This is a genomic window from Streptomyces sp. NPDC057694 (assembly GCF_042799415.1).
Classification (GTDB): domain Bacteria; phylum Actinomycetota; class Actinomycetes; order Streptomycetales; family Streptomycetaceae; genus Streptomyces.
On the sequence record NZ_JBHVIX010000023.1, the window covers coordinates 1 to 45,105 of the forward strand.

At 70.8% G+C, this 45,105-nt stretch carries 43 protein-coding genes; 13 read left to right on the forward strand and 30 right to left on the reverse strand.

The window, feature by feature from the left end:
• Positions 1–101: 101 nt before the first annotated feature.
• Positions 102–1,247, reverse strand: coding sequence for an RNA polymerase sigma factor (locus ACFVDP_RS34195; RefSeq protein ID WP_383498277.1), 1,146 nt, complete (start codon positions 1,245–1,247; stop codon positions 102–104).
• Between the two features lie 28 nt (positions 1,248–1,275).
• A complete protein-coding gene (locus ACFVDP_RS34200; protein ID WP_383498279.1) occupies positions 1,276–1,683 on the reverse strand; it encodes a YciI family protein in 408 nt (135 codons plus the stop codon).
• Between the two features lie 146 nt (positions 1,684–1,829).
• Here ACFVDP_RS34200 and ACFVDP_RS34205 point away from each other — a divergent pair, with 146 nt between their 5' ends.
• Entirely contained in the window at positions 1,830–2,375 is a 546-nt protein-coding gene (locus ACFVDP_RS34205) for a GNAT family N-acetyltransferase (RefSeq protein WP_383498281.1), read from the forward strand.
• Here the strand turns inward: ACFVDP_RS34205 and ACFVDP_RS34210 are convergent.
• The gene (locus ACFVDP_RS34210; RefSeq protein ID WP_383498283.1) at positions 2,372–2,971 is read right to left on the reverse strand and encodes an NADPH-dependent FMN reductase; all 600 of its coding nucleotides are present in this window, start codon (positions 2,969–2,971) and stop codon (positions 2,372–2,374) included. The two genes, ACFVDP_RS34205 and ACFVDP_RS34210, sit on opposite strands and share 4 nt — an antisense overlap.
• A 27-nt stretch (positions 2,972–2,998) precedes the next feature.
• Positions 2,999–4,477, reverse strand: a complete 1,479-nt coding sequence (locus ACFVDP_RS34215; RefSeq protein WP_383498286.1) for an MFS transporter — start codon at positions 4,475–4,477, stop codon at positions 2,999–3,001.
• Positions 4,478–4,581: 104 nt separating this feature from the next.
• Between ACFVDP_RS34215 and ACFVDP_RS34220 the strand changes: the two genes are divergently transcribed.
• Positions 4,582–5,226, forward strand: coding sequence for a TetR/AcrR family transcriptional regulator (locus tag ACFVDP_RS34220; protein ID WP_383498288.1), 645 nt, complete (start codon positions 4,582–4,584; stop codon positions 5,224–5,226).
• Here the strand turns inward: ACFVDP_RS34220 and ACFVDP_RS34225 are convergent.
• The 6 genes from ACFVDP_RS34225 to ACFVDP_RS34250 all read right to left on the reverse strand — a co-directional run bounded on the left by ACFVDP_RS34225 (position 5,223) and on the right by ACFVDP_RS34250 (position 12,422).
• On the reverse strand, positions 5,223–6,764 hold the full coding sequence (locus ACFVDP_RS34225; RefSeq protein ID WP_383498290.1) for a type IV secretory system conjugative DNA transfer family protein: 1,542 nt from the start codon (positions 6,762–6,764) through the stop codon (positions 5,223–5,225). The two genes, ACFVDP_RS34220 and ACFVDP_RS34225, sit on opposite strands and share 4 nt — an antisense overlap.
• Before the next feature lie 2 nt (positions 6,765–6,766).
• A complete protein-coding gene (locus ACFVDP_RS34230) occupies positions 6,767–8,182 on the reverse strand; it encodes an ATP-binding protein (RefSeq protein ID WP_383498292.1) in 1,416 nt (471 codons plus the stop codon).
• 15 nt (positions 8,183–8,197) lie between these two features.
• The gene (locus ACFVDP_RS34235; RefSeq protein ID WP_383498294.1) at positions 8,198–9,757 is read right to left on the reverse strand and encodes an SCO6880 family protein; all 1,560 of its coding nucleotides are present in this window, start codon (positions 9,755–9,757) and stop codon (positions 8,198–8,200) included.
• Positions 9,754–11,097, reverse strand: a complete 1,344-nt coding sequence (locus tag ACFVDP_RS34240; protein WP_383498296.1) for a hypothetical protein — start codon at positions 11,095–11,097, stop codon at positions 9,754–9,756. Before ACFVDP_RS34240 ends, ACFVDP_RS34235 begins: the two co-directional genes overlap by 4 nt.
• Positions 11,087–11,899, reverse strand: coding sequence for a hypothetical protein (locus tag ACFVDP_RS34245; RefSeq protein ID WP_383498519.1), 813 nt, complete (start codon positions 11,897–11,899; stop codon positions 11,087–11,089). The genes ACFVDP_RS34240 and ACFVDP_RS34245 overlap by 11 nt, the downstream gene beginning before the upstream one ends.
• Before the next feature lie 214 nt (positions 11,900–12,113).
• The gene (locus ACFVDP_RS34250) at positions 12,114–12,422 is read right to left on the reverse strand and encodes a hypothetical protein (RefSeq protein WP_351455226.1); all 309 of its coding nucleotides are present in this window, start codon (positions 12,420–12,422) and stop codon (positions 12,114–12,116) included.
• 352 nt (positions 12,423–12,774) lie between these two features.
• Here ACFVDP_RS34250 and ACFVDP_RS34255 point away from each other — a divergent pair, with 352 nt between their 5' ends.
• Complete coding sequence (locus tag ACFVDP_RS34255; RefSeq protein ID WP_383498298.1) at positions 12,775–13,785, forward strand: NlpC/P60 family protein; 1,011 nt, start codon at positions 12,775–12,777, stop codon at positions 13,783–13,785.
• Positions 13,786–13,979: 194 nt separating this feature from the next.
• Entirely contained in the window at positions 13,980–14,702 is a 723-nt protein-coding gene (locus ACFVDP_RS34260; RefSeq protein WP_383498300.1) for a phosphatase PAP2 family protein, read from the forward strand.
• A 139-nt stretch (positions 14,703–14,841) separates the two neighbouring features.
• On the opposite strand, the gene ACFVDP_RS34265 is transcribed toward ACFVDP_RS34260, so the two are convergent.
• Complete coding sequence (locus tag ACFVDP_RS34265) at positions 14,842–16,428, reverse strand: FAD-binding oxidoreductase (protein WP_383498302.1); 1,587 nt, start codon at positions 16,426–16,428, stop codon at positions 14,842–14,844.
• Positions 16,429–16,507: 79 nt separating this feature from the next.
• Positions 16,508–16,672, reverse strand: coding sequence for a hypothetical protein (locus ACFVDP_RS34270; protein ID WP_383498304.1), 165 nt, complete (start codon positions 16,670–16,672; stop codon positions 16,508–16,510).
• A 133-nt stretch (positions 16,673–16,805) separates the two neighbouring features.
• On the opposite strand from ACFVDP_RS34270, the gene ACFVDP_RS34275 reads away from it, so the two are divergent.
• Both ACFVDP_RS34275 and ACFVDP_RS34280 read left to right on the forward strand, forming a co-directional pair.
• Positions 16,806–17,681, forward strand: a complete 876-nt coding sequence (locus ACFVDP_RS34275; protein ID WP_383498306.1) for a hypothetical protein — start codon at positions 16,806–16,808, stop codon at positions 17,679–17,681.
• 149 nt (positions 17,682–17,830) lie between these two features.
• Complete coding sequence (locus ACFVDP_RS34280; RefSeq protein WP_383498308.1) at positions 17,831–18,016, forward strand: hypothetical protein; 186 nt, start codon at positions 17,831–17,833, stop codon at positions 18,014–18,016.
• Positions 18,017–18,056: 40 nt separating this feature from the next.
• Here the strand turns inward: ACFVDP_RS34280 and ACFVDP_RS34285 are convergent, their stop codons facing one another.
• The gene (locus ACFVDP_RS34285) at positions 18,057–18,413 is read right to left on the reverse strand and encodes a metal-sensitive transcriptional regulator (RefSeq protein ID WP_383498310.1); all 357 of its coding nucleotides are present in this window, start codon (positions 18,411–18,413) and stop codon (positions 18,057–18,059) included.
• 183 nt (positions 18,414–18,596) lie between these two features.
• On the opposite strand from ACFVDP_RS34285, the gene ACFVDP_RS34290 reads away from it, so the two are divergent.
• Positions 18,597–19,217, forward strand: coding sequence for a DUF47 domain-containing protein (locus ACFVDP_RS34290; protein WP_376260722.1), 621 nt, complete (start codon positions 18,597–18,599; stop codon positions 19,215–19,217).
• Positions 19,218–19,226: 9 nt separating this feature from the next.
• Entirely contained in the window at positions 19,227–20,225 is a 999-nt protein-coding gene (locus ACFVDP_RS34295; protein ID WP_383498312.1) for an anion permease, read from the forward strand.
• A 204-nt stretch (positions 20,226–20,429) separates the two neighbouring features.
• Here ACFVDP_RS34295 and pstB read toward each other — a convergent pair whose 3' ends face one another.
• The 13 genes from pstB to mshD all read right to left on the reverse strand — a co-directional run bounded on the left by pstB (position 20,430) and on the right by mshD (position 34,359).
• Positions 20,430–21,206 carry a phosphate ABC transporter ATP-binding protein PstB gene (gene pstB, locus ACFVDP_RS34300; protein ID WP_383498314.1) on the reverse strand — a complete coding sequence of 259 codons (777 nt, stop codon included), beginning with the start codon at positions 21,204–21,206 and terminating at the stop codon, positions 20,430–20,432.
• Between the two features lie 47 nt (positions 21,207–21,253).
• Complete coding sequence (gene pstA, locus ACFVDP_RS34305; protein ID WP_383498316.1) at positions 21,254–22,324, reverse strand: phosphate ABC transporter permease PstA; 1,071 nt, start codon at positions 22,322–22,324, stop codon at positions 21,254–21,256.
• Positions 22,321–23,328, reverse strand: a complete 1,008-nt coding sequence (gene pstC / locus ACFVDP_RS34310) for a phosphate ABC transporter permease subunit PstC (protein WP_383498318.1) — start codon at positions 23,326–23,328, stop codon at positions 22,321–22,323. The genes pstA and pstC overlap by 4 nt, the downstream gene beginning before the upstream one ends.
• 119 nt (positions 23,329–23,447) lie before the next feature.
• Positions 23,448–24,584: a phosphate ABC transporter substrate-binding protein PstS gene (gene pstS, locus ACFVDP_RS34315; RefSeq protein WP_383498320.1), complete on the reverse strand. Its 1,137-nt coding sequence runs from the start codon at positions 24,582–24,584 to the stop codon at positions 23,448–23,450.
• A 227-nt stretch (positions 24,585–24,811) separates the two neighbouring features.
• Entirely contained in the window at positions 24,812–25,252 is a 441-nt protein-coding gene (locus ACFVDP_RS34320; RefSeq protein WP_383498322.1) for an NUDIX hydrolase, read from the reverse strand.
• Positions 25,249–26,292 (reverse strand): CHAD domain-containing protein, encoded by a 1,044-nt coding sequence (locus ACFVDP_RS34325; RefSeq protein ID WP_383498324.1) that lies wholly within the window; start codon positions 26,290–26,292, stop codon positions 25,249–25,251. The genes ACFVDP_RS34320 and ACFVDP_RS34325 overlap by 4 nt, the downstream gene beginning before the upstream one ends.
• Positions 26,273–28,735, reverse strand: a complete 2,463-nt coding sequence (locus ACFVDP_RS34330; protein ID WP_383498326.1) for an RNA degradosome polyphosphate kinase — start codon at positions 28,733–28,735, stop codon at positions 26,273–26,275. The genes ACFVDP_RS34325 and ACFVDP_RS34330 overlap by 20 nt, the downstream gene beginning before the upstream one ends.
• A 268-nt stretch (positions 28,736–29,003) precedes the next feature.
• Positions 29,004–29,972 carry a hypothetical protein gene (locus ACFVDP_RS34335; protein WP_383498328.1) on the reverse strand — a complete coding sequence of 323 codons (969 nt, stop codon included), beginning with the start codon at positions 29,970–29,972 and terminating at the stop codon, positions 29,004–29,006.
• Between the two features lie 70 nt (positions 29,973–30,042).
• Positions 30,043–30,987, reverse strand: a complete 945-nt coding sequence (locus tag ACFVDP_RS34340; RefSeq protein WP_383498330.1) for a hypothetical protein — start codon at positions 30,985–30,987, stop codon at positions 30,043–30,045.
• The gene (locus tag ACFVDP_RS34345) at positions 30,984–31,994 is read right to left on the reverse strand and encodes a hypothetical protein (RefSeq protein WP_383498332.1); all 1,011 of its coding nucleotides are present in this window, start codon (positions 31,992–31,994) and stop codon (positions 30,984–30,986) included. The genes ACFVDP_RS34340 and ACFVDP_RS34345 overlap by 4 nt, the downstream gene beginning before the upstream one ends.
• Positions 31,991–32,887 carry an ABC transporter ATP-binding protein gene (locus ACFVDP_RS34350; RefSeq protein WP_383498334.1) on the reverse strand — a complete coding sequence of 299 codons (897 nt, stop codon included), beginning with the start codon at positions 32,885–32,887 and terminating at the stop codon, positions 31,991–31,993. The genes ACFVDP_RS34345 and ACFVDP_RS34350 overlap by 4 nt, the downstream gene beginning before the upstream one ends.
• Entirely contained in the window at positions 32,884–33,279 is a 396-nt protein-coding gene (locus ACFVDP_RS34355; protein ID WP_383498522.1) for a GntR family transcriptional regulator, read from the reverse strand. The genes ACFVDP_RS34350 and ACFVDP_RS34355 overlap by 4 nt, the downstream gene beginning before the upstream one ends.
• Positions 33,280–33,426: 147 nt before the next feature.
• A complete protein-coding gene (gene mshD / locus ACFVDP_RS34360; protein WP_383498336.1) occupies positions 33,427–34,359 on the reverse strand; it encodes a mycothiol synthase in 933 nt (310 codons plus the stop codon).
• 137 nt (positions 34,360–34,496) lie between these two features.
• On the opposite strand from mshD, the gene ACFVDP_RS34365 reads away from it, so the two are divergent.
• The 5 genes from ACFVDP_RS34365 to ACFVDP_RS34385 all read left to right on the forward strand — a co-directional run bounded on the left by ACFVDP_RS34365 (position 34,497) and on the right by ACFVDP_RS34385 (position 41,274).
• Positions 34,497–36,329, forward strand: a complete 1,833-nt coding sequence (locus ACFVDP_RS34365) for a bifunctional metallophosphatase/5'-nucleotidase (RefSeq protein ID WP_383498338.1) — start codon at positions 34,497–34,499, stop codon at positions 36,327–36,329.
• 136 nt (positions 36,330–36,465) lie between these two features.
• Positions 36,466–38,991 (forward strand): hypothetical protein, encoded by a 2,526-nt coding sequence (locus ACFVDP_RS34370; protein WP_383498340.1) that lies wholly within the window; start codon positions 36,466–36,468, stop codon positions 38,989–38,991.
• A gap of 91 nt (positions 38,992–39,082) precedes the next feature.
• The gene (locus tag ACFVDP_RS34375) at positions 39,083–40,366 is read left to right on the forward strand and encodes a DUF2993 domain-containing protein (protein WP_383498342.1); all 1,284 of its coding nucleotides are present in this window, start codon (positions 39,083–39,085) and stop codon (positions 40,364–40,366) included.
• A 75-nt stretch (positions 40,367–40,441) separates the two neighbouring features.
• Positions 40,442–41,026 (forward strand): ArsR/SmtB family transcription factor, encoded by a 585-nt coding sequence (locus ACFVDP_RS34380; RefSeq protein WP_383498344.1) that lies wholly within the window; start codon positions 40,442–40,444, stop codon positions 41,024–41,026.
• 50 nt (positions 41,027–41,076) lie between these two features.
• Entirely contained in the window at positions 41,077–41,274 is a 198-nt protein-coding gene (locus ACFVDP_RS34385; RefSeq protein ID WP_383498346.1) for a hypothetical protein, read from the forward strand.
• 3 nt (positions 41,275–41,277) lie between these two features.
• Here the strand turns inward: ACFVDP_RS34385 and ACFVDP_RS34390 are convergent, their stop codons facing one another.
• The 4 genes from ACFVDP_RS34390 to ACFVDP_RS34405 are packed head-to-tail and all read right to left on the reverse strand — an operon-like array spanning position 41,278 to position 44,867.
• Positions 41,278–42,708, reverse strand: coding sequence for a sensor histidine kinase (locus tag ACFVDP_RS34390; protein ID WP_383498348.1), 1,431 nt, complete (start codon positions 42,706–42,708; stop codon positions 41,278–41,280).
• Complete coding sequence (locus tag ACFVDP_RS34395) at positions 42,705–43,445, reverse strand: response regulator transcription factor (protein ID WP_383498350.1); 741 nt, start codon at positions 43,443–43,445, stop codon at positions 42,705–42,707. The genes ACFVDP_RS34390 and ACFVDP_RS34395 overlap by 4 nt, the downstream gene beginning before the upstream one ends.
• Positions 43,446–43,493: 48 nt before the next feature.
• A complete protein-coding gene (locus tag ACFVDP_RS34400; protein ID WP_383498352.1) occupies positions 43,494–43,667 on the reverse strand; it encodes a hypothetical protein in 174 nt (57 codons plus the stop codon).
• 39 nt (positions 43,668–43,706) lie between these two features.
• On the reverse strand, positions 43,707–44,867 hold the full coding sequence (locus ACFVDP_RS34405; protein WP_383498354.1) for a S1C family serine protease: 1,161 nt from the start codon (positions 44,865–44,867) through the stop codon (positions 43,707–43,709).
• Between the last annotated feature and the right edge of the window lie 238 nt (positions 44,868–45,105).

Here is a 45,105-nt window from a genome sequence, read left to right on the forward strand (position 1 = left end):
TGCAGGGGGGACCCTGTGGGAGAGTAGGACGCCGCCGAACAAATTTTGAGAAAACCCCCGTGCCATCGGCACGGGGGTTTTCTGCGTTTAAGGGGAGGAATTCAGGCGGAATTCAGCCGGGCCGCCTGACGGGTCAGATGATTGCGTTCGGCCAGCGTCGGGGCGTGCTGGGCGGCCTCCGCGTAGAGGCGGGCGGCTGTCCGGAGGTCGCCGGCGCGCTCGTGGAAATAGGCCGCCACCGCTGTGTGGCGGGGCAGGGAATCGTCCAGTTCCGCGAGTGCGGCCAGGCCGGCGCGGGGGCCGTCGGCCTCGCCCAGGGCCACCGCACGGTTCAGACGGACGACCGGGCTGTCCGTGAGAGCGGCGAGTTCGTCGTACCACTCGACGATCTGCACCCAGTCGGTCTCCTCGGCCGTGAAGGCGTCTGCATGAAGAGCCGCGATCGCCGCCTGTGCCTGGAATTCGCCGAGACGGTCACGGGCCAGCGCCGCCTGGAGGATGTCGATGCCCTCCGTGATCATCGACGTGTCCCAGCGGGTGCGGTCCTGGTCGGCCAGTGGGACGAGGCTGCCGTCGGCCGTCGTGCGGGCCGGGCGGCGGGCGTGGTGGAGCAGCATCAGCGCCAGCAGGCCCGCCACCTCGGGGTGGTCGATCGCCGACGCGAGCTGCCGGGTGAGGCGGATGGCCTCGGCGGCCAGGTCGACGTCGCCGGAGTAGCCCTCGTTGAAGACCAGGTACAGCGTGCGCAGGACCGTCGACACATCGCCCGGCCTGTTGAGACGGCCGGCGGACACCGTGCGTTTGGCGCGGCTGATGCGCTGCGCCATCGTCGCCTCCGGGACCAGATAGGCCTGGGCGATCTGCCGGGTCGTGAGGCCGCCCACCGCGCGCAGGGTGAGCGCCACCGCCGATGACGGTGTCAGAGCGGGGTGGGCGCACAGGAAGTAGAGCTGGAGCGTGTCGTCGGTGGTGGGGGCCGGGCCGGGGAGGGGTTCCTCGTCGACGCGGTCCTCGCGGCGGCGCCGGGAGGCGTCCGCGCGGGTCGCGTCCACGAAGCGGCGCCAGGCCACGGTGATCAGCCAGCCCCGCGGATCCCGGGGCGGCTCGGTGGGCCAGGAGCGGACCGCCTCCAGCAGGGCGTCCTGCACCGCGTCCTCGGCCGCCGCGAAATCTGCTCCGCGGCGGACGAGGACGGCCAGCACACCCGGAGTGAGGCCGCGCAGCAGCGACTCGTCGAGTGAGTCCATTGAGTCCATTGAGTCCATGGGGAGAGGGCTACTCCGTGATGGTGGGCGGCGCGTGCATGAACGGGCGGAGCTCCAGCCACTCGTGGATCGGCTTGCCGCCCGCGCCCGGCGCCGCCGACAGCTCCCCGGCCAGCTCGACCGCACGCTCGTACGTGTCGACGTCGATGATCATCCAGCCGGCGATGAGGTCCTTCGTCTCGGCGAACGGGCCGTCGGTGACGGGCGGGCGGCCCTCCCCGTCGTAGCGGACCCAGGCGCCCTCCGGGGCGAGGGCCTGGCCGTCGACGAACTCGCCGGTCTTCTCCAGGCGGTCCGCGAAGTCCTGCATGTACTTGATGTGGGCCGTGACCTCCTCCGGCGTCCACTGGTCCATGGGCGCGCAGTTCACGGGTTCCGGGGCGCCGCGGTAGTGCTTCAGCAGCAGGTACTTGGCCATGACGGTCTCCTCGGGGCCGGGGCGACGAGCTGTTCGCCGTCGCCGCGTTCGGTGCGTTCACAGCAGGGACGGAGCCGGCCGCCGGTTCTCGACATCAGTGCGAAAAGTATTTTCGGGCGGGTGTCCGGCGACTCTAGAGTGCGGCCATGGACTTCGTGGTGCGAACGGTGCGGGCCGACGAATGGGCGGCCGTGAAGGAGCTGCGGCTGGCGTCGCTGCGGGACGAGGTGGCGCCGATCGCGTTCCTTCAGACGTACGAGGCCGCGGCCGGGCAGCCGGACTCGTTCTGGCAGGAGCGGGCGGCCGGGGCCGAGCTCGGGACGGCGACACGGCAGTTCGTGGCGGTCGCCGACAGCGGGCGATGGCTGGGGAGCGTGGTGGTGCTGGTCGAGGAGGCCGGGACCGAGGACTTCTTCGGGCAGCCCATCGAGGAGCGGCAGGCGCAGATCGTGGCGGTGTACGTGCGTCCCGAGGCCCGGGGCGGCCAGGTGACACCTGAACTGTTCTCGGCGGCGTGCGCATGGGCGTACTCGCTGGAGGGGCTCGGCCGGGTGCGGCTGCACTTCCACCAGGACAACGCGCGCGCCGAGGGCTTCTACCGGAAGTTCGGCTTCGTACGCACCGGAAAGGTCGTCCCCATGGCGGACGACCCCTCGGCGGTCGAGTACGAGATGGTGCTCGCCAAGAGTTAGCGGTACGGGCGTTCGGCGCGGGCCGTGCGCAGGGCGTGGGCCCACCAGTCCAGCTGGTCGAGCAGCACCTTCGCGGCGCCGGCCGCGCCGTCGACGTCGTGGGCCGGGCCGTCCTCGGCGAAGTGGTCCGGGGTCACGCGGTGGAAGCTGACGCCGTCGCGGACCGTCGTGCAGTGCAACTCGGCGAAGACGAGACGGAGTTGCTCCACCGCGCGCAGGCCGCCGGCGACACCGCCGTACGAGACGAAGCCGACGGGCTTGGCCTGCCACTCCGTGTGGTGCAGGTCGATCAGGTGCTTCAGGTGGGCCGGGAAGCTGTGGTTGTACTCGGGGGTGATGATCACGTAGGCGTCGGCGGTCTGGATGCGGGCCGCCAGCTCGGTCTGTTCCGAGGTGCGGTGGCTGTTCCAGGACGGGTGGACCTCGGGGAGGTTCAGGGCCGCCACGTCGATGACGTCGAAGTCGGTCGCCGGGGCGTGGTTCTTGGCCTGGGCCGTGAACCAGTCGGCCACCGTCGGGGCGATGCGGCCCTCTCGGATCGATCCGATGATGATGGCTACGCGGAGTGGCGGGGCCGGGGGCGTGGTGGCGGTCATTTCTGGTATCTCCCTGGGATGGGGTTCTTAGCGGGCTGTCTTGGGGGCTGCTTTAGAGGTGCTCTGCGCTGAGGGCTGTGCCCACCCGTTCCGCCGGGCGGAACGCCTGCCCACAGCCGGGCGGCTCAGCAGGACGTACGTGGTGAGGGCCAGTGCTGTCATCAGGGACGTCACCGTCCACAGCGCCAGGTGCCAGGACTCGGTGAGTTCTCCTGTGAGGAGCAGGGCGCCGAAGACGGTCAGCATCAGTGCGCCGGTGGTGCCGCGGACCGTGTTGAGGAAACCGGAGGCCATGCCGACCTCGGACGGCGCGACCAGTGACATGGCCTGGGCGTCGATGATGCCGATGGACAGGCCCTGACCGGCGCCGATCGTCAGCAGGGGGCCGGCCAGCGCGGATTCGGGGATGCCGGGGTGGAGCGTGGTCAGCCAGGCGTTGCCCGCCGCGATCAGCAGCAGGGACAGGACCAGCAGATGGCGGGCCGGTACACCGCGGTTGACCAGGCGGGCGCCGAGCGGGGGCAGTGCCAGGACCGGGGCCGTCATCAGCAGCAGGGTCAGGCCGGCGGCGCGGGCCGTCGTGCCGTTCACACCCTGGAGGTACGTCGGCAGGAAGGTGAGCACGCCCGTGGTGCCCGCGCCGAGCCCGAAGGAGCCGACGGCCCAGCCGGCGAAGGCGGGGTTCCGGGCCAGCCGCAGATCGAGGATCGGCCGGTCCCGGCCGCCGCGGGCCAGCCCCTGTTCCACCCGGACGAAGGCGATCAGCAGGGCCGCGGCGGCGGCCGCCGGGAGCAGCGTCCCCAGGGAGAGCCAGCCCGCCTTCGAGCCCTGGGTGACGGCGAACAGGGCCAGGGCGAGGCCCGCGATGAACGTGGCCGCGCCCGCCCGGTCGACCCGCGGCCGCACCTCGGCCCGGGACTCGGCCAGCAGGCGCGTACCGGTGAGGATGACGGCGCCCACCACCGCGTACGACAGGAACGTGGCGCGCCAGCCGACGGCGTCGACCAGCCAGCCCGAGAAGGTCGGGCCGAGCGCGAGGCCGAGGCCCGCCGTGGTGCCCAGCGAGGCGAAGACGCGGGTGCGGGCCGGGCCGTTGAAGGTGGCCGCGAGGAGCGAACCGCCGCTGGCCATCACCCCGGCCGCGCCGATGCCGGACACCAGCCGGGCCGCGTCCAGGAGCAGGATGTGCGGGGCGCCGGCCGAGGCGAGGGTGCCCGCCGTGTAGAGCGCGGCGCCCGCCGTGAGGATCCGGCGGCGGCCGTACAGATCGCCGAGCGAGCCGGCGACGAGCATGCACGAGGACGCGGCGAGGAAGTAGCCGACGACGACCCATTGCAGGGCCGCGCCGGAGGCGTCCAGGGCGGCGCCGATGCGCGGGAGCGCGACCGTGGTGCCGGACATCGCCATCGGGAGCGTGAGCATGCCGAGGAGGACGACGAGGAGGGTCGAGACGGGGCGGCTGCCGCCGGATTCGCGGGCTGCCCGGACCGGGGGTTCGGTTGCCATGCCCGTAAAGTACAACCGCGGTTGTTGGAAGTGCAACGGTCGTTGTACTTAGGCCCACAGGCCTAGGGCGCGGCCTAGGCTGGATGTGAGCGGAGGAGCGGAGCATGGCGGAGCAGGCGGCAGGGGTGCGCAGGGGCACGCTCGAGAAGCGGCAGGCGCTGTTGCGCGGTGCGCGCACCGTGTTCGGGCGCGAGGGCTACTCGCGGGCGGGCATCGACGAGATCGCCGACGAGGCCGGAGTCTCCACGCGCACCCTCTACAACCACTTCGGCGGCAAGGAGAACCTCTTCCGCGAGACCCTGCTCGACAGCGCCGCCGCCGTCACCCGCGCCCAGGTCGCCCTGATCGAGCGGCACTTGGGCAAGGTCACGGACATCGAGGCGGATCTTCGCGCCCTCGCGCAGGAGTGGATGGGGCGGCGCGGCGAGCACGTCGATCACATGCTGCTCGTCCGGCAGGTCATCGCGGAGGGACCGCATCTGCCCGGCGATGTCATCCAGGAGTGGCAGGGCACCGGGCCGCGGGCCGTGCGCGAGGCGGTGCGGGCCGCGTTCGTGCGGCTCGGCGGGCAGGGGCTGCTCGCCGTGGACGAGGACAACTCCGCCGAGGCCGCGCGGTACTTCATCCTGCTGATCGCCGGGTCCGTCACCGTCGACACGTTCTTCGGGGCCGTGCCGATGGCCGCTGCGGAGATCGATGCCCGGGTCGAGAGCGGGGTGCGGGCCTTCCTGAAGCTCTTCGCCGGTTAGGGCAGGGGGAGCGGGAGTTCGGCGTCCGGCCAGCGGGTGCGGCCCTGTTCACGGGACCGGAGCAGGGCCAGGGTCACCAGGCCCCGGTCCGCTCCGGTGGACAGCAGCTCCGGCAGTTGGGGAAGGGGAGCCACGGCCGCGACGTCGTCCAGGACGAGCGTCATTGGTGGGTCGAGCCGGCCGGCAGGTGACCGTTCGGCCATGCGGCGGCCGTGCTCGACCACGCTTGAGGCGAGGGCCGTCAGAAGGGGCATCGCACCGGGATTTCCCTTGGGGTCCTCGATGGGTTCACCCACCACATAGAGCGTGCCCCCTTCGGCGATGAAGGAATCCAGAGTCAGCGCATCAGTTCGGTTCGGGGTGCAGGCGTCGCGGATGTGCACGGTGAACAGGGAGGACAGCGCCCGGGCCGTCAACTCCTGCGCCATGTCACGGCGTTCGGGATGCGCGGTGAGCGCCGCCTCCAGTTCGCCCGCCGTGCCCGAGGTGGCCTTCGCGTGGGTGCGCAGGATGCGGACGGCTTCCTGGACCTGGCTGCCCTGGGCCCAGCGGTGGACGTGGCGGAACGGTTTGCCCTCGATCGCCGCCGCGTGCAGGTAGCTGCGCAGCAGGGTGTCGGCCGTCTCGGCCAGCGCCGAGTCGAGTCTGGCCGTCGGCCTTATCGGGGCGAGGAGGGCGATGGCGCGGGCTGCCGCCGTCTCGCGGTTCTCGCAGCCGGCTGCCGGGTTCCAGTGGAGGCGGGCCGGGGTGTCGCAGAGGTGGGTGGGGTCGTAGAGGAGGACCGGGCCCAGTTTGGCGCGGGCGTCTTTTGTCTCCTGCCAGACCGTGGGGGCCGAGGTGATGACCAGGGCCGGGCCCGCTGCCTCTCGTACGGCTTCGATGGCCAGGGGGTGGCGGTGGGCCGGGGGGCCCAGGTGGAGGGGGGACCGGGGGGTCGGGAGGGCCGTTGCCACGGGGGTGGGGGGTGGTTCGGGTGCGGGTACCGGTACGGGGGCGGGTGCGGGTACCGGTACGGGGGCGGGTGCGGCTACCGGTGTGGGGGTGGCTGGGGGTTTTGGAGTCGCCCCCTCCTCCCCTTCCCGTCCCGTCAGTGGGGGCTTCGCCCCCGGGGTGGCCACGGAGGGTTCGTCCAGCGCGCGTTCGTGGGGGTTCTCGCGCAGTTCCCCGCGCCCCTTACGGGGCGCTTGTTTGCGGACCGCCCGCCACCTGGCCAGGGTGCCTGCCGCGAAGAACGTGAGGACCAGGAGGATCATCACCTGGCCGATGAACAGGCCCCAGAACAGGCCGTAGCCCGAGAGCTGTTCGTCGGGGGTGTTCGGCCAGGCGCCCGTGATGTCGTGCGGCTGGCCGATCAAGTGGCGCATCGCCAGCGGGGTGTGGGCGAACGTCACCTCGTCCGGCCACGCGCCCTTCGCGAAGCGGCCGGACAGGCCGGTCGCCGACCACACCAGGATCGTCATGCCCAGCAGAAACGCCAGGATGCCGATCAGCAGGCCGTCGGGGATGCCCCGCTCCCGCTCTCTGTCGTCGCGCGCCATCGTCACGCCACCGTGGACTCGGACGCGTCGCCGAGGCGCTGTTCCACGAACGCCGCCGCCCGCTCCTCCGCCTCCAGCTCGGCGGCGCGCATGGCGTCGTCGCCCAGGTGGTCCTCGGAGGACTCGGTCATGGCGCGGTCGGTGAAGACCAGTGGGCGTTCGGTCTCGGTGATCAGGTGTTTGACCACCTGGACGTTGCCGTTGACGTCCCAGACCGCGATGCCGGGGGTGAGGGTCGGGATGATCTCCACCGCCCAGCGTGGCAGGCCGAGGACCCGGCCCGTCGCGCGGGCCTCGTCCGCCTTCTGCGCGTAGATCGTTCTGGTCGAGGCCATCTTCAGGATCGCCGCCGCCTCCTTCGCCGCCGCGCCGTCCACCACGTCGGACAGGTGGTGGACCACCGCCACGAAGGACAGGCCGAGGCGGCGGCCGAACTTCAGCAGGCGCTGGAACAGCTGCGCCACGAACGGGCTGTTGATGATGTGCCACGCCTCCTCCACCAGGAAGATGCGCTTCTTGCGGTCGGGCCGGATCCAGGTGTGCTCCAGCCAGACGCCGACGATCGCCATCAGGATCGGCATCGCGATCGAGTTGCGGTCGATGTGCGACAGGTCGAAGACGATGAGCGGGGCGTCCAGGTCGATGCCGACCGTCGTCGGGCCGTCGAACATGCCCCGCAGGTCACCGTCGACCAGCCGGTCCAGGACCAGCGCGACGTCCAGGCCCCAGGCGCGTACGTCGTCTATGGCGACGTTCATCGCCTCCGCCGACTCGGGTTCCGGGTGGCGCAGCTGCTCGACGATGTCGGTCAGGACGGGCTGGCGCTCGACGATCGTCTCGTTGACGTAGGCGTGCGCCACCTTCAGGGCGAAGCCGGAGCGCTCGTCCAGGCCGTGCCCCATCGCGACCTCGATGATCGTGCGGAGCAGCGCGAGCTGGCCCGTCGTCGTGATCGCGGGGTCGAGCGGGTTGAGCCGGATGCCCATGTCCAGGGCCGCCGTCGGGTCGAGCCGGATGGGGGTTATCCCCAGCTCCTGCGCGATCAGGTTCCATTCGCCGACGCCGTCCTCGCCCTGCGCGTCGAGGACCACGACCTGGCGGTCGCGGAACCTCAGCTGCCGCAGGACGTACGTCTTCTCCAGCGCCGACTTGCCGTTCCCGGACTCGCCCAGGACCAGCCAGTGCGGGGCCGGGAGCTGCTGTCCGTACAGCTGGAACGGGTCGTAGATGTACCCCTTGCCGGAGTACACCTCGCGCCCGATGATCACGCCCGAGTCGCCGAGTCCGGGTGCGGCCGTCGGCAGATAGACCGCCTGGGCCTGTCCCGTCGACGTCCGCACGGGCAGCCGGGTCGTCTCCACCTTCCCGAACAGGAAGGAGGCGAAGGCGTCCGTGAGCATCGACAACGGATCCCGCATGAGCGTGCTCTCCCTCTACCGTCGGATGCCGGTGGCGAACGGCAAGGTGTTCACGAACGCCCGGTGGTGTTCGCGGTCGCACCACTCCAGCTTCAGGTACGACTTCCCGGCGGAGGCGCGGATGGTGCGCTTGTCGCGGGCGAGAGCGTCCGGGTTGCGGGACGAGACGGTGATGTACCCGACGATGTTGACCCCGGCCGCGCCGCTCGCCAGGTCCTCGCCGCGCTGGTCGAGGCGGCCGTGGGCGGCGATGTCGCGCGGGTCGACCGTCCGGTTCATCTTGGCGGCGCGGGACGCCTCCGCGTCGTCGTTCGTCTTCTCGGTCAGCATGCGCTCGATGGCGACCTCGGTGGGTTCGAGGTCCATGGTGACGGCGACGGTGCGGATGACGTCGGGCGTGTGGACGAGCAGCGGCGCCAGGAAGTTGACGCCGACCGGCGTCATCGGCCACTCCTTCACCCAGGCGGTGGCGTGGCACCACGGCGCCCGCGTCGACGACTCGCGCGTCTTCGCCTGGAGGTAGGTGGGCTCCATCGCGTCCAGCTCGGCCGGCCAGGTGTTGCGTTTCGTCATCGCCTGGATGTGGTCGATGGGGTGGTCCGGGTCGTACATGGAGTGCACGAGCGAGGCGAGCCGGCCCTGGCCCAGCGGCTGGCGTACGCGGATGTCGGCTTCCTGGAGCCGGGAGCAGATGTCGGTCAGCTCGCGCGCCATGACGACGGCGAGGCCCGCGTCCCGGTCGATCTTCCGGCCGGACGTGGGGCGCGAGGCGCGCGCCATCGCGTTGGCCTCCGCTGCCAGGTCGCGCGTGTAGTGCATGCAGGCGACCAGGTAGGCGCGGTGCTGCTCGCTGCTGGTCGACACCATGGACTGCAACTGGTCGTACGACTCCTGGATCCAGCCCAGGGCGCGCTCGTCGCCGCGGACGGCGACGTCCTTGGCGTGCGCGTCGGGGTCGGCGGGCAGGGTGCGGGCGAGCATCTGGAGGCGGGTGACGAACCCGTCCCCGTTCGCCACGTGCTTGAGCAGGGTGCCGAAGCGGTCGACGAGGGCTTCCTGGTCCTCGGAGTCGCGCAGGCCGACGCCCGGGCCCTCGATCTCGATCGCCGCCGTCACCGTGCGCCGGTCCGCGTGCAGCAGGACGGCGATCTCGTCCGGGCCGAACGGCGCCGCGAGCCAGGTCAGCCGGCCGATGCCGGGCGGCGGCCCGATCTCGATCTCCCGGCCGTCGAGCCGGGTGCCGGCCTCCATGGTGCGGGACCGGTAGGCGGAGCCGCGCTTGAGCTGCCGCTTGTAACTCCGGTTGATCTCGAACCACTTGTAGAAGGTGCGGTGCTTGTACGGGACGTAGACCGCCGCCAGGGCGAGCAGCGGGAAACCCATGAGCAGCACGATGCGCAGGGACAGCACGGGGACGAGCAGTCCGCACATCATGCCGAGGAAGGCACCCGCGATGATCAGGAACAGTTCGCCCGATTCGCGGTTCCTGCCGACGATCGCGTTCGGCCGCGCGCGGCCGATCAGATATGTACGGCGGGGCGTGACCGGAGGGGACACGTGGGACTGGGTCGTCAACGCCCTGCACCTCCTTGCCGATTGCTGTTGTTACTGGTGTTGCCGGTATTGCCCCCGCGGTTGCCGGCGTGCGGGGTGTTCGTGGGACTGGTGCGGGGCGGGGGTGCGGCGGAGGGGACAGTTCCGCCGCCGCCCCCTGCCGCGCCGCCCTGCCGCGCGCTGTGCGCGGCCACCCCGCCGGACACGGGGTTGGCGGGGCGGGCCTGGCTGGCGCCGCCACCGCCCGAGCCGCCGTCCTGACGGGCGCTGTGGGTCTTGATGCCCTGGGAGACGAGGGCGGCGGGCGAGGTGAACGCGGCGGCCGCCTTGCCCTCCGCGCCCTGCATGATCCGGTTCTTGCGTACGTTGGCCATCTCGTCGCCGAAGCCGGGGACGAAGCGGTAGATCATGCCGCTGGCGAAGATGGCCAGCAGGATGATGGCGAGGCCGGAGACCACCGCGGCGAGCGAGTCCGGGGCGCCGCTGCTGGTGGACAGCGCTCCGGCCAGACCGAGCACGATCACGATGACCGGTTTCACCAGGATGACGGCGATCATGATTCCGACCCAGCGGCGGACGTGGCCCCACAGGTTCTTGTCGACGAGGCCCGAGTAGACGACGACGCCGAGCAGCGCGCCCACGTAGAGCAGGACGGCGCGCAGGTACAGCTCCAGGTAGAGCACGCCGGCCGCGACGATGGAGACCAGCGACACCACGATCAGCATGATCGGGCCGCCGCCGATGTCGTCGCCCTTCTTCAGGGCCTCGGAGAACGTGCCGAAGAACGCGTCCGTCTGATTGCCCGTCGCTTTCGCGAGGACGTCCGTCACGCCGTCCGTCGCGGAGACGATCGTGTAGAGGATCAGCGGGGTGAACGCGGAGGCCAGCACCGTCAGCCAGAGGAAGCCGACGGCCTCCGAGAGCGCGGTGCTCAGGGGGGCGCCGCGCACGGCCCGCTTGGCCACGGCCATCAGCCACAGGACGAGGGTCAGGATGGTCGACGCGGCGAACACGACGGCGTACTGCTGGAGGAACTTCTCGTTGGTGAAGTCCACCTGCGCCGTCTTCTGCACGGCTTCGCTCAGCTTGTCGACGGTCCAGGCGGCGGCGTCGGCGCAGCCCTTGGCGAGGCTGGAGAGGGGGTCCAGGGGGTTGGTGGTGGTGTCCAGCGGGGAGTCGCCGGTGCCGCCGGAGGTCCCGGACCCGCCCTCGCCCCGCTGGCAGTACCGCTTGGCGGGACCCACGATGAGGTCGCAGTTGTCGTCGGGGGCCGCGACGGCCCGGGCCGAGAAGAGGACGGCCGCGGTCTGTACGGCGACGGCGGCGCCGGTGAGCTTGAGAGCGAGGCGGCTACCGGGCATAGGTGAACCCTCCGAACCCTTCGACGGCCTTGGTGATCTCGTCGGCCGAGGAGACCTTGTTGTCGCCGTTCACAGGGGTCGGGCCGTCCTTCTGGGAGAAGCTCTCGACCTTCCAGTCGCCGTCGGCCCAGCGCAGCTTGAGGGTCAGGGTGAACCAGTCGTTGGTGACCGGGTTGGTCGAGCCCTCACCGGCGGTGCCGAAAGCGCCGGTGCACCAGACCTCGGCGGTCACGGCGCTGCCGGAGTATCCGGACGTCTTGGTGCCGACCGGGACCGTGCGGGACACATAGGTCTGGCCGGAGGCCGGGTCACCGTTCGCGTCCAGGCCGATCTTGGCCAGGAAGTCCTGCGAGTAGGCCTTGTCGAACCGGCTCTGGAGTGCGGCGACCCTGTCGGCGACGAACAGCTGCTTGAGGATGCCGGATCGCTGAGCGGGCTTGAGGATGTCGGCGGAGACGAGCTGCACCGCGTAATTGGCGGCAGCCGACTGCGCCCCCTGCTCGTCATGGGCGAACCCGGAACCCACCGGCTTCGTGCCGGTCGGGGCCGTGGGAGAGGCGCCCGCGCCGGAGCCGGAGGTTCCCTTGCCGCCGGAGGACGTGTCGTCGTCGCCCCGGTTCGCGAACGCGATGGCCGCGACGAGCAGCACCACGACACCCACCACGGTGACCAGCGACCGGGACGGCGAACGGCCCGGTCTGCGCCCGCCCCCGTACCCGTCGGGCCCCTCCGGGAGCCGCGTCCGGGTCTGGCCGGTGCCGCCGTAGAGGTCGTCGTCCCCTTGCCGGCCGTCGAGACTCATCGCGGGCACGCCCCCTCAACCTTGTGCTGAACCGCCGCATACGCCAACGCCACATACGACGGTAGCTGTGCTGGTTCCCGCGCGGGCGGGGTGTGGTGACTCGACATCAGGGAGACGCAACCTCAGCCGGTGGGCACGACGGGACAAGTGGGACAGGGGTTAAGAAGAGGTAACCGAACACGGTCGGCCCGAAACTGATGATGTGTGAGCCGGGCTAGACGGCCATGCCGTACACGATCGTGAAGAGGGTGCCGAGCGATCCGATGATGAAGACCCCGGTCAGCCCGGCGATGATCAGTCCCTTGCCCTGCTCCGCGCTGAAGGTGTCGCGCAGCGCCGTCGCCCCGATCCGTTGTTTGGCCGCGCCCCAGATCGCGATCCCGAGGCAGAGGAGGATGGCCACGGCCATCACCACCTCGACCATCACGCGTGCCTCGTTGCCCAGCGTTCCGAACGGGCCCCAGTCGGGGGCGATCCCGCCGATGATGGTCGTGATGTCGCCTTTTTCGGCTGCCAGCAGCATGTGTAACTCACCGCCCCAAGTGGGTAGTTCTGTCGCCTCCGCCGCAGCGCAGAGGTCACGCCCATTGTTCCTCAGAACCGCGCACATGCCTGCCGACTTGGCGCCATTCGTTGGCCGAGTTTCTGTGTTTTTCGCGTTTCTTTGGTGTACGGGAGGCCGGTGGGACGGATCCGTATCCGAAGAAACGTACGGTTACTCTATGTATCACGTGTGATTACGTGGAGCAATGAGCGTGGGGTCCGGGTGCGGGCGGGCTTGACGCACCACCGGTTCGCGGAGGCCGGTGCGGGGGAGGCTTCCCTGCCTACACTGTGGCCTCGGTGGACTCCCGTGCGGCGAAGGGCGGTTGACGGTGCGTAAGGCGTGGATCGTCGCGGGCGCGGGGGTCGCCGGAGGGACCGGGTTCGTGACCCTGCTCGTCGTGGGGACGTACATGGTGGCCGGAAACCTCACGAACGGGGTGGGGCAGGGGGCCGTCGGGCTCGCCAAGGGCGCCGTGCCGGCCGCCTACCAGTCGCTGGTCCAGAAGTGGGGCAATCTCTGCCCGGCCATCAATCCCGCGCTGCTCGCGGCCCAGCTCTACCAGGAGAGCGGGTTCAACCCGAACGCCAAGTCGCCGGCGAAGGCGTACGGCATCGCGCAGTTCATCGAGGGGACCTGGGCCTCCCACGGGGTCGACGGGGACGGGGACGGGGACAAGGACATCTGGGACCCGAACGACGCCATCCCGTCCGCCGCCTCGTACGACTGCGAGCTCGCCTCGTACGTGAAGGACGTACCGGGCGACGTCACGAAGAACATGCTCGCCTCGTACAACGCCGGCGCCTACGCCGTCATCAAGTACAAGGGCGTGCCGCCCTACACCGAGACCCAGAACTACGTGAAGACCATCACGACCCTGGAGCAGAGCTTCGCCAAGCCCGTCGGGCGGGTGCAGCCCTCGCAGCAGGCCGCGGCCGCCATCACCTACGCGCAGAAGAAGCTCGGCACGGAGTACCTGTGGGGCGGGAACGGGACGGCCGACCAGGGCGGGCGGTTCGACTGCTCGGGGCTGACCCGGGCCGCGTACGACACCGTGGGGATCGATCTGCCGCGCGTCGCCAACGACCAGTACAACGCCGGGCCGCATCCGAAGCGGGACGAGCTGCTCCCCGGTGACCTGGTCTTCTTCTCCGACGACCTCACCAACAGCCGCGCGATCCGGCACGTCGGGATCTACGTCGGAGGCGGGTACATGATCGACGCGCCGCGGCCGGGAGCCGTGATCCGGTTCGACCCGGTCGACACGCCTGATTACTTCGGTGCGACGCGGGTAACGGTGGATGGCGCGAAAGCGGTGCCCAGTGCGTCGCCGGAAGTGTGACGTGGCCAAAACTCTGCGTTAACCCCAGGCTCTGAGCTGCGGGTTCGTGTCTCTCTTCGATAACGTCTGCGTGATCATTCGGTGGAACGTGGAACGTAGTGAGCGACGGTGTGCGTTCCTCTTTCTGAACCGATTGAAGTCCACGGGGGTGGCCGACACGGGTAGTACGCAGACGATGAAGGGGCCGCTGAGCTATGGCTGGACTCGAGGCACTCGCAGCACTCGAGACTTCCGGGTCGAACCCTGACGTCACGCTGCTCTACGACATCAACGGGCTGGCGGCGGACGCGCCCGGCTGGTTCGACCGCACGATGGAGTTCGTCGGCGAGTACGGGATTCTGCTCGGGCTCGTCCTCGTCGTGCTCTGGACCTGGTGGGGGGCGCGCAGGCGGGAGACCCTCGACGACGCCGCCTCGTCGGTCGCCGCCGTCGTGTGGGCGCCGCTCGCCGCCGCCGTCGCCGTTCTGGTCAATGTGCCGATCCGGGGCTTCGTCGAGCGGCCGCGGCCGTTCCGGGACCATGAGGGGCTGACCGTGCTGGTGGACGGGAAGACCGACTTCTCGTTCGTCAGCGACCACGCCACGCTGGCCATGGCCATGGGGGCCGCCGTCTTCGTCGCCCATCGCAGACTCGGGTTCGTCGCGATCGGGCTTGCCGTGCTCGAAGGGTTCTGCCGGGTCTTCATGGGGGTGCACTATCCGACCGACGTGATCGGGGGGTTCGCCCTCGGCACGGCCGTGGCTCTGCTGCTGTCGCCGCTCGCCTCCGCCCTGATCACGCCGATTGCGCGGGCCGTTGGGCGGGCCGGGCGGGTGTCCTGGCTGGTGTGGGCGCCTTCTGCTGCGCCGGCCGCTGTGGAGATTCCTGAGGCCCGGGGGGCCTCGGAGGATCCTGAAGAGCGGGATCTCGCCGCCTAGGTTCCGTGGTGTCCCCGGCCGCGGGTTCGTCGTGGCTGGTCGCGCAGTTCCCCGCGCCCCTGACGGGGCGCTGTTTCGCGGCGGAGCCGCTGACGGGCACAGCCCCGCGCCCCTGACGGGGCGCCACTGACCGTGCGCTTTACAGGGACTGCGGGAACGTGAAGAAGCCCGTGGGGTCGTACTGCTTCTTCAGCTTGGTCAGGCGGGGGGCCGCGTCGCCGTAGTAGGACTTCTTCCAGTTCGTCAGCGTCGAGTCCGTGTAGTTCTGGTAGGCGGCGCCGGACGCGTACGGGGCCATCGCGGTGTGTGCTTTTCTCAGCCAGTCCCGGGCCGCCGTGCCGGACGTGCCCGCGCGCCAGCTCACGATGTACTGCGCGAGCATCCGCGAGCGGCGGTGGACGAACGCCGTCGCCGTCGGGTCCACCCGGTTGACCGCGCCGCCGAGCGCCGTGAGGGCGACCGAGCCGGCCCCCGACGCGACCGACGACAGCTGTCGCAGCAGCGTGGTCACGCCCGCGTCCGACAGGTTCCGGTCGAAGAAGTCCGAGTGCGCCGCGTACGTCTCGCGTTGCAGCGCGCCCTGCGCGGAGCGGCCGGGGGTGGCGCCCGGCAGATGGCACTGGGCGTCGGAGGAGAAGCCGGAGCAGCCCGCGTAGATCTCCATGGCCTCCTCGTAGGAGTGGCGCTTCAGGGAGACCGAGGTGGCCGAGCCGGGGCCGCCGGGGCCGTCGGCGAGCCGGTCCACCGCGTTCTGCAGTTCGGTGTAGGTGCCCAGCGAGAACGCCGAGACGGAGATGGTGGGGGTGCCCCCGGCCGCGTTCGCCACGTGCAGCGACGACCAGATCTCGTCCGGCTGGTCGGGACCCCACTTCTGCCACGCCTTGAGGACCGTCGCCGCCTTCGACCAGGGCCAGGACATGTACGCCGAGACGGCCTGCGGGGCCGGGTGGGTCTTGAAGCGCAGCTCGGTGACGACGCCGAACTGGCCGTTGCCCGCACCGCGCAGCGCCCAGAACAAGTCTTTGTTGGTACGGGAGTCGGCGGTGAGTTCCTTGCCGTCCGCCGTGATCAGGGTGGCGCCGGTGAGGCTGTCGCAGGTCAGGCCGTAGGCCCGGGAGACGACACCGTGGCCGCCGCCGAGCGCCAGGCCCGAGACGCCGACCGTGGGGCAGGAGCCCGCCGGGATCGTGACGCCCTTGGCCGCCAGCGCCCGGTAGACGTCGATGAGTTTCGCACCGGCGCCGATCACCGCCTCGCCGCCCGAGGCGCGGACCGACTTCATGCGGGACACGTCGAGGATCAGCCGGCCGTCGCCGGAGGACCAGCCCGCGTAACTGTGCCCGCCGTTGCGTATCGCCACCGGGACCTTGCGGGCCCGGGCGTACGCCAGCGTCGTACGGAGGTCGTCGGGGCCCGCGACATAGGCGACCGCCGTCGGTTTCAGGCCGTCGAAGCGGGTGTTGTACAGCTGGCGGGCCGCCGCCCACTGCGCCTGGCCCGGCCGGACCAGGGAGCCGTCGAGGTCCTTGGCGAGCGCGTCCAGGTTCGCCGCGGCCGTCGACTGCGCGGAGGCGCTCTTACCGGTCAAGTGGGCCCGGGAGGAGGACGACGAGGTCGACGCCGCCGGTGCTTCGCCGCTCGACGAGGAGCAGGCCGAGACCGCCGTCGTCGTGAGTGCGGCCGCCGAAGCCGCTATGAACGTACGCCGTTCGATGCCAGTGCCCATGCCCGTTCCGCCTCCCGTAGCCCCCGGGGTACGAGACGTGAAGCGGGAGCCGTGGGTTCCCTGTACCCCGTTGTGGCCGTCAGGCGGCGTCGAGGTGTTCCTGTGCGTCCGTACGGGCCCTGCTGCGCGCTCTCCTGGCCGGTCCGCGCCAGCCGCACGTACAGCGGGCGAAGCAGAATCTGCCCTGTTCCGCGACCGTCGTGGCGTGGTCCGTCTGCCGCTGGTCCTGCTCTCGCCGATCCACGGCGCCACCGTAGCGGGGTTGTGTGAACCCTTCTGTAAACCCCCCGTTCGCGTGACGGGTGACCCTACTCGTCGTTAACCGGAACGACAGAGGGGCCGCACGACGCACAGACAGGCTTGGGGGTAGACAAGCGATGGTGGTGCAGCAGGACGGGCGCTCGACAGGCCCGGCGAACCCGATGAGTTCGGCACGCAGAGCCGCGGTGGTGGCCGTTGCCCTGGCGGGCGTCGTGGCGGGGGTGGCCGGGTGCGGTGGCGGCGCCCGGGCCGGGGACCGCGGTACCGATCCGGCCGAGGCCGTGCGGGACGCCCCCGACCGGCTGGTCCGCGAGGGCGGTTCCCGGGCGCGGACGTCGATGCAGATGGCCAGCGGCGGCACCCGGGTCACCATCTGGGGCGAGGGTGTGTACGACTACCGGGCGGGGCTCGGGCAGCTCCGGGTGCGGCTGCCGCAGGACGCGGCCGGCGCGCAGGAGCACCGGCCCATCACCGAACTCCTCGCGCCCGGCGCCCTCTACATGAAGAACCGGGGTGCGGGCGTGCCCGCCGACAAGTGGGTACGGCTCGACACCGCGTCCCTGAACGACGGCAACCTCGTCACCGGCGGCGCCACCGATCCGCTCGCCGCCGCCGAACTGCTGCGCGGCGCGCGGGAGGTGACGTACGTGGGGGAGAGCGATGTCGCCGGTGTGCCGACCCGGCACTACAAGGGGCGCATCGATCTGGCCGCCGCCGCGCGGGCCGCGTCCGCGGGGAACCGGAAGGCGCTGGGCGCCGCGGTGAAAGGGTTCGGCACCTCACCGGTCCCCTTCGACGTGTACCTGGACGACGACGGACTGATCCGGAAGATCACGCACCGCTTCAGCTTCGCGGAGCAGCAGGCGGCCGGTCGGCCGAAGAAGGACGTGGACGTCGCGTCGACGACGCTGCTCTACGGGTTCGGGAAGCCGGCGAAGATCGAGCTTCCGGACAAGAAGGACATCTTCGCGGGGAAGGTCGCCGAGCAGTAGTGCGCCCGGCATGCGCCGGTGGGCGCGGCGGGGTCCGTTCGGGGGTCCTCTCGGGGACCGGAAATGGTTCTTCCGTGCCATGCGCCAGGTGTGAACGGCTGCCTACTCTAGGAAGCCGACTCCATGAGTCGGCAACCGCGGAAGGGGTGATGCACGTGGCTCCGCTGGGCGGTACGGCTGTTCAGGACTACGTCGCCCTCGCCGAGATCGAGCTCTGTGGAGAGCTGATCATCGCGGCCTCCGCCGTCTCCGAGGGACGACTCAGCGCGGACCGGATCGACGAGGTGCTGCGGGTCGCCGAGGCGTTGCCCGAACGCCCGGACGACCTGCACTGACGCGGGCGGCGGCCATCGGGCCGTCGCCCGCTTCGCGCGCTCAGGTGCGCAGCAGTCGCGCGATCGCCTTCGTGGCTTCCTCGACCTTGGCGTCGATCTCCTCGCCGCCCTTGAGTGCGGCGTCCGCCACACAGTGGCGCAAATGCTCCTCCAGGAGCTGCAGCGCGAAGGACTGCAGGGCCTTGGTGGAGGCCGAGACCTGGGTGAGTATGTCGATGCAGTAGACGTCCTCGTCCACCATCCGCTGGAGGCCGCGGATCTGGCCCTCGATCCGGCGCAGGCGCTTGAGGTGCTCGTCCTTCTGGTGGTGGTAGCCGTGGATGCCGCGGTCGTGGTCGGTCACGATCTCGGTCGAGGACTCGGCCGAGGCTTGTGCTTGTGTCGCGTCCGTGGTCATCGTGTCCGACCTCCCGTTGTCGTACCCACATATACCCCCGGTGGGTATATGGTACTCGATTTGCCGCACCCCGTGCTGATCACTGTGCCTGATGGGCGACACTGGGGGAACGCCGGTTAGCCGTGGCCGGATGATGCGCCTAGCATCAGCCTGACCCAATCCAGAGCACCCCGAGGACCCCACGTGCGCTTTCGTCTGACCCCCAGGGAGACGAGCTTCTACGACATGTTCGCCGCATCCGCGGACAACATCGTCACGGGCTCGAAGCTCCTGATGGAACTGCTCGGCGCGGACTCCTCCGCCCGGGCCGAGATCGCGGAGCGGATGCGGGCAGCCGAACACGCCGGTGACGACGCCACCCACGCGATCTTCCACCAACTCAACTCCTCGTTCATCACGCCCTTCGACCGCGAGGACATCTACAACCTCGCGTCGTCCCTCGACGACATCATGGACTTCATGGAGGAGGCCGTCGACCTGGTCGTTCTCTACCAGGTCGAGGAGCTGCCCAAGGGCGTCGAGCAGCAGATCGAGGTCCTGGCCCGGGCGGCCGAGCTGACCGCCGAGGCCATGCCGAATCTGCGCACGATGGACAACCTCACCGAGTACTGGATCGAGGTCAACCGTCTGGAGAACCAGGCCGACCAGATCCACCGCAAGCTGCTGGCCCAGCTCTTCAACGGCAAGTACGACGCCATCGAGGTGCTCAAGCTGAAGCAGATCGTGGATGTGCTGGAGGAAGCCGCCGACGCGTTCGAGCACGTCGCTAACACGGTGGAGACCATCGCCGTGAAGGAGTCCTGAGGCCGGCTCATGGACACCTTCACCCTGATCGTGACGATCGCCGTCGCGCTCGGATTCACGTACACGAATGGCTTCCACGACTCTGCGAACGCCATCGCCACATCCGTATCCACCCGTGCGCTGACGCCTCGTGCGGCACTCGCCATGGCCGCGGTGATGAACCTCGCCGGTGCGTTCCTCGGCAGCGGAGTCGCCAAGACGGTGAGTGAGGGGATCATCGCGACCCCCGAGGGGCAGAAGGGGATGGGAATCCTCTTCGCGGCTCTCGCGGGCGCGATCGTCTGGAACCTCATCACCTGGTACTTCGGGCTTCCCTCGTCGTCCTCCCACGCCCTGTTCGGCGGCATGGTCGGCGCCGCGCTCGCGGGTGGCACGACCGTGTACTGGTCCGGGGTGCTCGACAAGATCGTCATCCCGATGTTCACCTCGCCGGTGATCGGTCTCGTCGTCGGTTACCTGGTGATGACCCTCATCATGTGGCTCTTCCGGCGCTCCAACCCGCACAAGGCCAAGCGCGGCTTCCGTATCGCGCAGACCGTCTCGGCGGCCGGCATGGCGCTCGGGCACGGTCTCCAGGACGCGCAGAAGACCATGGGCATCGTCGTCATGGCGCTGGTCATCGGTGGTCACGAGACGTTCGAGGACCCGATTCCGGTCTGGGTCAAGATCGTGTGTGCCGTGATGCTGTCGCTCGGCACGTACGCGGGTGGCTGGCGCATCATGCGGACGCTCGGCCGGAAGATCATCGAGCTGGACCCGCCGCAGGGTTTCGCCGCCGAGACGACCGGTGCCTCGATCATGTTCGGCTCGGCGTTCCTGTTCCACGCGCCGATCTCCACGACGCATGTCATCACCTCGGCGATCATGGGTGTGGGGGCCACGAAGCGGGTGAACGCTGTCCGCTGGGGGGTCGCCAAGAACATCGTCATCGGGTGGTTCATCACGATGCCGGCCGCGGCGCTGGTCGCTGCCGCGAGCTACGGGATCGTCTGGTTGGCGTTCGGGTAATCGCTGCCCAGGGCGTCGCCCACGAAAAGCCGCAGTCGCGTCTGCTCGGTGCATGAGCAGACGCGACTGCGGCTTTTCTGTGGTTGCTCGCGCCGTTCCCCGCGCCCCCAAGATCGAAGACCCGCCCCCCTTTCGGGGGCGGGTCTTCTCTCTTTCCTCGTGGCGGCACCGCCATGCAGCGCCACGAGGGGATCGGGGAGCGGTTCAGCCGAAGCGGCCCGAGATGTAGTCCTCGGTGGCCTGGACCGACGGGTTGGAGAAGATGCGCTCCGTCTCGTCGATCTCTATGAGGCGGCCGGGCTGGCCGACCGCCGCGAGGTTGAAGAACGCGGTGCGGTCCGAGACGCGGGCCGCCTGCTGCATGTTGTGCGTCACGATGACGATCGTGAAGCGCTCCTTCAGCTCGCCGATCAGGTCCTCGATGGCGAGGGTGGAGATCGGGTCGAGGGCCGAGCAGGGCTCGTCCATGAGCAGGACCTGGGGCTCGACCGCGATGGCGCGGGCGATGCACAGGCGCTGCTGCTGGCCGCCGGAGAGGCCCGAGCCCGGCTTGTTCAGGCGGTCCTTGACCTCGTTCCAGAGGTTGGCGCCCTTGAGCGACTTCTCGACGACGTCGGCGAGCTCCGACTTCTTGTACGTGCCGTTGAGCTTCAGGCCCGCCGCCACGTTGTCGAAGATCGACATGGTGGGGAAGGGGTTGGGGCGCTGGAAGACCATGCCGACCGTGCGGCGCACGGCGACCGGGTCGACCGCGGAGGCGTACAGGTCCTCGTCGTCGAGCAGGACCTTGCCCTCGACGCGGCCGCCGGGGGTGACCTCGTGCATCCGGTTGAGGGTGCGCAGGAACGTCGACTTGCCGCAGCCGGAGGGGCCGATGAAGGCCGTCACCGAGCGGGGCTCGACGGTCATGGAGATGTCTTCGATCGCCTTGTGGGATCCGTAGTAGGCGGTGAGACCGCTTACGTCGATTCGCTTGGCCATGAGAGTTACTTCGCTTCCGAGAGTTCGAGTCGCTGAATACAGCCGCGTCAGCGGCCCGTCTTCGGGGCCTTCCAGCGGGCGATGCCGCGGGCCACGAGGTTGAGGATCATGATGAAGGCGATCAGCACCAGGGCCGCGGCCCAGGCGCGGTCGTACGCCGCCTGGCTGCCGCCGCTCTTGGCGTACTGGTCGTAGATGTAGAGCGGCAGGGACGCCTGCGGACCGTCGAAGGGGTTCGCGTTGATCAGCGGGTTGCCGAAGACCAGGAGGAGGACCGGGGCCGTCTCGCCCGCGATACGGGCGACCGCCAGCATGACGCCGGTGGTGATGCCGCCGATCGACGTCGGCAGGACGACCTTCAGGATCGTGCGCCACTTCGGCACGCCGAGGGCGAGGGAGGCCTCGCGCAGCTCGTTCGGGACGAGCTTGAGCATCTCCTCGGTGGAGCGGACCACGACCGGGATCATCAGGATGGACAGGGCCATCGAGCCGGCGAAGCCGGAGTAGCCGAAGCCCAGGATGAGGATCCAGAAGGACAGGATGAACAGGCCCGCCACGATGGAGGGGATGCCCGTCATGACGTCGACGAAGAACGTGACGGCCTTCGCGAGCTTGCCGCGCCCGTACTCCACCAGGTAGATCGCCGTCAGCAGGCCGATCGGGACCGAGATCAGGGTGGCGAGGCCGACCTGCTCCAGGGTGCCGAGGAGGGCGTGGTAGATGCCGCCGCCGGGCTGGTAGCTGGTGACGAAGCCCATCGAGTGGGTCAGGAAGTACGGGTCGAGGACCTTCACGCCGCGCTTCACCGTCTCGTAGACGAGGGAGGCGAGCGGGATCACGGCCAGGACGAAGGAGACCCAGACGATGCTGGTCGCGACCCGGTCCTTGGCCTGGCGCCGGCCCTCGACCTTCGTGGCGATCCCGTAGGTGCCGAGGACGAAGACCAGGGCGGCGAGCAGGCCCCACTGGACGTGGCTGGACAGTCCGGCGACGAGTCCGATGAGGCAGCCGACGGCGACCGAGCCGACGGCCATCACCCAGGGGAACCACTTGGGCAGCCGGGCGGCGCTGAGCGAGCCGGGGCCGGGGCGCTTCGCGAGAGGGGTGGTGGTGCTCATGCGTTGGCCCCCGAGTACTCCTTGCGGCGGGCGATGATCATGCGGGCCGCGCCGTTCACGATCAGCGTGATGACGAAGAGGACGAGACCGGAGGCGATCAGGGCGTCGCGGCCCTGGTCGTTGGCCTCGGCGAACTTCGCGGCGATGTTCTGCGCGAAGGTGCCGCCGCCCGGGTCGAGCAGGCTGGCGTGGATCAGGAAGTCGGGGGAGAGGACCGTGGCGACGGCCATCGTCTCGCCGAGCGCGCGGCCGAGGCCGAGCATCGAGGCCGAGATCACGCCGGAGCGGCCGAAGGGGATCACCGACATGCGGATGACCTCCCAGCGGGTGGCGCCGAGCGCGAGGGCCGCCTCCTGGTGCATCAGGGGGGCCTGCTTGAAGACCTCGCGGGAGACGTTCGTGATGATCGGCAGGATCATGATCGCGAGCAGGATGCCGACGGTGAGCAGGGTGCGCGGTGCGCCGCCCTCCCAGGCGAAGATGCCGGTCCAGCCGAAGTAGTCGTCGAGCCAGCCGAACAGGCCCTCCAGGTGCGGTACCAGGAAGAGGGCGCCCCACAGGCCGTAGACGATCGAGGGCACGGCGGCCAGCAGGTCGATCACGTAGGCGATGAGGCCGCTCAGCTTCTTCGGCGCGTAGTGCGTCAGGAAGAGCGCGATGCCGACGGCGACCGGGACCGCGATCAGCATGGCGACGACCGAGGTGACGACGGTGCCGAAGGCCAGCACGGCTATGCCGAAGACGGGCGGCTCGGCCGTCGCGTTCCACTCGAACGTGGTGAGGAAGTTGCCCTCGTTGTCCGGGAGGACGAGCGCGGCACGGTAGGTCAGGAAGATCGCGATCGCGGCCATGACCACCAGGAGCAGGATGCCCGCGCCGCGGGAGAGGCCGAGGAAGATCCGGTCTCCGGGGCGGGTGGCGCCGCGGGCGGCGCGCTTGGCCTGGCTGGGGGTGGGGCGATCTGCGGGCGCCGGGGGCGCCGGTGATTGCGTGGTGATGTCCATGGGTTCTCCGGTCTGCGAAGTCCCGCACCCGATGAGGGAGTGACGGAGCTTCTGGCGGCGGTGCACCGGACGGTGCGGGCCGGCCCGGGCTCAGGGAGCCGGGCGGCCCGCACGCGGGGTCAGCTGATGCTCGCGACGGTCTCGCGGACCTTCGCGTTGATCTCGGCCGGGATCGGGGCGTAGCCCAGGTCCGACAGGGCGCCCTGGCCCTGCTCGCTGGCCATGTAGGTCAGGAAGGACTTGGTGGCGGCCAGGGTGTCGGCCTTGTTGCCCTTGTCGCAGACGATCTCGTAGGTGACGAGGGTGATCGGGTAGGCGTTGTCGGCCTTGGTGGCGTAGTTCAGCTCCAGGGCGAGGTCCTTGCCCGTGCCCACGACCTTGGCGTCGGCGATCGCCTTGGAGGCGTTCTCCGTGGTGGCCTTGACCGGGGCGGAGGCGCCGGTGTCGATGTCGACCGTCTTCACGCCGTCCTTGGCGTAGGAGAGCTCGACGTAGGTGATCGAACCGGAGGTCTGCTTGACCTGCTGGGCGAGGCCGGAGGAGCCCTGCGCGGACTGGCCGCCCTTGGCCTGCCAGGCCTTGCCGCCCTCGTACTTCCAGTCGCTCGCGGCCGTGGCCTTGAGGTACTTGGTGAAGTTGTCCGTGGTGCCCGACTCGTCGGAGCGGTGGAACGCCTGGATCTTGGTGGAGGGGAGCTTGGCGTCGGGGTTCAGCTTCTTGATCGCCGCGTCGTTCCACTTGGTGATCTTCGAGTCGAAGATCTTGGCCAGCGTCGGGCCGTCCAGGACGAGGTTGTCCACGCCGTCCAGGTTGTACGCGACCGCGATCGGGCCGCCGACCATCGGCAGGTCGATGCCCTGGCCGCCGGAGCAGACCTTCTTCGAGGCGGTGACCTCTTCGGGCTTGAGCGCCGAGTCGGAACCGGCGAAGGCGACCTGGCCCTGGTTGAAGGCGGTCACACCGGCGCCGGAGCCCTCGGGCTTGTAGTTGATCTGCACGCCGGAGCAGGCCTGGGAGAAGGTCTGGCGCCAGGCGTCGATCGCGTTGGCCTGAGCCGACGAGCCGTTGCCGAGGAGCTGGCCCTTGGCGTCCTTGCACTCGATGTTCTTGGCGCTGCCGGACGTGGCGGCGCTGCTGCTGCCGCTGCCACCGCTGTTCGTGTCGTCGGAGCCGCACGCCGTGAGGGCCAGGGCGCCGGAGACGGCGAGAGCGCCGAGGGAGAGGGCGCGGAGCCGGTTCTTGCGCTGAAGCTTCACCTTCGGATGTTCCTTCCAGGAGCCGCCGGCCGTGTGTCGGATCTGCGGCGGCGTGCGAAAGCTGCGGATTTTTCAGTCGAGCGGTGAGGTGTTTCCCGTCGCCGGGGCGCACCGCGTAAGGCTGAAATTAGGCAGATCAGGTGAAGTGACCGATGGCCATGAGTGAACGGCGGGTGAACCTAAGCAGGCGGTGTGGTTAGGTCACGGAGCGGTTACGCGCTACTCCGTTACGTCATGTGAAGAGCGTCCAGGAGGGCGTCGACCAGTTTGCGGTCCCGGGGCTGGGTGAGGCGGTTGCGGGCGGCCGTGGGCGGGAGCCAGAGGATGCGGTCGACCTCGCGGTTCGGCAGGAAGGTGCCGGAGACGGCCTCCGCGGCCCAGTAGCTGACCTTCTTGGGGCGGCCGCCCGTCACGTAGCGCACCGTGGGCAGGGCGGCGCCGGGGGCGCAGTCGTGGCCGGTTTCCTCACGGACCTCGCGCAGCGCGCCCGTCAGGGGGCTCTCGCCGCGCTTCAGCTTGCCCTTGGGGTGCGACCAGTCCCCGTACTTCGGCCGGTGGACGAGACAGATCTCCAGGCCGTCGTCGAGCAGGGAGCGGCGCCACAGGACGCAGCCCGCGGCCAGCACGGTGTTGTCGTCGTCGGGCAGGGTCAGGTCGGGCACGGTCATGGGGTTCCCACCGTTTCTCGCTGCCACGCTTTTCCGAACGCGTTCCTGGCGGCCTCCACCTGGTGGCGCTGGTCGGCGTGGAGCACGCCGAGGGCGTAGGCCGTCGCGGGGGCGATGCGCGGGGTGCGCGCCGCGTGCGCCGCCGCGGCCGCGGCCTCCGCGGCGTCGCGGTGCGTGTCCAGGGCGTGCGCCGCCGCGGTCAGCCGAACGGGTGCCCGGTCCGCGCCGGGCAGTACCTCCTGGGCGTAACGGTGCAGGCGCAGCAGAAGGCGTACGTGGTGCCAGGGCGCGTCCGAGTCGGGGTTGTACGGGGTGGGGAGCCGGCCGCCCGTGTGGTGCAGGGCGGTGACCGCCTCGGCGAGGCGGGACTCGGCCTCCCCGGCGAGCTTGGGCAGCGCGATGCCGGTGGCGGCCAGCGGCACCTCGCTGGCCAGCACGGCGACCCGGTCCGCCACCGCGTGGAAGCGGGGGCTGCCCAGGGACTGCAGGGCGGCGCTGTGGGCGCGTGTTCTGGCGAGGGTGAGCTGGCGGTCGAGCAGGGCCGCCGCCTTGGCCGCGCCGAGGGCGAGCGTGGTGGCGGATGCCGGGGCGGAGGCGGCGGCCGCCTGCTGGGGCAGGGGAGCGCCGGCCGGGCCGGACACCGCCGACGTCAGCCGGTGCAGGGCCTCGGTCAGCCGGATCAGCCGGTCCGCGCAGGCGTGCTCCTGCGCCAGCGTGCCGGACAGCCACGCCAGCTCGGGGCGCAGCTCGTCCGACCACTCCGGGTCGAGGAGTGGGCGGAAGGTGTGCAGGGTGCCGCTGATCCGGCGGGCGGCGCGGCGCAGGGTGCGGGCCGCGTCCGCCGCGGTGCCGACCGCCGCGCCGCTCTCGCCGTGCCGGCGCAGCGAGCGCAGGAACTCGGTCGCCTGCTCCTTGAGGTACGACCCGAGGACGTCGCCGTCCTCCGGGCCGGTCGCTGCTCCGCCGCGCGGGCCATGGGCCGGTCCGGGGTGCGGGCCGGTTCCCCACGGCTCGCCGGACTCAAGGTGTCGCTGTGCCACGCCGGCGCCTCCGGGCGTCTATGAGCATCTCCTGTACGTTCCGCAGGGGGCGTCCGGCCGGGTCCGACGGGTCGGTCGCGTGCCGGGTCCAGTTGCCGTCCGGGCCCAGGTGCCAGGAGGCGGTGGAGTCGGACATCCCCGTTTCGAGCAGCCGGTTGAGGGCGGCGCGGTGGGCCGGGTCCTCGACGCGGACCAGGGCCTCGATGCGGCGGTCGAGGTTGCGGTGCATCATGTCGGCGCTGCCTATCCACACCTCGGGCTCGCCCGCGTTGCCGAAGGCGAAGACCCGGGAGTGCTCCAGGAAGCGGCCGAGTACCGAGCGGACCCGGATGTTCTCCGACAGGCCCGTGACGCCGGGGCGCACGGCACAGATGCCGCGGACCCACACGTCGACCGGGACGCCGGCCTGCGACGCCCGGTACAGGGCGTCGATGATCGCTTCGTCGACCATCGAGTTGACCTTGATGCGGACGTACGCCGGGCGGCCCGCACGGTGGTGCTGGACCTCCTTCTCGATCCGCGTGATCAGCCCCGTGCGCAGGGACTTGGGGGCGACGAGGAGGCGGCGGTAGGTCTCGCGGCGCGAGTAGCCGGAGAGCCGGTTGAAGAGGTCGGAGAGGTCGGCCCCGACCTCCTGGTTCGCGGTGAGCAGGCCCAGGTCCTCGTAGAGGCGGGCCGTCTTGGGGTGGTAGTTGCCGGTGCCGACGTGGCTGTAGCGGACGAGCGACTCGCCCTCCTGGCGGACCACGAGCGAGAGCTTGCAGTGCGTCTTGAGGCCGACCAGGCCGTAGACGACATGGCAGCCGGCCTCCTCCAGCTTCCGCGCCCACTTGATGTTGGCCTGCTCGTCGAAGCGCGCCTTGATCTCGACCAGGACGAGGACCTGCTTGCCCGCCTCCGCGGCCTCTATCAGCGCGTCGACGATCGGGGAGTCGCCCGAGGTCCGGTACAGCGTCTGCTTGATGGCCAGCACGTCCGGGTCGGCGGCGGCCTGTTCCAGGAACGCCTGGACGGAGGTGGAGAACGAGTCGTACGGGTGGTGGAGCAGCACGTCGTGACTGCGCAGGGCCGCGAAGATGTCGGGCGCCGACGCCGACTCCACCTCGGCGAGGTCGCGGTGGGTGCCCGCGACGAACTTCGGGTACTTCAGCTCGGGGCGGTCGATGCCCGCGATGGAGAACAGGCCGGTGAGGTCGAGCGGGCCGGGCAGCGGATAGACCTCCGCCTCGCTGACCTTCAGCTCGCGCACCAGGAGGCTGAGCACCTCCGCGTCGATCGTCTCCTCGACCTCCAGGCGCACCGGCGGGCCGAAGCGGCGCCGCATGAGCTCCTTCTCCAGGGCCTTCAGGAGGTTCTCGGCGTCGTCCTCCTCGACCTCCAGGTCCTCGTTCCGCGTGACGCGGAACATGTGGTGCTCCTCGATCGTCATGCCGGGGAACAGCTCGCCCAGGTGCTTGGGCGCGGAGATCACGTCCTCGATGGGGACGTAGCGCTGCGGGGACGCCTCCAGGAAGCGGGCGAGCAGCGGCGGGACCTTCACGCGGGCGAAGTGGCGGTGGCCGGAGACCGGGTTGCTGACCACGACCGCGAGGTTCAGGGACAGGCCCGAGATGTACGGGAAGGGGTGCGCCGGGTCCACCGCGAGGGGGGTGAGCACCGGGAAGATCTGCTGCATGAACAGCGTGTAGAGCCGGGACTGCTCCTTGTCGGTCAGCTCGTTCCACCGCACGACGTGGATGCCCTCGTCGGCCAGGGCCGGGGCGATCTCGTCCTGGTAGCAGGCGGCGTGCCGGGCCATGAGCTCGCGGGAGCGGTTCCAGATCAGTTCGAGCACTTCACGGGGCTGGAGCCCGGAGGCCGAACGGGTGGCGACGCCGGTCGCGATGCGGCGCTTGAGGCCCGCCACGCGGACCATGAAGAACTCGTCCAGGTTCGAGGCGAAGATCGCCAGGAAGTTCGCCCGCTCCAGGAGGGGCGTGCTCGGGTCCTCGCCCAGCTCCAGGACCCGCTCGTTGAACGCCAGCCAGCTGCGCTCCCGGTCCAGGAAACGGCCGTGGGGCAGCTCCGCGCCGTCCTGGGACGCGTAGCCGTCCTCGTAGTCGTCCGGGTCCGCGTCGATGTCCGCGACGATCCCGGCGAGCTTCGCGGCCGACCGTTCGTAGTCGCCGCTCGCCACCGGGTGCGGGCGGTGCGCTGCTAGGGAGCCCACGGAGGGCTGCGGGTGCGACGCCGAGGGGGCCGATGAGGGCTCGGACTCGGCTGCGGACTGGTCCTGGGCGGCGTTCGGCTGGCTCATGGGCCCATTCTTCCGCGCGGAGACGGTCTCGGGCGCGCCGGGAAGGTCGCTGAGCGCGGGGGCCAGGCGGAGCCTGCCCGGGGTGGGCGCTTGCGGGGTGGGGGGTTCCGGCGGGGTCGAGGGGGAGTCGGGCGCGGGGGGCTGCATTCCGTGAGGGTCGCAACCGCGTCTGAATCACTGGTTACGGCGATATGACGTGCGGGATATGGGCGGGCGGCTCCCCGGCGTCTACGGGGGGCCGGGGTTTGGTGGGGCGGGGTTTTTGGCGCGGGGCGGTGATCGCCGGGTTGTCGTTCGGCTGCGGCTCGGTGGGGCTTCTCGCGCAGTTCCCCGCGCCCCTGAAGGCATGCGCTGCGCGCAGCCTTCCCCCGGAGGCTGCGGCTGCGCCGCGCCTCTTCAGTCCCCAGGCCCTCGGCTACCGGGTGCGGCGGCGGAGGATCGTGAAGGCTGCTGCCGCGGCCAGGGCGGTCAGCGTCAGGGTCAGTGCTGATTCCGTCAGCTGGAGGGGCCAGTAGTGGGACGGCGGGTGGTAGATCACCGAGAAGTCCTGGAAGTTGTGGGCGCAGCGCGCGAGCTGCGCTCTGCCCTCCTCGCCGACGCACGCCAGGTTGTTGGTGACGTGCTCGCCCGCCGCGGTGACCGTGTCCCGGCGGAGCACCTGGGAATCGGCGGGCGGGGTCGGTGGTACCGGGCCGTGGGCGGTCACGGTGGGCCACAGGCTGACCCGGTAGCGCGCGCTCAGGTATCCGGTCACCACGAGCGCGGCCACCCCGGCGACCCCACCGGCCAGCGCCTTGCGGAGGAGGACTCCGCCGAGCGCGCCGACGGCGAGGCCCAGCAGGAGGCGGGCGAGCGCCAGTGGACCCGTACCGAGGAACAGGTACTCGTCGTACCAGGAGACGTCCGGATCCGGTCCGCTCGTCCACACCAGATGGTGCAGGGCGACCAGCGGAACCATCCCGGCGAGGAACCAGGCCGCCGGCACGGCGAGCGTCGTCGCCAGCCAGCGGGCCGGGGTCACGGACTGCACCCAGGTCAACTGCGCCGTCCCGCGCTCCAGTTCGCGCCCCACACAGACGGCCCCCATGAAGAGCGCCGCTATGTACGGGGTCAGGTAGATGAACGCGCCCACCATGCTGCGGAGTTGTTCGTACCGGAACGACGGGCCGCCGATGAAGTCGCATTCCGGCGCGCAGTGGGCCAGCTGTCGTGCGGCGGCGTCCGCTCCCGGGCCGTACAGCCACAGCAGCAGCGCGACCGTGGCCAGGACCGTCGCGAGCCACACCCACAGGGCGATCCGGTGCAGCCGGAGCGCCGCCCACACGGTGCCGGTCGGACGCAGGGCGCGCAGGCCGCGCGCGGGTGCCGGAAGCGTCTGGGTCATGAGCCGGGTCTCTTTCCGCTGGTCCGCCGTGCGCGGAGCGACGAGGTGGGCCGTGCGTGGGACGCGGAACTCATGCGGCGACGCTCCTTCGCAGGATGCGGTAGGCGATGAACACGATCACGGCGGTCAGGGCCAGCAGCAGGCCCGTCTCCACCAGTTGGAGCGGCCAGAAGTGGGACGGCGGGTGGCCCTCGCGGTAGTAGCCGGTGAGGTGGTGCTCGGCGACGCAGGCGCTCTTCCCCACGCACATCGGGTCCGCGATGTGCGCGCCGGAGGCGGTGACCGCGCCCTCGCTCGTGATCTCACCGGTGAACCTGAGGTAGTTCTGCGCGACCGTGCCGACACGGATCTCGGTGGGCCACAGGTGCGGGCGCAGCAGCCCGGCGGCCGCGGTCAGCGCCGCGGTGAGCGCCAGGCCGAATCCGGCGCCCCTCAGCGACCGCCGGTGGACGAGCGCCATCAGCGCGCCGCAGGCGAGGCCGAGCAGCGGCAGGGCGACCGCGGTGGGGCCCAGGACCTCGAAGCTGCCGGCGTACCACTGGCTCTGGGAGAGGCCGGGCGCCGCCGCGGCGACCTGGCGGCGCAGCACCACCAGCAGCGCGGTGCCGGTGACCAGGGCCAGGGCGGGCAGCGCCAGCTTCGTGGTCAGCCAGCGGGCCGGCGACACGGCCTGGGTCCACGCCAACTGGGCCGTCCCCTTCTCCAACTCGCTGCCGAGCAGGGCGCCTCCCGCGAACACGGCGACGGCCAGGGGGAGCAGGGAGAGGAAGGTGTCCGCGAACGACACCGCGTAGTGGAACGAGTCCGCGGTCGATCCCTTCGCGGTGCACGTGTTCGCCACTCCCGGGTCGCAGTCGCCGACGATGCCGAGGTCCGAGACGCCCGGGCCCCAGGCCCACAGCAGCACGCCCGCGAGGAGGACGACGTACGCGGTCCACAGCCACAGGGTGCCCCGGTGCAGCCGCAGCACGGTCCAGGTCAGCCCCGACCGGGGCGAGAGGGAGAGGGTGCTCACGCGGTGGCCTCCTTCTGGAGCTGCTGGGGCTTCTTGGGCTGGTAGTAGCGGCGCAGGACCAGGAAGGAGGCGACGACGGCGACGGCGGTGAGGGCGAGCAGGATGCCCGTCTCGGTGAGCTGGCGCGGCCAGTAGTCCGGCGAGGGCAGGTAGTGCCGGTCGAAGCCGGTGACGTGGTGCGCGGCGAGGCACTTCAGGTCCTCGTAGCACCCGGGGTCGGAGATCTCCGCGCCCGTGGAGGTGATCGCCTTGCTGTGGACGGGGATCTCCGGCTGCTGGTAAGTCCCCTGGAAAGGCCAGGAGTTGGAGCGCAGTGCGCCCGCCAGATAGGTGCCGATCCCGGCGACGGCGACCGCGGGCAGGGTGCGGCGGATCACGAGCGCCGCGAGGACGCCGAGGGCCAGGCCGAACAGTACGTTCGCGACCGTCGCCGGGCCGATGTTGAAGTAGAAGGAGCGCGGGCCGATCCCGGCGAGCAGCAGGTGGTTGTGGGCCCGCCACACCGCCACGTACAGGGCGACGATCAGGCCGGTGCCGACGGTGACGGCGATCGCGGGCAGTGCCAGCTTGGCGGTGAGCCAGCGGGCCGGGGACACCGACTGGGTCCAGGCCAGCCGGGCGGTGCCCAGCTCCAGCTCACGTGCGATCAGCGGGCCCGCCGCGAAGACGGCGACGACGACCGCCGCGATCCGGGCGAGCGTGGCCGGGTGGTAGAAGAGGGTGTCGAAGGAGGTGCCGACGGTCGTCAGGGAGACGGACCTGCCCTTCCAGGCGATCTCCTGCGCCCCCGCGTACCCGAACTTGTCGAATGCCTTCTGTGCCGTGGAGGCGCCGGGGCCCCACAGCCACAGCAGCAGGCCGGCGCTGACGGCGACATAGCCGGCCCAGACCCACAGGGCGGTGCGGTGCAGCCGCAGCACGGTCCACACCAGGCCGTCGCTGCCGGGCAGGGTGCGCCGGACCGAGGGGGTCTCCGAGTCGGCGCGCTTCTCCAGTGTGGTGCTCATGCGGTCACCGCCGTGCGGTCCGTGGCGGCCGCGGTGCTCGGGGTGAGCAGGGCCGGGGCGTCGGGGGAGCGCAGGTGGGCGAGGAGCAGCTCCTCCAGGGAGGGCTCCTGCACCTGCCAGCCGTCGCCGACGGGTCCGTCTCTGCGGATCAGGGCGGTGACGCCGCGGCCCGAGGCGCGGGACTCGATGACCGTGTGCCCGGACAGGTCGCCGCGGCCGGTGACCAGGCTGTGCGCGCCGAGCAGGTCGTCGATGCCGCCGCCGAGCCGGATCCGGCCGCTGCCGAGGAGCAGCAGATGGTCGCAGGCGTCGGCCAGCTCGGACACGATGTGAGACGACATCAGCACGGTCGTGCCGTGCTCGGCGGCGTCCGCCATCAGGGTGCCCATCAGCTCGTGCCGGGCCAGCGGGTCGAGGTCGGCCATCGGCTCGTCGAGGAGCATCAGCTCCGGGCGCTTGCCGAGGGCGAGGGCGAGCGCGACGCGGGTGCGCTGGCCGCCGGAGAGCGAGCGGATCTTCGCCTTCGGGTCGAGCGAGCCGGCCTCGACGATCTGTGTCGCGTAGGCCGCGTCCCACCGCTCCTGGTTCAGCTCGGCGCCCATGCGCAGCGTGTCCTTGATGGACAGCTGCGGGTGCAGCGGCTTGTCCTGGGAGAGGTAGGAGACCTTGGCGCGCGTCTCGCCGGGGGCGGCGCCGAGCACGCGCAGCTCTCCGGCGCTCTGCCGCAGCAGTCCGGCGGCGATGGAGAGCAGGGTCGACTTGCCCGCGCCGTTCGGCCCGACGAGGGCGCTGATCCGGCCGACGGGCAGCCGGAAGGAGCAGTCGTCGAGGGCCGCGGCGCTCTGTCGGCCATAGCGCTTGCCGAGGCCCGTCGCTTCGATCGCCGTACTCATGAATTCCCCTTGGTGGTGGTGCTGAAGTGTGCTTCCAGTGCGACGGTGAACAGGGCCGCGACGTCTTCGCGGTCCAGTCCCGCCTCCCTCGCCCGTCTCGTCCAGTCCTCCAGCTCGCTGCGCAGCGGTGAGTCGCCCGGGCTGGAGCCCAGGGACTTGCGCACGAACGTGCCGAGCCCCCGGCGGGCCTCCACGAGGCCCTCGCGCTCCAGCTCGCGGTACGCCTTGAGCACCGTGTTCGGATTGATGGCCGTCGCCTCGACGACCTCGCGGGCCGTGGGCAGCTTGTCGCCGGGCTCGAGCATGCCGAGCCGCAGCGCCTGCTCCGTCTGGTGGACGATCTGCAGGTAGGTGGCGACGCCGCTGTGGCGGTCGATGCGGAACTCGATCACCGGCTCGACCGGCTCGGCCGGTTTGACTGGCTTGGCCACTGGCGTACCCCCCTTTCACTAATCAAGTAGTGAAAGGGTGATGCAAGAGAGGGGGCGGCGTCAAGTGACGCCGCCCCCTCTCCCGGGAACCGCAGTGAAACCGGGGTGTTATGACTCGGTTCGATACATCAGGTCCGTTTCGTACGTGGTGAAGCCGAGCCGCTCGTACACGCTCACCGCCGCCTTGTTGTCCGCGTCGACGTAGAGCATCGCCGTCGGCAGACCGGCCGCCGCGAGGTGGCGCAGCCCCGTCGCGGTGAGCGCCTTGCCGAGGCCGCCGCCCTGGCCCTCGGGGGCGACGCCGACCACGTACACCTCGCCGAGCCGCTCCTCCGCGTGCACCTTCGTCCAGTGGAAGCCGACCAGCTCGTCGCCCTTGAACGCGAGGAAGAAGCCGCGCGGGTCGAACCACGGCTCGCCCTTGCGGTCGTCCAGGTCGCGCTGGGTCAGGGAGCCCTGCTCGGGGTGGTGGGCGAACGCCGCCGCGTTCACCGCCAGCCATGCCGTGTCGTCCTGGCCGGGGACGAAGGTGCGGATCCTGATGCCCGCCGGGAGCTTCGGCTCGGGCAGCTCCGGCTCGGTCAACGGCCGCCGCATCTGGCGCAGTTCACGGAACAGCGTCAGACCGAGCACCTGCGCCAGATGGCGCGCCGCGCTGTGCCCGCCGTGCGCCCACACCCGTAGCCGCTTGCCCGACGCCGCGAGCAGCGCCGCGCCGAGCGCCCGTCCGTGCCCGTGCCCGCGGTGCGCCGGGTGCACCACCAGCTCGGCGGCCGGGGCCTCCACCGGGTCGGTGTCCTCCAGCTGCGCGTAGCCGACCAGGTCCCCGTCGACGTCGAGCAGCAGATGTGTGACGCCGTCGCGCTCGCCCCGCAGATGGAGCCGCCCCTGCTCCGAAACGGCCTGCTGGCCGTCGGCGTGGGCCGCGTCGGAGAGCAGGGACAGCACGGCGGCGGACTGCTCGGCGGAGAGGGTGGTCAGGGTGTCGATACGGCGGCCCGAGAGGGCTGGATCGGGGATGTTCGCGGGGTCCGTGGTCATGGCTACGAGGGTACGGCGGGGGCCGTGCGGGGAGTCGGCAACCAGCTCGTAACCTGCAATCCCCTGTTGTGCTACGCGCGTTGACCCTAGGCTGCCCGGCAGTCACAGTCTTCGTACAGCATCCGAGGGGATCCTCCATGCCCACCAGGACGAACCGGCGCCTGAGAACCGCGCTCGGCGCCGTCGCCACCCTCGCCACCGCGGGTGCGCTGATGGCCGCCCTGCCCGCGAGCGCGGCCCATGACAGGGGTCACGGCAACGGTCATGGCCACGGTCAGGACAGCGGCCGCTACCAGGACGTACAGCTGCTGTCGTTCAACGACTTCCACGGCAACCTGGAGCCGCCGGCCGGTTCGTCGGGCCAGGTCACCGAGAAGCAGGCCGACGGCACGACGAAGCAGGTCGACGCGGGCGGTGTGGAGTACCTGGCCACCTCCCTGCGCACCGCCCGCAAGGGCCACCCCTACAGCGTGACGGCCGCCGCGGGCGACCTGATCGGCGCCAGCCCGCTGCTGTCCGGCCTCTTCCACGACGAGCCCACCGTCGAGGCCATGAACAAGCTCGACCTGGACGTCACCTCCGTCGGCAACCACGAGTTCGACGAGGGCGCCACCGAGCTCGCGCGGATGCAGAACGGCGGCTGCAACCCCACCGACGGCTGCTACGAGGCCGGCAAGAAGTTCAAGGGCGCCGACTACCCCTACCTCGCCGCGAACGTGACGGACGAGAAGACCGGCAAGCCGATCCTGAAGCCGTACTACGTGTGGAAGCACAAGGGCGTGAAGGTCGGCTTCATCGGCGTCACCCTCGAAGGCACCCCGAACATCGTCTCCGCGTCGGGCGTCAAGGGCCTGAAGTTCCACGACGAGATCGAGACGGTCAACAAGTACGCGAAGATCCTCGACAAGCAGGGCGTGAAGTCGATCGTCGCCCTGATCCACGAGGGCGGCGCCCCTGCCTCGTCCGCGTACAACTACGACTGCGACTCGCCGGGCGCGGGCGACGGCGTCTCGGGCCCGATCGTGGACATCGCCAAGGGCATCACGCCGAAGGTCGACGCCCTGGTCACCGGCCACACGCACAACGCGTACGTGTGCACGATCCCGGACCCGGCCGGCAATCCGCGCATGGTCACCTCCGCGTCCTCGTACGGGAAGCTCTACACGGACACCACGCTGACCTACGACCGCCGGACCAAGGACGTCGTCCGTACGGCGGTGAAGACCGGGAAGTCGGTGAAGTCCGCGAACCACGTCGTGTCCCGCACGCAGGACAAGGCCGCCGACATGACGGCCCTGATCGGCAGGTGGAACAAGCTGGCCGCGCCGGTCGCGAACCAGGCCGTCGGCTACATCTCCGCCGACATCCAGGGCCGCGGCGCCGGTACGCCGGAGGAGCCGCTCGGTGACCTCATCGCCGACGCGCAGCTCGCGCACGCCAAGTCGCTGGACCCGAAGGCGAGCCTGGCCCTGATGAACCCGGGCGGGGTGCGCTCCGACCTCGTCCACAAGGCGAGCGGCGCCGAGGGCGACGGGGTCGTCACGTACGGCGAGGCGTTCACCGTGCAGCCCTTCAGCAACACCGTCAATCTGGTGGACCTGACCGGCGCGCAGGTCGTTCAGGCGCTCCAGCAGCAGGTCAGCGGGTCGAACGAGGCCTCGCCGAAGATCCTCCAGCCGTCCGCCGGGCTCACGTACACGCTCGACATGACGAAGTCCGGCGCGGCCCGTGTCGTCACCGACTCGATCCGGCTGAACGGCGCCGCCATCGACCCTGCCGCCACCTACCGTGTCGCGATGAACTCCTTCCTCGCGGGCGGCGGCGACGGCTTCGCGGCCCTCGGGGCCGGGACGAATCCGCTGGTCGGCGCGGACGACCTGAAGGCGTTCAACGACTACCTGACGGCCAACTCGTCCGCGGCGAACCCGATCGCGCCGCCGAAGGCGGACCGGATCACCATCGTCAAGTGACCGTCCTGAAGTGACTGTCCTGAAGTGACTGTCTTCAGGTGACTACCTCGCCGGGCACGCCCGGCGAGGTAGTCGGACATAAGGCTCTAATCGGATAAGTTCGGGCAAAGGTCTGTCCGTGCTATCCGGGAGTCTGATGATGCGTCACCGTCCATGGGGGGCGCGGCTGCGGGGCCTCGGTGCCGCGGCCGCGCTCACGCTGAGCGCGGTCCTCGCCGGGCCCGGCCAGGTGGCGGCCGACGTGCCGACGCCCGCCGCCGGGGAGTCCGTCGTCACCGTGAAGACGGGCGGCGACCGGGACGGCGACGCGAGCGTGGCGCCGCTCGCCGGGGTCCGGCTCGCCCTGTACGCGAGCGCGACCGCCACCGACCCGCTGACCGACACCTGGGCGCAGTGCACCTCCGACGCGGCCGGCGACTGCAGCTTCACCGTCCCGGACACGGGCAGCGGCGGGGCCAACGCGGGGCAGCGGTTCTTCGTGCGGCAGGTCGACGACGGCGTACCGGCCGGCTGGTACACGAATCCGACGCTGCGGACGGGCCCGGGCAGCGGCTCGGGATCGGTGGAGTCGACGTACCAGTTCGAGACCCCGGCGCTGGCCGACGGGCAGACCTACTCCTCCACCAGTGACTTCATGGCCAGCAAGAACTGGTCGGCCACCCCCTACGTCGCCTCCGGCGGCATCTGGCAGCAGTCGCGGACGAACCCGGAGATGCCGGAGTCCTGCGGGCTCGACGTCGCCGTGGTGCTCGACCTCTCGGCGTCGGTGGGCAGCGCGCTGCCGCAGCTCAAGGCGGCCACCGACAGGCTGGCGAACGCGCTCACCGGGACGCCGTCGCGGATGGCGCTGTTCTCCTTCGACCGCAACTCGCCGAGCACCGGGACCAGCAACCACCCCGACCTGATGTCGGTGTCGACGCCGGCCGGGGCGTCCGCGTTCAAGGCGCAGTACGCCGACTGGCAGCTGGGCGCGGGTACCAACTGGGATCAGGGTCTGCACGCGGTGGCCACGGCGCAGCCGGTCTACGACATGGTCGTCGTGCTCACCGACGGCAACCCGACGCGCTTCAGCAAGCCCTACACGGGCGACGGCGGCAACACCCACTTCGCGGACGTGGAGGGCGGCATCTTCGCCGCCAACGCGGTCAAGGCGAAGGGCGAGCGGGTCGTGGCCGTCGGCATCGGCAAGGGCGTCGAGGGCGTCTCGGGCCTCAACCTCCGGGCCATCTCCGGCGAGGAGCCCTACGACGGCTCGAACCCGAAGACGGCCGACTACTACCAGACCACCGACTTCGCGGCGGCGGGTGAGGCCCTGCACGAGCTGGCCACCACCCACTGCGTGGGCAGCCTGTCCGTGATCAAGCAGCTGGTGCCCGCGGGGAACACCGGCGAGGACGTGAGCGGCGCCCAACCGGCCGGTGCGGGCTGGCAGTTCACGGCGTCGACGACGACCCCGGGCATCGGCGGCCTGCCGGACACCCAGACCACCAGGATGGGGAGGATGACGTCGGGCGGCACCGGCGGTGTCGTCTTCCAGCCGACGTATCCGTCGGGGACCGGGAGCGCGGCCGTCACCGTCGCCGAGACCCAGCATCCCGGGCACACCCTGGTCACCCAGGGCGGCAAGAACGCGGTGTGCACGAACCTCGACGACGGCGCGGACGTGCCCGTCACCAACACCGGTACGGCCGCCGAGCCCGCGTTCACCGTGAACGTGCCGAGCCTCCAGGGCATCAGCTGCGTGGTCTACAACAGGCCGCCGCGGAAGGCCGACGTCGAGGTCCACAAGACGTGGCTGGTGGACGGCACCCGCTACCCGCACGCCGACCGGCCGGACGGTCTCGACGCCGCCCTCACGCTGAGCGGCCCCACGGGCACCGGCACCACCGCCCAGGACTGGGACACCGTCCGCGAGGGCTACACCGTCGGCGACAGCACGACCGTCGCGGAGACCCCGACGGTGCCCGACTCCTGCCGGCTGGACAGCAGCAGGGTCGTGGACGCCAACGGCACGGCCGTCGACGCTGCGGTGCCCTACCGGGCCGAACTCACCGCGGAGCACAACGAGTACACCGTCGAGAACAAGGTCACCTGCAAGGCCCGGCTGACCCTGGTGAAGAAGGTCGTGAACGAGCACGGAGGCACCGCCTCCCCGGGCGACTGGACGCTCACCGCCGACGGGCCGAGCGACCTCTCCGGTGTCACCGGCGCGGACGCGGTGACGGCCGCCGAGGTGGACGCCGGGACCTACGAGCTGTCCGAGTCGGATGGGCCGGAGGCATATGACGCGGGGGACTGGGCATGCGAGTCAGCCGGGGGCGCCGCGGTGCCGGTGACGGACGCCGAGGTGGCGGTGGCGCCCGGCGCCGCCGTGACCTGCACGGTGACGAACACCGACCGGGCGGCGTCACCGTCGCCCACGCCGACCTCGACGCCGACCCCGACGCCGACCTCGACTCCGACGGTGAGCCCGACGCCGACTCCGACGGTGACGCCGCCGGGCACGCCGGGGCCGACGTTCCCGCCGGGTGACAAGGATCACGGCGGCGAACTCGCCGACACGGGTTCCGGTTTCGGGCTCACCGGGTGGTCGGCAGTGGCTGCGGCCCTGCTGGTGGCGGCGGGCACGGTGCTGGTGGCACGGCGGCAGCGACGCCGCTGACGCCACTGACGCCGTCCTGAAGTGGCGCGTTACGGTGCCTGCTGTGTGCACGGCTTGCGAACGGGGTCGGTACGTATGGTGAAATCAGCTGATGCGTACCCCCCACCGCATATCCAACGACCGTATTCCGTTTGATGGTTGGCAGGAGGAATCGGTTCCCCCGGAAGGGGCCGGCCCGACCGGCCCCGCCGGCCGGTACGCCAGCCCGTACGACGAACTGGCCGATCTCGACGACGGCCGGCGCGGCGACAACCCGCTCGACGACGTCCTCCACGAGGAGCCCGCGTACCGGGACGACGAGGAGTGGTCGCCGCCCGACCACCGCAGCCGCGGCAGGCGCCGCTTCGGCAGCCTCTCCCTCGCGGTCAAGGGCGTCGTCGCGGTCCTCGTCCTCACCGCGTTCCTCGCCCTCGCCGACCGCTGGGCCGTCCTGTACGCGGAACATCGCGCCGCCCAACAGCTCAAGAAGGAGCTGAAGCTGACGGCCGCGCCCGAGGTCGAGATCGAGGGCTTCCCCTTCCTCACCCAGCTCGCCGACCGCCGGGTGCACGAGCTGAAGGTGACCGTCCCCGACGTCGCCGCCGACCGCATCACCCTCGCCAAGGTCCAGGCGACCGCGCAGAACGTACGCATCGAGGGCGACGGCCTCACCGACATCAGCGGCGCGACCGTGGACCGGATGCGGGGCGAGGTGCTGCTGAGCTTCGCCGACCTGAACCGTGAACTGGGCGCCTCGCAGGTCACCTTCACCGGGCACGGCCACAACCGGGTGCTCGCGCGCGGCACGTTGCCCGTCGCCGGGCACGACCTGAAGGTGCGCGCCGACGCCACGATCCAGCGGCTCGGCGCCTCCGGCATCTCCACCGACATCGACAACATGAGCCTGGCGGTCGGCGATCTCGCCACGTACCGGCCCGGCACCGGCGCCGACCAGGGCCTGCACCTGACGCCGAAGTCCGTCGACCGGCTCACCGCCGAGACCGACAAGGCGCGCAGGCTGCTGTCCATCCCGGCGATCGTGCACCGCGTCGGCGTCCCCGCGAGTGCCGTGCGGCAGGCCGAGCGCAGCGACGCCAAGCTCAGCGAGCTGACCGGCTCCCCGCGCTTCGTGAAGAAGGTGATGGGGATGAACCTCATCGACATCGCCGCCGACAACCCCTGGCTGCTCCAGAAGCTCGGCATCGACCCGAACCTCCTCGACGGCCTCACCAAGCTCACCCGCCCCGAACTCGCCGACCGTCTCTCGCTCGCCTTCCAGCTGCCCAAGCTGCCGGGCGACCACGGTTACGTACGGCTGCGGGACGTGAAGGTCGAGAAGGGCGGGATCCGGGTGGATCTGTCGGGGGCGGGGCTTTCGGTGGGCGGTTCCGGCTGAGCCCGTCCGTCCGGTGGGGAGCTAGTTGCAAAGAAACCCTTGCAAGGGTTTCTTTGCATAGCTATCTTTGTACGCATGGAAGAGCCCACCCCTCCCAAGGTCCGCGATCTCGACGCCCGCTCGCTGCGCGGGCTCGCGCATCCGCTGCGCATGCGGCTGCTCGACGCCCTGCGCTTCGACGGGCCGGCCACCGCGTCCCAGCTCGCCGAGAAGCTCGATGAGTCCAGCGGCGCCACCAGCTATCACCTGCGCCAGCTCGCCGCGCACGGCTTCGTCGAGGACGATCCGGAGCGCGGCAAGGGGCGCGAGCGGTGGTGGAGGGCGGTCTACCGGGGCCTTTCCGTGGACAGCGCACTGCTCCATGACGAGGACCCGGAGGTGCGCGGCGCCGCCGACTTCTACATGCACGAGGTCGCCACGTCGCAGATGCGCAACATGTCGACCTGGCTCGGCAATCGCGGCAGCTGGGCCCCCGAGTGGTCACAGGTCGCGGACATGAGCAGCGACACTCTGCGGCTCACACCGGAGCTCGCCGAGGAACTGATCGAGAAGATGCACGCCCTGGTCGCCGAGTACCGCGATCTGGCCGTCACCCGGAACGACCCGCGGGCCGAGCGGGTGCGGGTCCATACGCACGCGTTCCCGATCAGCAGCGACTGACCGACGCCTGCCGTCCCACCTGCCGACCGAAACGTACCGAAAGGCTTCTCATGCACCCCGAGATTCATCTCGCCCTGCACGACAGCCGCGCCGCCGAACTGCGCGCCGAGGCCGACGCCGACCGGCTGGCCGCCACCGCCCGGGACCCGCACCCGGCGGCCCTGCGCTCCCGTCTCGGCTGGGCGCTGGTCGACCTCGGCCTGCGGTTGGCCGCCGCGCCGAAGGGGGCCGCGGCCGCCGCCGCGTAGCAGCTAGGACAGCAATTCGGCGGGCTGGTCCGGCGGCGGGGTCGGGGCCCCGGGCAGCCGCATCGTCGCCACCGTGCCGCCGCCGTCCGCCGCGGCTAGCGCGACCTCGCCGCCGTAGCTCTCCACGGTGCGGGCCACGATCGACAGGCCGAGCCCCGACCCCGGCAGCGCGCGGGCCGTCGGGGAGCGCCAGAACCGGTCGAAGACGTGCGGGAGTTCGTCGGCCGGGATGCCGGGGCCGTGGTCGCGGACCGTCAGCGCGCCGCGCATCAGGTGGACCTCGATGGTGCCGCCGGGCGGGCTGAACTTCACCGCGTTGTCCAGCAGGTTGATGATCGCGCGCTCCAGTGCGGCCGGCTCCGCCCGGACGTACCAGGGGGCCAGCTCGGAGACGATCTTCAGCTCCGGGCCGCGGAGTCGGGCGCGCTCCAGGGCCGAGCGGGCCGTCTCGTGGAAGGAGACGACCTTCAGCGGGCCCTCGGTGCCGCTCAGTCCGGACCGGGACAGTTCTTGCAGATCTCCGATGAGCGCGGCCAGTTCGGTCATCTGCGCCTTGACCGAGGCCATCAGCGCCTTGCGGTCGTCCGGGGGGATGGCGCGGCCGGTCGCCTCGCTGCGGGTGAGCAGTTCGATGTTGGTCCGCATCGAGGTCAGGGGCGTGCGCAGTTCGTGGCCCGCGTCGGCGATGAGCTGCTGTTGCAGCTCGCGCGAGGAGGCCAGGGACGCCGTCATCGAGTTGAAGGAGGCCGACAGCCGGGCGATCTCGTCGTCGCCCTCCACCGGGATACGGACCGTCAGGTCTTCGGTGGCGGCTACGTGTTCGACCGTCTCGGTGAGCTTGTCCACGGGGCGCAGACCGGTCCGGGCGATCCAGAGGCCGGCCGCGGTGGCGCCGACCACACCGATGCCGCCGACTGCGAGGAGGACCCAGGCGAGGGTGGTGAGGGGTTGGGAGATCTCGTCCACGGGGCTGGCGATGGAGACGGCGAGGTTCGCGACCCGGGAGTGTTCGATCTCCACGGGAACGGTCAGCACACGCATGGAGGTGCCGTCCTCGGCCTCGGTCGTGTGCAGGGCGTCGTCTGCGCTGCCGTTGGCCACTGCCACGTCGGAGGGCTGGGCGGGGATGGACGACTTGCCGCGCCAGGTGCAGACGGTGCCGTCCGAAGAGACCCGCTGGATCGTCGGACCCGGGACGTCCTGCTGCTGGTTGATGCCGCCGCAGGCGAGAACGGCCGTGACCTGACGGCCCTGGCTCAGCGAGCCGACCTGGTTGTGCAGTTCTTGGTCCATCTGCGCGTACAACTGGTTGCGGGTGATGAACCAGCACGTCACCGCCACCGCCGCCACGGCAACCGCGACGGCCACCGACACCAGCAGCGCGAGCCGGGACCTGAGCGGCAGCGTGCGGAGCCGTCGGACCAGAGTGTTCACTCAGCGCTCCCCGAGCGCAGCACATACCCCACCCCGCGCACGGTGTGGACGAGCCGGGGCTCGCCGCCCGCCTCGGTCTTGCGGCGCAGATACATTACGTACACGTCCAGGGAGTTGGAGGACGGCTCGAAGTCGAAGCCCCAGACCGCCTTGAGGATCTGCTCCCGGGTGAGGACCTGGCGCGGGTGGGCCAGGAACATCTCCAGGAGGGTGAACTCGGTGCGGGTCAGTTCCACGGTGCGCTCGCCGCGGGTGACCTCACGGGTCGCCAGATCCATCCGCAGATCGGCGAAGGACAGCACGTCGGAGTCGTCGGGGCCGGCCCCGCCCGCCGCGGACGCGTACGAGCTGCGGCGCAGCAGGGCGCGTACCCGGGCGAAGAGTTCGTCGAGTTCGAAGGGCTTGACCAGGTAGTCGTCGGCGCCCGCGTCGAGACCGGTGACCCGGTCGCCGACCGTGTCGCGGGCGGTGAGCATCAGGATCGGGGTCGTGGATCCGGTGGCGCGCAGCCGGCGGGCGGCGGTCAGGCCGTCCATGCGCGGCATCTGGATGTCCAGGACCAGCAGGTCGGGGCGGTAGACGGCCGCCTTCTCCAGCGCGTCCGCGCCGTCGACGGCGACCTCGGTGCCGTAGCCCTCGAAGGCGAGGGAGCGCTGCAGGGCCTCGCGGACCGCGGGCTCGTCGTCCACGATGAGGATGCGGTGCCGGTCTTCGCGGTCGCCTTCGGCGGGGCTCATGGTGGGGCTTCCTTCACGACGAGGGTGAGTGAGTACTGCGACGGATTATCAGCCTCGCACGGCCGCGAGGCGCCCGCGTGCCGCGCGGCGCGGTGCCGCCGGGGGTACCAGCTCGGGGGCCCGGGTGAGCGGCGGGAAGAGCGTCGAGGCGACGGCGAGGGCGAGCCGGGTGTCGGCGGGGTCCGTGGTGGACCCCGGGTGACGGTGCACGGTGCTGATCATGAGGGTTCTCCCTGTTCGTCGTTGCTCGAAACGGTCGGGTCAGCTGTCGGAGCCCCCGGCGCGCAGCGAGTCGAGGTCGGCCTTGACGGTGTTGATCGGGATGGCGAAGCCGAGGCCGACGCTGCCCGCGCTCGACGACGACGAGGACGAGTCCGAACTGGCCGAGTACATCGCGGAGTTGATGCCGATGATGTTGCCGTTCATGTCGATCAGGGCGCCGCCGGAGTTGCCGGGGTTGAGGGACGCGTCGGTCTGGAGGGCCTTGTACGTGGTCGTGGACGAGCCGGTGTCGCCGTTGAACTCCTGGCCGCCGAACTCGAAGGGCCACTGACCGCTGCCGCCGCCCTGCTGTTGCTGCTGCTCCTGCTGGCCCTCGTCCGTGGAGACGGTGACGTCGCGGTCGAGCGCGGAGACGATGCCGCTGGTCACGGTGCCGGTCAGGCCCTCGGGGGAGCCGATGGCGACGACGTCGTCGCCGACGCCGACGTTGTCGGAGTTGCCGAGCGTCGCGGCCTTCAGGCCCGAGGCGTTCTTGAGCTTGATCAGCGCCAGGTCCTTCTTGGCGTCCGTGCCGACGACCTCGGCGGTGTACGACTTGCCGTCGCTCGTCTGCACCTTCACGGAGGTGGCGCCGGAGATGACGTGGTTGTTGGTGAGGATCTCGCCGTCGCTGGTGAGGATCACGCCGGAACCGGTGGAGGAGCCGCTGCTCAGCGTCGCGTTGATCTCCACGATCGACGGGCTGACCGCCTCCGCGACACCGGCGACGGTGCCCTTCTTGCTGCTGGGCACGACGGTGGTGCTGGTCGAGGAGGACGCCGTGGTGGAGGAGCCGGTCAGCTCCTGGAAGGCGTACGCGGTGCCGCCGCCGACCGCCGCCGCCGCTATGGCCACGGCGGCGAGCAGGCCGACCGGGCCGCGCAGCCGCTTCTTCTTCGCCTGCGGGGGCTCGGCGCCGAACGCGGCGAGCTGGCCGGTCGGCTCGCCGCCGCCACCGTTGCCGCCGTCGCCGGTGCTGCCCGGCCACACCGTGGTGCCCGGGGCGACGCTGACCGGCTCGGCCGGCTGGTAGGCGGGCGGGGGCGGCCACGCGCTGTCCACCGGGGTGGAGTGCGGGGGGTTCTGCTGCGGGCTCTCGGAGTACGGGGACTGCTGCTGGCCCTGGGGGTACTCGCCGTCGCGGCGGAAGCTCTCGGTCATGTCAGTAAGCCTGAGCCGCGTTCATGAGAGCTGGCTGAGTGTGCCCTGAGAGTCCCGGCAGAACCCTGTTTGCCCGAAATAAAGACCGGCCGTCGGCTGTCTGCGGCCCGGTGGCCGCTTCTCGCGCAGTTCCCCGCGCCCCTGGGCGAGCGCAGCTCGCTTCAGGGGGGCGGGGAAATGCGCGAACCGCCCACAAGAGAGCCGCCACCCACGACAAACCCCACGGAGTTCTCCCCTC

Bases quoted from the DNA above. Each gene is read 5' to 3' on its own strand.
- ACFVDP_RS34240 (WP_383498296.1), bottom strand. From the start codon at position 11,097: ATGCCCGGTAGCCGCCTCGCTCTCAAGCTCACCGGCGCCGCCGTCGCC.
- ACFVDP_RS34265 (WP_383498302.1), bottom strand. From the start codon at position 16,428: ATGGGCACTGGCATCGAACGGCGTACGTTCATAGCGGCTTCGGCGGCC.
- ACFVDP_RS34230 (WP_383498292.1), bottom strand. From the start codon at position 8,182: ATGCGGGATCCGTTGTCGATGCTCACGGACGCCTTCGCCTCCTTCCTG.
- pstB (WP_383498314.1), bottom strand. From the start codon at position 21,206: ATGGCCAAGCGAATCGACGTAAGCGGTCTCACCGCCTACTACGGATCC.
- ACFVDP_RS34385 (WP_383498346.1), top strand. From the start codon at position 41,077: ATGCACCCCGAGATTCATCTCGCCCTGCACGACAGCCGCGCCGCCGAA.
- ACFVDP_RS34365 (WP_383498338.1), top strand. From the start codon at position 34,497: ATGCCCACCAGGACGAACCGGCGCCTGAGAACCGCGCTCGGCGCCGTC.
- ACFVDP_RS34275 (WP_383498306.1), top strand. From the start codon at position 16,806: ATGGTGGTGCAGCAGGACGGGCGCTCGACAGGCCCGGCGAACCCGATG.
- ACFVDP_RS34250 (WP_351455226.1), bottom strand. From the start codon at position 12,422: ATGCTGCTGGCAGCCGAAAAAGGCGACATCACGACCATCATCGGCGGG.
- ACFVDP_RS34195 (WP_383498277.1), bottom strand. From the start codon at position 1,247: ATGGACTCACTCGACGAGTCGCTGCTGCGCGGCCTCACTCCGGGTGTG.
- ACFVDP_RS34220 (WP_383498288.1), top strand. From the start codon at position 4,582: ATGGCGGAGCAGGCGGCAGGGGTGCGCAGGGGCACGCTCGAGAAGCGG.
- ACFVDP_RS34245 (WP_383498519.1), bottom strand. From the start codon at position 11,899: ATGAGTCTCGACGGCCGGCAAGGGGACGACGACCTCTACGGCGGCACC.
- ACFVDP_RS34395 (WP_383498350.1), bottom strand. From the start codon at position 43,445: ATGAGCCCCGCCGAAGGCGACCGCGAAGACCGGCACCGCATCCTCATC.
- mshD (WP_383498336.1), bottom strand. From the start codon at position 34,359: ATGACCACGGACCCCGCGAACATCCCCGATCCAGCCCTCTCGGGCCGC.
- ACFVDP_RS34370 (WP_383498340.1), top strand. From the start codon at position 36,466: ATGATGCGTCACCGTCCATGGGGGGCGCGGCTGCGGGGCCTCGGTGCC.
- ACFVDP_RS34260 (WP_383498300.1), top strand. From the start codon at position 13,980: ATGGCTGGACTCGAGGCACTCGCAGCACTCGAGACTTCCGGGTCGAAC.
- ACFVDP_RS34210 (WP_383498283.1), bottom strand. From the start codon at position 2,971: ATGACCGCCACCACGCCCCCGGCCCCGCCACTCCGCGTAGCCATCATC.
- ACFVDP_RS34215 (WP_383498286.1), bottom strand. From the start codon at position 4,477: ATGGCAACCGAACCCCCGGTCCGGGCAGCCCGCGAATCCGGCGGCAGC.
- ACFVDP_RS34280 (WP_383498308.1), top strand. From the start codon at position 17,831: ATGCACGTGGCTCCGCTGGGCGGTACGGCTGTTCAGGACTACGTCGCC.
- ACFVDP_RS34400 (WP_383498352.1), bottom strand. From the start codon at position 43,667: ATGATCAGCACCGTGCACCGTCACCCGGGGTCCACCACGGACCCCGCC.
- ACFVDP_RS34320 (WP_383498322.1), bottom strand. From the start codon at position 25,252: ATGACCGTGCCCGACCTGACCCTGCCCGACGACGACAACACCGTGCTG.
- ACFVDP_RS34380 (WP_383498344.1), top strand. From the start codon at position 40,442: ATGGAAGAGCCCACCCCTCCCAAGGTCCGCGATCTCGACGCCCGCTCG.
- ACFVDP_RS34295 (WP_383498312.1), top strand. From the start codon at position 19,227: ATGGACACCTTCACCCTGATCGTGACGATCGCCGTCGCGCTCGGATTC.
- ACFVDP_RS34335 (WP_383498328.1), bottom strand. From the start codon at position 29,972: ATGACCCAGACGCTTCCGGCACCCGCGCGCGGCCTGCGCGCCCTGCGT.
- pstC (WP_383498318.1), bottom strand. From the start codon at position 23,328: ATGGACATCACCACGCAATCACCGGCGCCCCCGGCGCCCGCAGATCGC.
- pstA (WP_383498316.1), bottom strand. From the start codon at position 22,324: ATGAGCACCACCACCCCTCTCGCGAAGCGCCCCGGCCCCGGCTCGCTC.
- ACFVDP_RS34200 (WP_383498279.1), bottom strand. From the start codon at position 1,683: ATGGCCAAGTACCTGCTGCTGAAGCACTACCGCGGCGCCCCGGAACCC.
- ACFVDP_RS34205 (WP_383498281.1), top strand. From the start codon at position 1,830: ATGGACTTCGTGGTGCGAACGGTGCGGGCCGACGAATGGGCGGCCGTG.
- ACFVDP_RS34285 (WP_383498310.1), bottom strand. From the start codon at position 18,413: ATGACCACGGACGCGACACAAGCACAAGCCTCGGCCGAGTCCTCGACC.
- ACFVDP_RS34375 (WP_383498342.1), top strand. From the start codon at position 39,083: ATGCGTACCCCCCACCGCATATCCAACGACCGTATTCCGTTTGATGGT.
- ACFVDP_RS34345 (WP_383498332.1), bottom strand. From the start codon at position 31,994: ATGAGCACCACACTGGAGAAGCGCGCCGACTCGGAGACCCCCTCGGTC.
- ACFVDP_RS34350 (WP_383498334.1), bottom strand. From the start codon at position 32,887: ATGAGTACGGCGATCGAAGCGACGGGCCTCGGCAAGCGCTATGGCCGA.
- ACFVDP_RS34225 (WP_383498290.1), bottom strand. From the start codon at position 6,764: ATGGCGCGCGACGACAGAGAGCGGGAGCGGGGCATCCCCGACGGCCTG.
- ACFVDP_RS34330 (WP_383498326.1), bottom strand. From the start codon at position 28,735: ATGCAGCCCCCCGCGCCCGACTCCCCCTCGACCCCGCCGGAACCCCCC.
- ACFVDP_RS34405 (WP_383498354.1), bottom strand. From the start codon at position 44,867: ATGACCGAGAGCTTCCGCCGCGACGGCGAGTACCCCCAGGGCCAGCAG.